We start from the raw sequence: 56,213 nt of genomic DNA, 5'->3' as shown, positions 1-56,213 counted from the left end.
CTCTCCCCTTCGCGTATGCAGGAATGTTGCTGGCGAGCATGACCCACAACGCCACAGGCTGGCCTGGCCTGGGAGTGGTGGTCTGGGTCACTGTGGCGATGGCGGCAGCCCGCACGGCAGCGATGGGGGCCAATCGCGTGATCGACCGGGCCATTGACGCCCGCAATCCGCGCACCGCGGGGCGCGAGGTTCCGGCGGGCAAGGTCAGTCCGGCCCAGGCGTGGGCGCTGGTGGCGGTCAGCCTCATCGTCATGGCTTTCGCGGCAGCGCAACTCAATCCGCTATGCCTGGCCCTGTTGCCTCTGGCAGTCATTTTTCTGATCGGCTACCCCTACACCAAGCGGTTCACGTGGCTATGTCACGCGTGGCTCGGGGTCACGGACGGCGCAGCAGCGGCGGGAGGTTACGTCGCCGTGACCGGTCATTTTGCCCCTACAGCTTGGGTGCTATGGGTGGTCGTGGTCTTCTGGATGATCGGTCTGGACGTTATCTATGCGACCCTGGACAGAGATTTCGACGTGAAGAACGGCATCAAGAGTATCCCGGCACGTTTCGGCATCCCCCGCGCCCTGAAGATTGCCGCCGCCAGCCACGCCCTGACCTTTGGCCTGCTGCTGCTGGTGGGCGTGGTTGCCGGGGCCAGCGTCTGGTATTACCTGGCTGCCGGAGCGATGGGCGCGATCCTGCTCTACGAGCACCGCATCGTCAATCCGGATGATCTGGGCCGGGTCAATGTGGCCTTCTTCGACGCCAACATGTGGCTGGCGCTGACCATGCTGGCCGGGGTGATCGTGGACGTGACGTGGCGCACCCTGACCTGAGACTGATTCCGCTGGAAGCGGCGCAGGCGTTCGCGGACGGTGACGAGCGGCGGGCACTGACGCTACTGTCCCGCGCCCGCGAGCTTCAAACAGCGGACAGCTGGGAATGGGCCGTGTTGGAGCGCCTGCACGGCCTGGTCCTGATTCATCTTCTGCGCGAGGTGGAAGGGACCTTTGCGCTGGAGCGGGCGGACGGATTGCTGGACCGGCTGGCCGTGGGAGTAGCGCGGCCTACCCTTCTGTGGCTGGAAAGCCGACTGGAATTGGAACATCGCTCTGTCCGCTAGAATCCGTTCATGACCTCCGCCGCCCTTCCCTGTTCCCCCCGCTGTGGAAGCGGTCTGGGCCTGGAGGAGGGATGACGCTCGAAAGCTCAGAGCGGGACTTCGCGGCACGTTTTGCGCCCTACGCCGCACAGGGCCTGATCTACCCGCAGCCGGAGGGCAGTCCGCTCCTGGAGTTTGTGGCCGGAGGCCGGGTCCTGTACCTGTTTGACCGCAGCGGTCCCTACGCGGCGGCGCCTGGTCAGGCGTCGGTGGTGGTCCACGGCGTTCTGGACCCAGGATCGGTGGAACTCGTGTCGCCGGAGCGCGGCGAGGCTCTGAACGTACAGGGGGTGTCGGCCCTGGACGGGCGCGGACAGGTCACACATGTCCTGGGGCAGACCTGGGTTGTGCAGGCGCGGCTGCCGCTGGTGTTGGCGGCCTTCGAGGCTCTGCCCCCAGTCACCGTGGGCCAGTGGGTGACTTTCAAAACGCTCCCCCCGCTACACGGTTTCATCATTCCGTGAAAGACCACAAGCAAAGATCTGTCTAGATTACAGGCTCTCAAAACCCTGGGATGTCTGAAGCTGATCCACATATACCTTTCATTTCACAGAAAAAAGGATCAGAATAGGGGTCTCTCATGCCAGAGCTGCTGCTGCCCCTCTCTGCCGAGCCGCTGCAGGCCACGCCCGTCTGCGTGGTGCTGGTCGACCTTACGGGCAGCACCAGCTTGGCCCAGACGCTTCCGCTGACGCACTACATGGCGCTGATGACCGAATTCGTGCAGGTCATGATCCTGAGTTTCGAGGCGCGCGGCGGCATTGTGCTGCAACATCAGGGAGATGCGGTGCTGGGGTACTGGCCTGCCGTCAGAGCGGCCGACGCCTGCCAGGTGGCCTTAGAGGCCCACGCCCGCGCCGCGCGATTGGGGCTGGCCGGTCTCCTGGGCGCTGCGCTGAAGTTGCGGGCAGGGGTGGCGCTGGGTGATGTGATCGTCGGTCCCGTAGGTGGGCAGCCCAGCGCTTATGGACTGCCGGTCAATTACGCCCGGCGACTGTGTGACGCGGCCCGTTCCGGTGAGACCCTGGCCTGTGCTGCGACGGTTGAACAGCTCGGCGCGGACATGGTGAAACCACCGTGTGAAGCGCTGACCCTGCGGGGTTTTGGTCCAGATTGTCGAGTCCACCGCCTGACTCTGCGAGACGCCACACATCCTCAGACCCGGATGAAAGTCAGTTAAGCACCAATCGCGTCTTCTCATGAGAACGCTCCCTAGACTGACCGCATGGAACGTAAGCCGTTGGTCCTCGTCATAGAGGATGAGAAAGACATTGCCCGTTTTATCGAGCTTGAGCTGGCCGCTGAGGGATATGCCACCGAGGTGGCCTTTGATGGCGTAACCGGCCTGTCTAAATTCCGCGAAGTCAACCCCGATCTTGTTATTCTGGATCTGATGCTCCCCGTTCTGGACGGTTTAGAGGTCGCGCGGCGCATCCGCAAAACCAGCAATACTCCGATCATCATCCTTACGGCTAAAGACGGCATTCAGGACAAGGTAGAGGGGCTCGACTCAGGGGCGGATGACTATCTGATTAAGCCCTTCTCGATTGAGGAATTGCTGGCCCGGGTGCGCGCCCACCTGCGCCGGGTCAATCCGGCGGTAACAGGCGAGGTGCGGGTGGCCGATCTGGTTATGAACCTCGACGGGCGCGAGATCTTCCGGGGGGGCCGACGGGTAGAGCTGTCAGCTAAGGAATTCGAGTTGCTGGAACTGCTGGCGCGCAATCCTGGGAAAGTGTTCTCGCGCTTCGAAATCGAGGAAAAGGTCTGGCCCGAGTACACCGGAGGCAGCAATGTGGTCGACGTGTATATCGGCTATCTGCGCCGCAAGTTGGAGGAGGGTGGCGAGAGGCGACTGATTCACACCGTACGCGGTGTGGGGTACGTGCTGCGCGAGGAGTAGCTGCGTCTATCCCCTGCACGTCCAAGACCCATCACCCTGACCCTCACGCTAGACCGCTACACTGCTGGGCGTGAGGGTCCGTCTGTTGCCACGTCAACTCGCCGGGGCCGCCGGACGCCACCCGGTGACCGGGACGCCCAGGCAGCGGTCACGGGGCCGCCACACCACTCTGCGCTGGCGGCTGACCCTGTTCTATACCGCGCTGCTGGCCGTCCTGCTGACCACGGTGGCCGTGACCACGCTGGTCATCATGCGCAACAACCTGATCACCAGCGTTAACCGCGACCTGAGCGACACTTACAGCCGGTTCGTGCAGGTTCTGCCTTCCTTGGGCCTGACGCCCTCCAACAACATCAACCGGGACGCGGCGGGGGACTTGCGCAGCGCCCGTTATCAATTTCCCAACTATGCACTTCAGATCGAGCAGTTGTCGTTCTATGACCTGCCAGGACTGACCAGCAGGCTGGCACAGGCAGATACGCCAGAGGCGCGCCGGAGCCTGCTGGACACTCTCACTCTGCTGCGGAACGAGAGCCGTGATTCAGCCGGGATTGACCGCGACGCTCCGATTACCCTGTCTGAGGCCCAATTGACCGAACTGATCCGCTCGCCGGACGGTCAGCTGCTGATTGATCAAAATATCAAGGATGCATATAGCAACGAATTCGCGCCCATGCGTGTGCTGGTGCGCCTGGCTCCACTGGCCTTACAACCCTCGCCCCTGGGCTTGCCAGGCAGCAACGACACATTGACTATCGTATATGTGGGGCGCAGTCTGAAAGACATCCAGCACACGCTGGCGGATCTGCGGACGGTCATCCTGCTGCTTTTTCTGGCTGGACTGATCACAGCGGGCGTCGGCGCGTACCTGCTGGCCGGACGGGCGCTACAGCCGCTCGGACTGGTGCAGCGTGCCGCCGAGGGCATCGGCGGGCAGAACCTGACCGAGCGTGTTCCCGAGCCCGAAACGGGCGACGAGGTACAGGCGCTCGCGGGGGCACTCAACAATATGCTGGCCCGCCTGGAGGACAGCTTTGAGGCGCAGCGGCGCTTCACCAGCGACGCGAGTCACGAATTGCGGACACCTGTTACCGCGATCAGTGGGCATGCCAGCTACCTGCTGCGGCGCACCAGTCCGGACGAACAGCAGCAGGAAAGCCTCAAGATCATTCGCAGCGAGTCCGAACGGTTGACCAACCTGATCGCCAGCCTGCTGCAATTGGCTCGCTCAGACAGCGGCGCGCTGGTGATGGCCCGCGATCCGATTCTATCGGGCCTGTTTCTGAATGAGATCGCCCGCGAGCTGATGCCGCTGGCACAGGCCCAGGGCACGGCTCTGACGGTGACTGGGCAGGAGGTGACCTTCGAGGGCGACGCGGACCGGCTCAAGCAGGTCATCATCAATCTGGTCAGCAACGCCCTCAAGGCCGGGGCGCGTACCATCACCCTGAGCAGCCGCCCTGAGAAGGATGGCACTGAAGTCCGCCTGAGCGTGAGGGATGATGGCCCCGGCATTCCTGCCGATCAACTCGACCGTCTGTTCGACCGCTTCTACCGTCTGGAAGACAGTCGCAGCCGTGACGTGGGCGGCGCGGGCCTGGGCCTGAGCATCGCGCGCGGCATCGTGGAGGCGCACGAGGGCCGCATCTGGCTGGAAAGCGAGGTCGGCCAGGGGACGACGGCTCATGTGCAGTTACCCGTGGGCGATGTGCCCATCCTAGATGACGATGACGTGCCGTAGATGGTGTGAACGAGAGATCTTGAGCGGTGAGGTCTGCTGTATTCCGCTCTGCCCCATTTACGCTCTATATAGCGCCTGAGGGTGAATTGCCTTCCTTGTGAAGACGCTAGAAAATAGGCCCCAGCGTGGCCATGCAACTTATGCAAAGACCCCTCAACCCAAGTGGGCGAGGGGTCTTGAAATCTCGAGTGAGATCGAGAGCTACTTCTGCAACTCGCGCAATTTGCGGTACAGCTCCTTTTCCTCATCGGTGGGCGCGGACGGAACAGTCACATTCAGCCGCACGTACAGATCACCGCGCGTGCCGTCCTTTTTGGGCCAGCCCTGACCGCGCAGTCGCATGCGGCGGCCTCCACTGCTGCCGGGGGGAATACTCAGGTTGCCGCGTCCACTCAGGGTCTGCACGCTGATGTCGCCGCCCAGTGCCGCCACCGGGGCGGGTACGTCGGCGGTCGTGGTCAGATGATCGCCGTCCAGATCGAAGCGGGCGTCTTCCAGCACCCGAATGGTCAGCAGGACGTCGCCGCCTCCCGGCCCCTGTCCGGCAAGACGCAGGCGGGCGCCGTCGCGGGTGCCGGCTGGAACACGCAAACTCAGGCGCTTGCCGTCCACGTTGATGACCTCGTCGCTGCCCGCAAAAGCCTCTTCCAGCGTTACCTGCAACTCACCTTCCACGTTCTGCACGAAGCGCCGCCCCTGACCCGCACCGCCCAGGCCGCCAAGCAGGTCTTCGAGGTTGACCTGCTGCCCGCCCCCGCCGGGAAAGCCGCCACCCAAGCCTCCCATACCCCCGGCACTGGCGCGGCCGCGCGCTGTCTGACCGAACAAGCCCTGGAAGAAGTCGCTGAACTGTCCCGGATCGAATCCAGCGAAGTCGCCCCCCTGGAAGCCACCGCCCATGTCGCCGTAGCCAGGCGGCACCTGCCCGGTGTGGCCGAACTGGTCATAGACCTTACGCTTTTCAGGATCGTTCAAAACGGCGTACGCCTCGCCGATTTCCTTAAAGCGGTCAGCGGCCTTCTCGTCCCCGGCGTTCTTGTCGGGGTGATACTGCTTGGCCAGCTTGCGGTACGCGGCCTTGATGTCCGCATCGGACGCTCCACGGGAGACGCCCAGCACGTCGTAGTAATCTTTGTAAGCCATCGCGCCTCCTTGGCGGGGGAGTGTCCTAAAGAGCCCAACCTTCGAGCGTCAGAAGCGACTTATCCAGCCCTCAGACGCTCACCAGTTCCAGATACAGCCCCTCCACCTTGGCCCGCGCCCAGGGAGTGCGGCGCAGGAATTTAAGGCTGCTCTGGATGCTAGGGTTGGATGAAAAGCAGTTGATCGGCACGCGGCGGGCCAGCCCTTCCCAGCCGTAGGCGTCGTGCAGCCGCTCCAGCATGAGCTGCAAGGTGACGCCGTGGAGGGGATCGCTGGAGGTCATGCGCTCAACCCTTGCGGCTCACGACGACACGCGCTGGGCGCACCAGCCGGTCACCCATGCGGAAGCCCGCCTGAAAGACCTGGACAATCTTGTCGTCCTCGTCGCCGGGAACCACCTGAAGGGCCTCATGCCACTGGGGATCGAAGTGTTCACCCTCCTGGGCCGTCTGTTCCAGACCCAGCTTGGAGAAGATCGCCAGCACCTTGCTTTGCACGGCCTTGACGCCGGGAATCAGTTTGGCGGGGTCTTCGGAACCCATGGTCACGGCGCGTTCCAGATCGTCGTAGACGGGCATCAGTTGTTCGGCGGCCTTAGAAATGCCCTTGTCCTCGGCAGCGTCGAGATCCTGCCCGGTGCGGTTGCGGTAACCGTCAAAGTCGGCGGCCAGACGGCCCAGCCGGAAGCGCAGATCGGCATTTTCCTTCTCCAGTTCGTCCACGCGCTCCAGCTTGCCCATCATCTCCTGCACCTGGGCCATCATGCCCTCATCCATGCCGGGAAAGCCGCTGAAGTCGCCGTCCTCGCCGTCTTCACCCAGCAGTTCGGCGTCCATGATGTCGCTGTCCGCGTCAATGGTCTGCTCGCCCTCACGGGCGGGGGTGAACTTGAGGTTCTCGGTGGTCTCGGCCTCAGCCTCCGGATTGGGCTTGCCGTTTTTCATGTCGTTGTCGGTCACGGGGGTACCTCGCTTTCTAAACATCGCACCAGCATAGGAAATTTTCTGGCGGTGAATTCTCATGAAAACGGGGAGAGGAGGCCGGGTGGGCCGTCCTCTCCCTGCTGGGTGGCTCTAGGGATGGACGTTAGGGCGCGGGCTTGAAATCCGCGTCAATCACGTCGTCGTCTTCGGCCCTGTCTTTACCCATATTCACGCCGCCGTCCTGACCCTCAGGCTGAGCCTGGGCCGCGTTCTGGTTGGCAGTCATGAACTCGCGCAGTTCCTCTTCCAGACGCTTCTGGGCGTCCGCAATCTGGGTGTCGTCGTCACTGCGGACGGCTTCCTCGGCCTGGTCGGCAGCAGCCTTGAGCTTGTCCTTGGCCTCCTGCGGGGCCGAGGCGTTTTCGTCGATCTGGCCCAGGGCCTGAACCCGCAGGCCGTCGAGGTTGTTGCGCTTCTCGACCTTCTCGCGACGCTGCTTGTCGGCCACGGCGTTTTCCTCGGCTTCCCTGACCATCTTCTCCACGTCGCTCTTATCAAGCGTGGTGGTGTTCTCGATGCGGATGCTGGCTTCCTTACCGCTGTTCTTTTCCTTGGCGGTCACGTGCAGGATGCCGTTGGCATCGATGTCGAAGGTCACCTCGATCTGCGGGCGTCCGGCGGGCATGGGCGGAATGCCTTCGAGCTTGAAGCGGCCCAGGCTCTTGTTATCGTTGGCCATCGGGCGCTCACCCTGCAGCACGTTGATCTCTACGCCGGGCTGATTGTTCTCAGCGGTGGTGTAGATCTCGGTTTTCTTGGCAGGGACGGTGGTATTGCGGGTGATCATCGGCGCGATCATGCCGCCCTTGACCTCCACACCCAGCGTTAGCGGGGTCACGTCCACCAGCACGATATCGCCCAGGCTGGAGTCGCCCTGAATGATGCCTGCCTGCACGGCGGCGCCGAGCGCAACGGCCTCATCGGGGTTGACCGATTCGTTGGGCGTCTTACCGATCAGCTCCTGCACGATGCGCTTAACGGCGGGGATACGGGTGGAGCCGCCCACCAGGATCACCTCGTCAATCTTGCCAGCATCCAGCTTGGCGTCCTTGAGGGCCTGCTCGACGGGCTGGCGCACACGGCGCAGCAAATCGGCGGTCAGCTCCTCAAACTTGGCGCGGGTCAGCGTGCGTTCCAAGTGCATGGGGGTGCGCGTTTCTGGATCGAAGGTGATAAAGGGCAGGGAGATCGAGGTCTCGGAGGCGTTGGACAGTTCGATCTTGGCTTTCTCAGCAGCCTCGATCAGACGCTGCAAGGCCTGCTTGTCCTTACGCAGATCGAAGTTGTGCTCCTTGTTGAACTCGTCGGCCAGCCAGTCCACGATGCGGTGGTCAAAATCCGCACCGCCCAGATGAGTGTCCCCGGCGGTGGATTTCACCTCGAACACGCCATCGCCCAGTTCCAGGATGGTCACGTCGAAGGTACCACCCCCCAGGTCGAAGACCAGAACGGTCTCGTTACCCTTGCGCTCCAGACCGTAGGCCAAAGCGGCAGCCGTGGGCTCGTTGATCACGCGCAGCACGTTCAGGCCCGCGATTTCTCCGGCCTGCTTGGTGGCTTCACGCTGCGAATTGTCGAAGTACGCAGGCACAGTGATCACGGCGTCCGTGATCTTCTGGCCCAGCTTGGCGCTGGCATCGCTCACCAACTTGCGCAGCACCTCGGCACTTACCTGCTCGGGGGCGTAATCCTTGCCGTTCACTTCAATGCGGACCGAGCCGCCCTCGCCTTCCTTGACGTTAAAGGGGCTACGGGCCGCCTCTTCCTTAACCTCATCCCAGCGGCGGCCGATAAAGCGCTTGACTTCAAACAGGGTGGCAGCGGGATTCAACGCAGCTTGGCGGCGCGCAATCTGACCCACAAGGCGCTCGTCCCCTTTGTAAGCCACAACGGACGGTGTGGTGCGCGCGCCCTCAGAATTCACGATCACTTCGGGGCGTCCGCCCTCCATGACAGCGATAACGGAATTGGTGGTACCCAGGTCGATCCCAACAGCTTTAGCCATGTGTTTGACTCCTTGAGTGAAATAAGATTCTGCAGCCACACGGGCAACAGTTCTGAAACTCCGAACAGCATAACGCTACAGTTCGCTAGAGTCAATAGACTTGAGTGTTATACGCTCAAGTTCAAGGGAAACTGAAGGACGTAATCAGGAAAAGAATTTCCCAGCGGGACTTTTTGCACCAAATGTTAATAGGGATCGACACGCCGGTCGGCGTACGGAGGCGAGGCGAGCTAATGCTGTCTAAATGGCTTGCAGACCCGCCAGCATGATGGACTCAGCCTGATGCCGCACGGCCACAGCATGGCGCGAAGCTAGACTTACCGTCTTCATCATGCAGTGCACTTGGGCTTTTTGACTCAGAGCCTTGAACGAAATGCCGCCCGAGCGCAGGCGTCCGGAGCAACTGAAATCTGATCACCCTTGAGCACGATATCGCCCAAGTCCTGAACTTTTGATGCGTCTACCAGCCCAGCAGACTCAGCACTTCCCACCGTGAAAACGCTCGCCACCAATTCGCTCCCCAACAAGAAAACCGCCCCCACCCATAACGGGCAGAGGCGGCAACATCAGGAGGCCTTAAGCGCGGCTGAGGTACTGGCCGGTGCGGGTGTCCACCTTCACTTCGGTGTCCTGTTCCACAAAGAGGGGGACCTGCACGGTGGCGCCGGTCTCCAGCTTGGCAGGCTTGGTACCGCCAGAAGCTGTATCGCCGCGCAAGCCGGGATCGGTTTCCACGATCTTCAGGATGACCTGATTAGGCAGGGTGATGCTCAGGGCCTTGTCACCGTACATGGCGACCTCAACCTCGGTGTTCTCCTTCATGAACTTGGAGGCGTCGCCCACCAGGCTGGGAGGCAGCGTGACCTGCTCAAAGGTTTCCATGTCCATGAACATGTAGTCGTTGCCGTCCTTGTACAGGTACTGCATCGTCTTACCTTCAACGTAGATGTCCTGCAGCTTTTCGGTGCTGTTGAAGGTGCGGTCAACGATGCTGCCGGATTCCATGTTGCGGAATTTGGTGACGACTTTCGCGCCGCCGCGTCCCATCTTCAGGTGCGAGTAGTCCAGGCACTCCCACAGTCCGCCGTCCATCTCCACCTTGGTGCCGTTTCTCAGTTCGGTAACGCTGATCATCTTTAGCTCCTTGAAGATCTAAAGGGGTGGTCAAACCCGCTTCAGACACTGTGCCAACCGGGGCCGCCTCAGCCCTTTGCCGTCTCGGAGACGGGCGTTCAGGTGGGAGCCTCCCGGTGCCGCCCGCAAGTTTAGCAGAACGAACCCAAATCATGCGAGTAACCCTTCCCCTGCCACGCCCGGGTTTGCTATGCTGCCAGGGTTGCCCGTTCACCCCCGCCCCCGGCCCCGCGTGGCCGATGTGCGGCGGGGAGCAGAAGACGGAACGCGCCAAGGAGACCTACGCACATGGAACTGAACGCAAAGCCCCGCAAGAGCCAGGAAAAGCTGGCTGAAGGCATGATCCCCGCCGTCGCCTACAACAAGGAGCACAACGTCTCCTTCACCCTGGACCGCAAGACCTTTGACCGGGCCTTCCGCCAGACCAGCACCACCGGCCTGTACGACATCACGGTAGAAGGCCAGGAAACCTTCCCCGCACTGGTCAAGACCGTGCAGATGGACAAGCGCCGCCGCGTCCCGATCCACGTGGACTTCTATATGGTCACCTACGGCGAGGCTATTGAGGTCTCCGTGCCTGTCCACACCAAGGGCAAGAGCCAGGGCGAGATCATGGGCGGTCTGCTGGACATCGTGATTCACAATCTGGCCATCATTGCCCCCGGCCCACGCCGCATCCCCCAGGAGCTTGTGGTGGACGTGAGCAAGCTTCAAATCGGTGACCACGTGACCGCTGGGCAGATCACCCTGCCCGAGGGCGTCAAGCTGGCTGTGGATGCAGATCAGGTCGTGGTGAGCGTCCTGCCACCGCGCATGACCGCCGAGGAAGCCGAGGCCGAAACCCAGGCTGCTCAGGTTGCCGGTCTGGTTGCTTCGGGCGAACTGACCGAGGAAGCTGCCGCCGCCGTGCTGGAAGGCGAGGCCACGCTGGAAGAAGCCAAGGCCGATGCCGTTCCGGCAGCAAACGAGGACGCGGCAACGGAAGACACCAGCAGCGAAGAAGAGCAGTCCTAAGCCATTTCAATCGTTCAGGCCGGGGTTTCCAGAGGTGGAGACTTCCGGCCTTTGCGGCGGCTGGGTTTGGAAGGCGGATTTTGAAAGCTGACTTCCCCTCTTGCCCGCGCTCAGGGGTTAAGCTGAGGGGTTAAAGGGGCGAGCGGTACGGCCTTGAATTGGAGGTTTGAACAGTATGGCGGAAAAAGACATTGACAAGTTGCTTTCGATGACCGACAGCAAGTACCGCTTGAGCGTTGTGACGGCCAAACGTGCCCTGCAACTGCGCTCCGGTGCGCCCAGCGTGTTGCCCGTCGAGCAGCGGGTCCGCACCCGCAATCTGGTCACCCAGGCCATGCGAGAGCTGGCCACCGGCCAGCTGACGGTGGGCACGGACCTGATGGACGAGTCCCGTTTCCATCAGGATTACGTGCGTCAGCGCCAGGCCCAGCTGCAGGCCCAGCTGAACGCCGAACGCGAGCGCGAACGCGAATAACAGCTGGAATTGGTGGGAGAGGCGGCGAACGGGGAGTCCCTGTGCGCCGCTTCTGACTTACAGACGACGGGCCAGCCATTATGCAGAGTCATCCTCAATCATTCTTGAAAAGACGCTGTTGTACACGAGAATTTTCTGTTGCAGGTTTATGCGATTGACAAAAGCTGAGTACGACGCTATATTTCTTATCAACACCGCCGATTAAGGCGGCTTTTTTATTGCCTGAATTTTTCAGTCACTGGACATCGCGTTATGCACACCTCCGATCCAAAATGCGCAAGAATTGGGTGTGGAACGCTTTTTTTCGGCTGGCCGCAGAAAGTTGACGCCTGCCGAATACTGCGCTATCTTTTTCCTATCACCGTCGAGAGGCGGTCTTTTTTATTTTATGCCACTGCTCGTGGCCGCCAGCGCTGTTTTCGCCGTTTCCAGTTCCTGCCAGGATTCGCGGCCCGGCGCAGCCACTTTCTGCAAACGCACGATGTCGTCCCTGATTTGCTGGACCAGCGCTTCTCCGCCCGCACGCAGGAGCAGTGGGCCGTACTTGAGAGCGGCGTCCAGCGACAGCCCCTCATAAGCCGGGTCTGGGCCGCTGGCCCGATCCAACCGCAGCACCGGGTAGGGCCAGTAGCCGACGATCAGGTGCTCGGCACAGACGTGATAACCCGCTGCCCACGCCCACAGCCGCAACAGCAGGGCAGAGTCATTGGGCTGCACGATCAAGACAGACGGCAACCTCTCCCCTGCCCGCTCCAGAATGCGCCTGATGGTGTGCGCGCCCATGCCACACAGGCTGGCGCTGCCGACTTCACCGGGAAGAATAGGGCCGAAACCGTCGCCCTCTCGGACCTCGATCTGGGCTTCGAGTCTCGAACGCGCCACACTGCGCCTCGCCTGTTCCAGCGGACCGGGATTGAGTTCCACTGCAATACAGCGCCGCACACGGCCCTCCCGGACCAGACGGACGGGTAGGCGGGCATGGTCGCTGCCGATGTCGGCATGAACGTCGGTGCAGATCAGTCCTAGAACCGCTTCCAAGCGGGCATCAAGGGTAGGCATCGTCATCTACCACCCTCCGAGCGGGCAGGGGCCGGAAGGCCATACAGGCAGCCTTGCACCGAGCTATAGACACCCATAGCCAGGAGCAGAGCGACGATGGCTGGGCCGCCGTTCGAGAAGCTGGTGTCGCCCGCCCACTCCAGCGCCTGCAAGCCTGGGCTGAGGATCAGCAGGACCATGCCCACCAGCAGGGCGTCGGCCTGTTCCACGCCGAACAGAACCCGACTGAAGGTCAGGGTGCGCGAGATCGAATTTGCTGGCTCCCGTGGCATCAACCCTGCTTCGCCACATCGGGGGACAGCGCGGTTACTGCGTCACCCTCCCGGATCACGCCGCCCACAATCACCCGAGCCGTCAGGCCGCCGTGACCACGAACCGCGTTGTAGCCGCCTTCGCCCAGATTCTCCTCCATACGGGAGCAAGGGTGGCATTCGCCCGTCCCCTCCAGAATCACTTCACCGATCTGAAAACGGGCGTCCTTGAGCGCCAGCAAAGGCACACCCGAAACCACGATATTGCGGCGCAACAGTTCCGGCGTTGCCTCTTGCAATCCGGCCAGCGTGGCGATCACGGGCAAATGTTCCGCCTGAATCAGCGTCACCTGCCGTTTGCCGGGGCCACCGGGAAGGGGCGGAGTGGACGGCCTGGGCGTCACATCGGGTTTGCCGGAGAGCGCCGTCAGACGGGCGGGGGCCGTCTTGCCGTGATCCCCGATCAGACCGACGAGCGGGTGCGCTTCCACCTCGGACACGCGCACGGGCGTCACGTGGCGGGCCGGGCGCAGCCCCAGCCACTCCACCCGTCCGGAACGGGGAAAGGTTGTGCGCAAGTGCTGAATGGTCTTCACGCCCGCCATGCTATCCGCTACACTGGCGGGTATGAGGCGTCTGACCCGACGTGCATATCGATCCTGCCGCTAGCGGTGGGAGGTCAGTCTTAGCCTGAAATCCGAATTCCGAGAGCGGGGCAGCCACAGTGGGGTGCGCCGCCTTTTTGCATGGAGTCAGTATGAATCAGAACAGCATGAACGAGATTCGCCGGAAGGTCCCTGTCGACGAGCAGATTGAAATTCTCAAACGCGGCGTGGTTGATCTGGTCACGGAAGACGATCTGCGCCGCAAGCTGGCCCAGAGTGTGGAAACGGGCAAACCACTGCGCGTGAAGCTGGGCGCGGACCCCACCCGCCCGGACCTGCACCTGGGCCACGCGGTCATCCTACGCAAAATGCGCCAGTTTCAGGACCTGGGCCATCAGGTCATCATGCTGATCGGCGATTTCACGGCCATGATCGGTGACCCCAGTGGCAAGAGCAAGACACGCCCGCCGCTGACGCTGGAGGAAACCCGCGCCAACGCGCAGAGCTACCTGGAACAGTGCCGCCTGATCCTGCGCGGCGAGCCCGAGGTACTGGAAATCCGCTACAACGGCGAGTGGCTCGAACCTATGGGCTACGCCGACGTGATCCGACTGACCAGCAAGTACACGGTGGCCCGCATCCTGGAGCGCGACGATTTCACCAAACGCCTGAGCGCCGGCACCCCCATCAGCCTGCACGAGCTGCTTTACCCGGTCACGCAGGGCTACGACTCGGTGGCCCTGGAAGCTGACGTCGAGCTGGGCGGCACCGATCAGCTGTTCAACAACCTGGTGGGCCGCGCCCTGCAACGGGACTACGACCAAGAAGCGCAGGTGGTCATGACCCTGCCGCTGCTGGTGGGGCTGGACGGAACCGAGAAAATGTCCAAGAGCCTGGACAACTACATCGGCCTGACCGATGAGCCGCACCTGATGTTCGCCAAGCTGATGAAGGTGCCCGACACATTGCTGGACAATTACTTCACCCTGCTGACCGATCTCCCCAAGGCCCGGATTGTAGAGCTGCTGAGCGGACATCCGGTGGCTGCCCACCGCGCTCTGGCCCGCGAGGTGGTGGCCTGGTTTTACCCGGACGCTGATCTGGACGCCGCCGAGGAAAGGTTCAAGAGCGTGGCGAAGGGCGGCATCCCCGACAACATTCCAACTGTCAATGTCGCGGCGGGGCTGAACGACAGCATGGACTCAGAGCGGATCAGCATGGCAAAACTTGTCGTGCTTGCGGGCCTGGAACCCAGCAACGGTGCGGCCCGCAAGCTGATCCAGAACCGGGGTTTAAAGCTCAATGGTGAGACCTATACCGATCCGCAAGGCCAGTTGACCAGGGCTGACCTGTCTGGAGAAGGCGGCGCCGTCATTCAGAAGGGCAAGGACCGATTCGCACGCCTTGTGCTGGGGGATTGACCCGGTTCACGTCTTTACGCTACCTTCACGGGCCGCCTGCGTGGCAGGCCAGGCCAGTCCGGAACAGAAAGTTATGCACAGGGCAATGTGGATAACTTTCTGTTCCGGGAATGCCGTATAGCACATAGAAAACAACCTTTCCTGTTCCGGACTTATCCACAGGGTGCATGTGGATGAACCCTGTGCCTGTGGATAAAAAAGCTGACTCGCCCGTGACATTCGTCAGTCCGGGCGAGTCAGGCGTCTGGGGAAGATCAGCTCAGAATTGCGACACCACGTCTGCCTCGCGCAGAGACTCCACGCGCAGCATATTGGTGGTGCCCTGAACACCGAACGGCACACCTGCCGTGATGACATAACGGTCACCCACATCGGCCAGACCACTGTTCTTCAGTTCCTTGTTGGCGATCCGCACCATGTCGTCGGTGTTGCGCGGATCCTCGCTGAGAACTGGCACCACGCCCCAGCACAGGGCCAGCTGATTGCGGGTGGTCTCATTGGGGGTCAGGGCCAGGATTGCCACCGGAGGCCGATTCTTGGCGATCCGCAGGGCGGCGCCGCCCGTGCTGGTGAAGGCCACGATGGCAGAGGCCCGCAGCTTGGCTCCGATGTTACACGCCGAATTGGCAATCGAGTCCTGGGCTAGGGTGGTGTCGATCACCAGCTGACGCTGGAGCATGCTGTAGTGCTCGCTGGACTCCGCCTCACGGGCAATGTGATCCATCATGGCCACCGATTCCACCGGGTACAGGCCCGCCGCCGACTCCGCCGACAGCATCACAGCGTCGGTGCCGTCGTAGATGGCGTTCGCCACGTCGCTGGCCTCGGCGCGGGTGGGACGCGGCAGGCTGATCATGCTTTCGAGCATCTGGGTGGCGGTAATGACAGGCTTACCGGCCTCGCGGCACAGGCGGATCAATCGCTTCTGGATGGTCGGCACCTGCTCGGGGCGCATCTCCACCCCCAGATCGCCGCGCGCCACCATGATGCCGTCGACCTCCTTGAGGATGTCCTCGAAACGGTCCACGGCCTGCGGCTTCTCGATCTTCGCCATCAGCTTCGCGCGGCTGCCGAAGCGCGACAGGTAGTGCCGCGCCAGCAGCAGATCATCGCGAGAGCGTACGAAGCTCAGTGCCACCCAGTCCACGCCCAGCTCCGCGCCGAATTCCATGTCCGACACGTCCTTATCGGACAGGGCGGGCACGCTCAGATCGGCTTCGGGAACGTTGATGCCCTTGTTGTTCTTCAGCACCCCGCCAATGACCACGCTGGTCAGGATGTCGTTGCCGCGCACGCCCTCCACACGCAGGGCCATGTTGCCGTCGTCGAGCAGCAGGGACATGCCAGGATGCACGTCGCGAATCAAGTTCTTGTAGGTGGTGGAAACGCGTGTGGCGTCACCTTCCACATCGTCCATCGTGATGGTGAAGTGGTCCCCTGCGGCCAGCGTCACTGACCCTTCTGCAAAACGGGCCACACGAATTTTCGGTCCCTGGAGATCTTGCAGAATCCCCACGGTGATGCCTTTCTGGGCGGCCAGCTCGCGCACCATGGAATAGGTCTGGCGGTGGTCCTCGGGATCGCCGTGGCTGAAGTTCATGCGAACGACGTTCAGACCAGCGTCCATCATGCGGCCCAGCACTTCAGGACTGCGACTGGCCGGACCGACGGTCGCGACAATTTTGGTGGCTCGATCAAAATGTTTCATGGCTATCCTTATAATCGATGGAGCTCAAAAGACCAGTCTATCTGGAAGTGATTCCATCTGCATCTGGAGAGGCGGCGAAGGCTGGAATGATCATCGGTCTTCCAGCGCCCGCCGCCTGAGTTTTCTCCTTACCTGAGTGCCTTGCGACCCGGATACACGGCGCGGTCACCCAGCATGTCCTCGATTCGCAGCAACTGGTTGTACTTGGCGATGCGGTCCGAGCGGCTGGCACTCCCGGTTTTGATTTGCCCGGCATTCGTGGCCACGGCCAGATCGGCGATAAATGAATCTTCGGACTCACCGCTGCGGTGGCTGATGATGGTGCCGTAATGGTGGCGCTTGGCCAGTTCGATGGCGTCCATGCTCTCAGTGAGGCTGCCGATCTGGTTGACTTTGACCAGAATCGCATTGCCCACCCCGGTATCGATGCCGCGCTGCAGGCGTTCAGGGTTGGTCACGAACAGATCGTCGCCCACCAGTTGCACCCGGTCGCCAATTTTGGACGTCAGCGCCTGCCAGCCATCCCAGTCGTCCTCGGCCAGACCGTCCTCGATGCTGACAATCGGGAAGCGATCGGCCCAATCGGCCCAGAAATCCACCATCTCGGCGGTGGAGAGCACGCGGCCTTCACTTTCCAGGTGGTACTGACCGTCCTTGTACAGCTCGGTGACGGCTGGGTCCAGCGCGATGCAGATGTCCTTGCCTGCCTCATACCCTGCCTTCTCGATAGCCTCCAAAAGGACTTCCAGGGCTTCCTCATTGCTCTTCAGATCCGGCGCGAAACCGCCCTCGTCGCCCACATTGGTGTTGTAGCCACGCCCGCTCAGCACTTTTTTGAGGCTGTGGAAGGTCTCGGCCCCGTAACGCAGCGCTTCGCGGAAACTGGGTGCGCCCACCGGCATCACCATGAATTCTTGAAAGTCCACCGAGTTGTCGGCGTGCGCACCGCCGTTGATCACGTTCATCATCGGCACTGGCAGGGTCTTGGCGTTACTGCCCCCCAGGTAGCGGTACAACGGCACCCCCAGTTCCTCGGCAGCGGCCCGGCTGGTGGCCAGACTGACCGCCAGGATGGCGTTGCCGCCCATATTGCCCTTGTTGGGCGTGCCGTCCAGTTCCATTAATGCCGCGTCCACTGCGCCCTGATCGCTGGCGTCCAGACCCACCACCGCAGGTCCTAGTGCCTCGTTCACGTTCTTGACGGCCTTCTGCACGCCCTTGCCGCCGTAGCGACTGCCGCCGTCACGGAGTTCCAGGGCCTCATGTGTGCCTGTGCTGGCCCCGCTGGGCACGATGGCGTGGCCGACATAACCGCTGTCCAGATGAACCTCGGCTTCTACGGTGGGGTTTCCGCGCGAGTCGAGCACTTCACGGGCAATCACTTTTTCAATGTTCATGACGAGTCCTCCTGAACGTCACCCCCCGTCAGCCCTGAGCCAGCGAGTAGGTGTATCTGGGACACTATAAGCGCCCTGTGCAAGGGCAGGCTACCTCCGGTCTAACCACAAGCGCAGATAGGCAGAAAATTGCGACTCAGACGAGAGTTGTCCACAAAAGTTATCCACAGTCGGAATAACTGTGGATAACTTTGTTGGAAACAAACGATCTTCTGCTCGAAGAGAAAAGAAGGCAGAATAGGCCCAGCAAGATGCCTCTTGCTGGGCCTCACTAGCCCCTTAAACGCGTAGCGTAACCATGACAGCCATGTAGCCACCCCCACCACTCGCGCGGAAGATTGCAGGGCTTGTAGAGCCGGAGAAAAGCAGTTCGGCTTCCCCCTCAATCGGACCAAGAGCATCAAGGACGTGCCGGGCATTGAACGCCAAACTCATGGCGGGTTCCACGCCACCTTGTGTGACGGCCAGCGTGTCCTGAGCGCGGCCATAGTCGCCCTCGGCGGCCAAACGTAGCTGGCCCTCAGACACTAGAAATTCGACGCGATTGTTGGCGTTCTTGTCGGCCAGAACGGCCACGCGGTTCACAGCTTCCTTGAGGGCAGTGGCCGGCAACGTGACCTGAAGCTTGATGTCCTTGGGAATTACACGCTCGTAGTCCGGGAAGTCGCCATCAAGCAGCTTGAGGTTCATTCGTACCCGGTCTGTGGTCACGCTGAGCATGCCCTCGCCGTAGGTGAAACGGGCCTCGCCGTCCTTTAGCACGCGGATCAGTTCGTCCACGCTACGGGCAGGGATGATCAGGTTGCGCCCATCTCCACTGGCTGGAAAATTGCGGATCGCCACCCGGTAGCCATCCGACGCGACGACACGAGCCGAGCCGGTTTCGGTGTGATGTTCGAGTTTGATCCCCCGGAAGACCGCCTGGAAAGCCTCGTTGCTGGCTGCGTAGCGCACACTGCCCAGAGCGCGGGCCAACTCCTCGGCGTTCAGGCTCAGATCCGCATTGCCTGGAAAGCTCAGGGGCGGATATGCCTCGGTATCACCCGTCTGCAACTTGAAATCCGAGCCGCCAGCGCGCACAGCCAGTTCCTGACCTACCAGCTCCAACTCCACGAGTTCGCCACCCAAATTGCGGACGATCTGGGCGAACAGGTGAGCGGGGACCACGAAGTCTCTGGGCTCCTGAACCTCGGCGGGAACGAAGCACGACAGGTCAATTTCCAGGTTCGTACCGCTCAGCGTCAGACCTGCCTCACTGGCCTCGACTTTCAGCGAGGTGAGAAGGGGGTTGCTGCTACGATTGGGGACCACACGTTCCAGCAGGCCCAGGCCCTCGCTCAGAACTTTTTTCGTCACGTACGCTTTCATGCCCGATCCTCTTGAGTGCCCTGTCTGTTCCCAGTTTGTGCGTATCGTCTCATTCACCATCTCACTTTTTGGACTGAGTTTATTCTTTTGGTTGGTTGTCAACCTCTATCTCTTACCTGTCTTTAAATAACTATAGAAGATAGTAGTAGTAGTAATAGGGCCTGTGGAAACTGTGGATAAGTGGCTTGCGAACGCGCTAAGCGCATATTTGTCTTGTGGACAAAATTGTGGATAAGTGGCACTTTCCTGTGGATAACCTGTGGACAAAAAGCGAGGTTATCCACAGGGACTCAAAGAGGGCGAGTTATCCACAAAGTTATCCACAGAAAAAACAGGGTTATCCACAGGTTATCCACAGGGTTATCCACAGCTTGTGAAACTCGGCACACCAATTTGGAACGGGTTTTGGAACTTATTTAGCTACCGAACAAATTTAACCTAGGAATTACGCATCTAAATCCTCGTCATCTAGGCCTTGCATCTTGCGGCGGAGCAGTTCGACAGAGGTCGTGACGTCCTGATCCTTGCCCAGTTGTTCGGTGACCTTGTTGATGGCATGCATGACGGTGGAATGGTCCCTACCAAAAAATTGCCCGATTTCCGGCAGCGAGTGATCCGTCAGCTCACGGATTAGATACTGGGCCACCTGGCGCGGCACCACCACCTCACGCACACGCCCCGAACCGCGAATGACATCGGGGGGCATGTTGTAGTGGGACGCCACCTGTCGGAGCACGTCCATCATCTCTACCTTGACTTCCTGCGGCGCAAAAATATTGCTCAGGGCCTTGGCCGCCACCGCCCGCGAGAAAGGCACGTTGTTCAGGCTGGAAAACGCCACGACGCGCATCAGCGCGCCCTCAAGTTCGCGGATGTTCTTGGTGACCTGTCGGGCGATCAGCTCCAGCACTTCCTGCGGAATATCGATGCGGTTGTGCTCGGCGTTCATCTTGAGGATCGCCACCCGCGTCTCGTACTCCGGCGACTGGATATCCGTGATCAGGCCCCACTCGAACCGACTTCTCAAACGGCCTTCCAGGGTCTGGATGTCCTTCGGCGGACGGTCTGAACTGAGGATGATCTGCTTGTGGTTCTCGTAGAGCGCGTTGAAGGTGTGGAAGAATTCCTCCTGCGTCCGCTCCTTCCCTGCCAGAAACTGGATATCGTCGACCAGCAGCAGGTCCACGCTGCGGTAGCGGTTGCGGAACTGCGTCATCTTGTCGTCGCGGATGGCGTTGATCAGGTCGTTGGTGAACGACTCGGTGGACACGTATTCGATACGTTTGTCGGGGAAACGCTCGGACATGTAGTGGCCCACCGCGTGCATCAGGTGGGTCTTGCCGAGGCCCACGTCACCGTAGATGAACAACGGGTTGTAGGCCTTGCCGGGAGATTCGGCCACGCCCATCGCCGCTGCGTGGGCCAGGTTGTTGTTTGGACCCACCACAAAGTTCTCGAAGGTGTACTTGGGATTGAGTCGCTTGCGGTTCTCGGCCTGATCCTGCGCCGAGGGACCGCCGGGAGGGCTGGGCGGCGGTCTGTTCGGTGGAGGTGACGGATCTGCCGGCGAGAACAGGGTGTCCTGGGCAGCCGGCAGTACCTGAAAACTGACCTGCGGGTTCTGCGCGCCCAGCGAACGCAGCGCGTCTTCAAGCAACTCCAGATAATGCTTGCGAAACCACTCCTGTGCGAAGGAATTGCGGACGCCCAGCACCAGCGATCCCTCCTGCACGCCCAGGTTTTTGACCGGGGCAAACCAGGTGTGGTATTCGACTTCCGAAATGTTCTTGCGGACGTACCCGAGCACGTCCGACCAGATTTCCTGCGAGATAGGCGCGCACCTCCCTTACGTACTGCGTAGCGCGGGTCAGCATATCACTCGGTCCCCTGTCTTCTGACCCGATTGAGAGAGGTGCTCAGCCGCCCAGAGACGCCAGAATTCCGGCCTCGCGCTCGGGGGTCAGGGCATAGTTGAGATCCGCATCCTTGCTCCATTCACGTGTATCTCGCGCCGTCACCGCCGGATCGGTTAGGGTCAGGCCCGCTGCGATCGCCCGCGAGTTATCCACGTCCATCAGACCGCCCTGTTCGCTGTGTTCAGGTAGATAAACGGGAAGTTCGCGAGCGCCCAGCCCGTTCGCCTCCAGCGTCTTGCCATCTACCCAGCGAGGCTCAGAAACTCCCAGCAATTCCATGAAGTCAGCCCAGCTGATTCTCGGCCCGGCCAGATTAAAGATGCCAGCAATACCGTCCTCAACAACCTTAACCGTGAAGCGTGCCATATCGCGGGCGTCGATCACCTGCAAGAAGTCCGAACCATCGCCTGGGGCCAGGACCGTCCCGCCCCGCGCGGCGCGGTCCACCCAGTACGGGTAGCGTGCCGTGTGATCGAAGGGTCCGGCCACGATCTGCGGGCGCAGCACGGTGGACTGTTCGCCGTAGACCTGCTGGATAATGTGCTCGCAGGTGACTTTCAGGGGGCCGTAGGTGTCGCCGGAAACCTCGGTCACGTCCTCGGCGGCGGGCGTGGACAGCGGATCGTCCTCGCGCACTGGATGACGCTCCGGCTCGGCATAGGCGCTGACGGTGCTGATAAAGACGTAACGGCTCACGCGGTCTCGCAGGCCCTCAGCGCTGGCCCGTACCTGCTGGGGGGTATAGCCGCTCACATCCACGCAGGCGTCCCACTGTCTGCCGTTCAGGGCCTCCAGGCCCACCGCTCCCTCGTTGCGGTCCCCCTGCAAACGCTCGACCTGCTCCGGCAACTCGTCTTTCGACTTGCCGCGTGTCAGGACCGTGACCGCGTGGCCCGACTTCAAGAACGCCTCCACGATATGCCGCCCCACGAACTGCGTGCCGCCCAGAATCAGGATGTTCATGGCCCCACCATAGAGCGGGCACAATACGGTGTATGAAAGTCCGCTTCACACGACGGGGCGTACGCGTCCGCATCGACGATCTGGAACTCGCGGCCCTGGGGCGCGGCGAGGTGCTGCAGCTTGGAACCCTCTGGACAGGTGGAGGGTGGAGCTTCAGCCTCGATCCGCTCTCGGACGGCGTTTCAGGGCTTGGTGGTCAATTGAATGTTGGCGTCAGGAGTCTACTGCCCGATCTGACTGAGCCCGCCCGCGAGGGCGTGACGCTGACGGGGCCACCGCGCGTGGACGTGGAAAAGGACTTCGGGCCTCAGCACGTCTGAAGGGGGTTCAGCGCCGCGCCCACCGTCCGCCGATCTCCTCCGCCAGCCCCAGCAGTTGCAGCATCACCAGGGCGGTCTGAAGCTCTGGCAGGGGAAGATTCGTTCCTGATTGTAGGTCGTCGAGCGTGGCGGGGGCACCAAGGGCCACCAATACGCGCGCCTGTTCAGGGGGCAGATCGGGCATGGGCGAGGCAGGGACCTGCCCCCAGCCCAACTCGTCTAGCACGTCCTGGGCAGTTTCAGTCAGCACGGCGCCGTCACGGATCAGGGCATGGGGACCGGCGGCGCGGGGATCACCCGCTCGGCCTGGAACGGCAAAGACCGTGCGCCCACATTCCAGCGCGTGGGTGGCAGTGATCAGACTGCCCGATTTGCGTTCGCCCTCCACCACCAGCGTCCCGGCGGACAGTGCTGCGATCAGGCGGTTGCGCGTCGGAAAGTGGTGCTGGGCCGGGCCAGTGTCGAGCGGGTATTCGCTGATCAGCGTCAGTCTCTCGGCCAACCGCTCGTTTTCGCGCGGGTAGATTACGTTTACGGCGCTGCCCAGAATGCCGATGCTGTGGCCCCCAGCCTCCACCGCTGCCCCATGCGCTGCCGTATCGATGCCGCGTGCCAGACCGCTGACCACCACGACGCCCACCCGCGCGAGGTCGCCTGAAATCGAGCGGGTCAGACTGACCGCATGGGGGCTGGCCGCCCGCGTGCCCACAATCCCCACAGCGCGCGGCACGACGTCCAGATCAGGCAGATCGCCCAGCACCCACAGCACTGGGGGTGGGTCGCCCAGCGACTCCAGGGCGGCCGGGTAACCGTCGAGGCCCCGGCCCAGCAGCGTGACGCCCATTCGCCGGGCTTTGTCCAGCTCGGCCTGCGCCCCCGCCGCTGCTTTCGGTTGGCCGATGCTGGCCATACTTCTGGCGTCCAGTCCAGGTACATCACGCAACTGGGCAAGCGGGGCATTCAGGGCCGCCCCCGCGCCCCCGAAATGCCGCCGCAGGGCCTCGATCCGGCGCGGCCCTAGATTCGGCGTTAGGCGCAGGATCAGCAGGGCCAGCAGTTCGGAAACTTCGTCGGCGGGCGTCGCTCGGATCACCCATTCAGGATAGGCGGCGACTCTTCCAGCTTCCTTTCCTGGCCCCTCCTCTGTTCCAGCCAGCTCCGGCCGGCCTCAGTCCTCGTCGCCCAGCGCCGCGCCCGGAATGCTCAGCACGAACTCCGCGCCGCCCTGCGGGTGGTTGCCGCCGCTCAGGCTCCCGCCGTGCATGGCCGCAATCTGCCGCGAAACGCTCAAGCCCAGGCCACTGCTGCCCGCGCCGCTGATAAACGGCTCGAAGATGCGCTCGCCCAGTTCGGGGGGCAGACCGGGACCGCTGTCGCGCACAGTGAATGTCACCTTGTCCGCCGTTTCATCCAGGGTCAAGGTCACGCTGCCGTCCGCCCCGGCGGCGCGGCGGGCATTGGCGAGCAGGTTGCGGACGGCCTGCGTCAGCCGGTCCGGGTCACACAGGATGCCGCCCCTCCAGTCGCCCTCGAAAGTGGTGCCGGGCACCAGCCGCTCGAGCCGCTCTTGCAGGGTGCGCGCCGGAATGTAGTGCCAGGCCAGCTTCAGCTCCAGCTGCCCGCGCGCCAGTTGCATCAGGTCCTGGGTGGTAAAGGTCAGTTCGTCGGCCACCAGCGCGGCGCGGCGCACTTCCGGATCGTCAGTTCGTTCCTCGGCGCGGCGCAGGCTGGCCTTGAGGACAGTCAGCGGGGCACCCAGCTCATGCACGATCTGGCCCAGCAGCTGTTTTTCTCGCGCCTGTCCAGCTTCAATGCGGACCAGCAGGCGGTTGATGGCGCTCAATAGGCGGTGGACCTCGTCCTCGCGTGCGGGCAAGGGCAAAGTGGCGAGGCTGAGGGTGGGATCGATCTGATCAGCCAGATTCGCCGCGCCCTGAAGGCCCGACAGCGCCCGGCGGCCCACCCACCAGCCCACCAGCAGCAGGATCAGCGGCGTGGAGATCAAGGCAATCAGCAGGGCGCTAACGGCGCTCTGGCGGGCGGCCAACAGGTCATCCTCGGGCAGGCCCACCCACAGCATGCCGAAATCTCCCGCCTTGCGCTTGACCGCCCGCACCGAGGTGTCCCCGATATTGACGCGCGACTGATCCCCATATGGATAGGGCGCCCTGACAAAATTTCGCAAAATGGGGCTGGCCGCCTTTACGGTACCGTCGTCATCGATCAGCATCGTGTAGGCGTTGGCCCCGCCCGCCGTCTTGCCCAGGCCCGCGCCGGAAGTGGAAAACGCCTCGGCCAGCGTGTCGGCGCGGTCATTCAGACGGTCATTGAACTGCTGGTCCATCTGCGACAGCAGCAGGGTCACCACGCCCAGACTGATCAGCATGATCAGCGCCAGCGCCAGCAGGCTGTAGGTGGCCGCCAGCCGGAAGCGCAGGCTGTGCCGCCACGCCACCCGCGCCGAGGACAGCCCCGCTCCCGGAGTCAGCGCCCCGCCCCGGCGTGAGCCAGCTGCGGGCGCGTTTGGGGCAGGGCGAGCCGGGGGCAGCATGCGGGTCAGGCTTGCAGCACGTAGCCGACGTTGCGGATGGTGCGGATTTTCAGGTCGCTGTCCGACTGCTCGAGTTTCTTGCGAAGCTGCGAGATGCGGACCTCCACACTGTTGCTGTTGGGCGTCTCCCAGCCGTACAGGTGGGATTCGATATCGGCCCGTGAGAACACGCGTTCGGGGGTGCGCATCATCAGTTCCAGAATGCGCGCCTCGTGCTCGGTCAGGTTGATGCTCTTGTCGTTCACCGTCAGCAGCAGGCTGGACGTGCTGAGGCTGGTGTTGCCCAGATTCACCCCAGTACCCGCGGCAGTGCGGCGCAGCAGGGCCGTGATGCGGGCGTCCAGTTCGGGCATGGCGAAGGGCTTGGTCAGGTAGTCATCGGCGCCGGCGTTCAGCCCGGCCACCCGCTCCTGGACGCCGCTGCGGGCCGACAGCACCAGTACGGGGGTGCTGCTGTACTGTCGCAACGCCTGAACCAGATCCAGGCCGTCACCGTCGGGCAGGTTCAGGTCCAGCAGGATCAGCTGGGCGCTGTGCATGCCCAGCCACGACTGCGCGTCCCGCAGGGTGGCGGCGTGATGCACCTGGTAATCGGCGGACAGGTATTCCTTGAGCAGCGGCCCGAGGTGTGGATCGTCTTCTACAACCAGAATCTGCGCCAGCATGCGGTCTCCTTGAATGGGTGAAGTGGGGACGGGCTTACTTGCTGTCCTTGGCCGCCGAATCCGTGGTCTTGAGGCCCGGCAGACTCAGGGCCTGTCCGGCAGGCTGGGCGCTGAGGGTCAGTTTGAAAGGGGAAAGGAACTTGCTGAGGGTCAGGGAGGTGTTGGCGGCGTTGGCCCCGGCTGCGCCCGGCAATTGCAGGGTCAGTTGACCCTTGCTGAGAACACCGTTGTAGCTGCTTTTGAGGCCAGGGAAGGTCATTCGCGACTTTTCCTCGTCAGTCTGCGCGAACAGCACCACGACGGGGCCATCGTAATCGCCGACAAACTGCATGATCAGCTTGCTGCCGCTGGTCTCGCCGTCACCCACCTTGGTCTGCAATTCCCGGTCCCAGACCTGCACCTTCAGGCCCTGTGCCGCGGGGGCCAGGGCCGTCAGGCACAGCAAGGGAATCAGAATGCGGGTCATCATGGCAGTGTAACGAAGTCTCCTGGAAAGGGGTGAAAGGAGGGGGCAGGGGGCCGCAGCGGACTCTCCCGACGCTCCACTTTATTCTTTCAAGCTGATGCGCCCTTGACGAATCGCGGGCGCACCTTTAGGTCAGCTTGGGGATCGCGACGGTGGATGCGATTACATCGCTTCCAGCATCAGCCGGTCCGGGTTTTCCAGCAAGCGGATCACCTCTTTGCAGAAGCGTGCCGCCTCTGCGCCGTCCACCAGGCGGTGGTCGAAAGACAGGCTCAGGTACATCATATGCGCCACCACGATGTTGTCATGCTCATCCACGATGGGCCGCTTGACGATGCTGTGGATGCCCAGGATGGCGGCGTCGGGCACGTTAATGATCGGGAACGAGAACAGCGCGCCGATCGAGCCGATATTGGTGATCGAGAAGGTGCTGCCCGCCAGTTCGTCCGCGGCCAGTTTGCCGGCCCCCGCGCGGCCGGCCAGATCGACGACCTCGCGCGCCAGTTCAAAGATGCTCTTCTGGTTCACATCCTTCAGGACCGGAACAGTCAGGCCCGCTTCGGTGGCGACGGCCATGCCCATGTTATAGTAACGCTTCTGGACAATCTCGCCGCTGGCCTCGTCGAAGGAGGTGTTCAGGCTGGGGTACTTCTTGAGGGCTGCCGTGACCGCCTTGAAAATGAAGGGCAGGTACGACAGCTTGACGCCCGCCGCCGCCGCCTCGTCCTTGACCCGGCTGCGGAACTCCACCAGCTTGGTCAGGTTGACCTCGTCCACGGTCAGGGTGCGGACGGTGTACAGGTGGCTGGCCTGCATCTGGTTGCTGATGGCCCGGCGCATGCCCCGCAGCGGCACCCGGTCTTCCAGGTGTTCGTAGCCCTTGGGCGTGCGGTATTGCACGGCCGCGACGGGCAGGCCGCCGGTCCCCTTCGCGGCGGGCTGCGGTGAGCTGGCCGGAGCCGGAGCCGCTTGAGGTTGAGAGGCCTGCGGCTGGGGTTGCGCCGGGGCGGCCTGAGGGGTGGCGGCCTGCCCTCCAGCGGCCTGCCCATGCGCCATCACGTCCTGCACGCGGATGCGTCCGTTGGGACCGCTGCCCTGTACCTGTGCCAGATCGATGTTCATCTCGCGGGCCAGTTGACGCGCGGCGGGCACGGCCAGCACGCGGCCGTCGGTCCGGGCGGAGGACGGCGTCGGCTCGCGGTTCAGGGTGCCCGTTCCGGCGGTGTAACTGCCCGGTGCACCGCTGCCGCTGCGGCTGCCCAGTCCCTGCACCTTCACCTGCTCATCCGACGCGAAGGCCTTGAACAGGCTGGTGGAATCGTCGTCGCCACCCTTCATGTGGCCGGCCTCCACGATGCTGCCGCCCGCATCGTCCTCGTTGCCGGTCATCTGATCGCGCTCCTCCTGCGCCTGAGGCGGCAGCTGGACTTCGGCAGTGCCAGGGTTCTCGCCGCTGTCCTGAATGGCCTGCGTGGGGCTGGGCTGCTTAGTCTGGGCTGTTTCAGAACGGGGGGGGGCGGCTGCGCCTGCCTCTCCCCCCTCATCGATCAGGGCGATGACGGCGTGGACGGCCACCACATCGCCCTCCTGTGCCATGCGCTTGCTCAGGACGCCCGCCGCAGGACTGGGCAGTTCCACGGTCACCTTGTCGGTCATGACCTCGCACAGCGGTTGTTCCAGCGCGATCGTGTCGCCCTCTTCCACCAGCCATTTCAGGATTTCGCCTTCGACAACGCTTTCGGCCAGTTCGGGGAGCAGAATTTCTTTCACGGATTACCTCAGATGTGGGATGTGGTTGTTGGTTGTGGGAACAGTGGAAAGGCAAACGGACCCGCTGCCTCTGCTATCCGATCACGAAGGCCCGCAGGACGCCGTAGAGCGCCAGCACGCCCCCCAGAACTTGGATCCAGCGTTCGCCCCGGGCGTACACGAAGGCGCTGATCCCCAGCAGGACGAACATCGCCCCGATGCTCAGGCGTTGCCAGGGCTGGGGCAGGTCGCCCGCCACGGCGTAGACGCCGAAGCCGATCATCAGGCCCAGGGTGCCCAGCAGCGGGCGCAGCAGGTCGGGATTCAGCTTCATGGCCGCAGCCTAACGCTCAATGTGGGCCGGGGCAGAACGTTAATAGTTCAGGGCCTGCACGCAGGCCGCCGTGATGCGGTTAGGACCGGGCAGATAGATCTTGTCCTGCACGTAGGGATACGGAATGTCGAAGCCCGCCACCTGACCGATCGGGGCCAGCAGCGAGTCGAAGGCGGCGTCCTGAATGGCATACGCCACCTCGCCCATGAAGTTGCTGATGCGCGGGGCCTCACTGACCAGCACGGCGCGGCCCGTCTTCTGCACGCTGTCGACCACCAGTTCCCTGTCCCAGGGGACGAGGCTGCGCAGGTCAATGACCTCCACACTCACGCCCTCGGTCTCCAGCGCGTCGGCGGCGCGTTCCAGATCAGGCATCACGCCGCCGTAGCCGATCAGGCTCAGGTCGCTGCCCTCACGACGGACTGCGGCCTCACCGATCTTGACCGTGTAGTCGTGGCCCGGCACCTCGCCCTTGGAGGCGCGGTACAGCCGTTTGGGTTCGAAGAAGATTACCGGGTCCTCACCGCGAATGGCCGCCTTGAGCAGCCCCTTGGCGTCGTAGGGCGTGCTGGGCATCACCACTTTCAGGCCTGGGGTGTGGGTGTAGTAGCTCTCGGGACTCTGGCTGTGGTGATGCCCGCCCTTGACGCCGCCGCCGGACGGGGTACGGATCACCAGCGGCGCGCTGTACTGGCCGCCGCTGCGGTACCGCATCTTGGCCGCCTGACTGATGATCTGATCGAAGCCCGGCCCCATGTAGTCGGCAAACTGAATCTCGGCCACGGGCCGTAGCCCGCGCACGGCCATGCCCACCGCCGCGCCCACGATGCTGGCCTCGCTGAGCGGGGTGTCAAACACGCGCTCCTTGCCGAACGTGGCTTGCAACCCGGCAGTCGCCATGAAGACGCCGCCGCGCGCGCCCACGTCCTGTCCGAACAGCACCACCCGGCTGTCGCGTTCCATCTCTTCATGCAGCGCCTCGGTCACGGCGGTGATCAGGTTGATGGTGCGGGGCTCCGAGGCGGCTTTCATGTCCTGTCTTTCCTGGGTGGCGGTCATTTCCTCTCCCCTTCCTGTTCGGCGCGCAGCATGGCGGCCTCCTCGCGCAGGTGGGCAGGCATGTCTGAATAGACGTCCTCGAACATGATGCGCCAGTCGGGCTGTCCGGTGGCCTCGGCCCGGATGACCTGCTCGTCCACGTCGCGGTGGACAGCGGCGATCATGTCCGCGCGTTCCCTGGACTCGATGGGATGGCCCAGGTGTTCGAGCAATTTCTCGACGCGCACCACCGGGTCACGTCCCAGCCACTCCTGCACTTCCTCACGGGTCCGGTAGTGCTTCTCGGCATCGGCGTCCGCGTTGCTGTGAGAGCCGACGCGGTAGGTCAGGCACTCCACGAGGGCGGGGCCATTCCCGGCACGCACCCACTCGGCGGCGTGTGTGCAGACTTCCATAACCGCCACGATATCGTTGCCGTCGACGTAAAAGCCGGGCATGCCGTACGCCTTGGCCTTGATGTGGATGTTCTCGCTCGCGGTCTGGCCGCGCAGGTTGGTGCTGATGGCCCACTGGTTGTTCTCACAGACGAATAGGCACGGCGCGGCCATCGCACCCGCCATGTTCATCCCGGCGTGCCAGTCACCCTCGCTGGTGGCCCCGTCCCCGAAGGTGCAGACGGTGATCTCGTCGGTGCCCAGGTACTTCTGGGCCATCGCCGTGCCAGTGGCAGGGGGCACCTGATTGGCAATGGAGGAGCTGATGGAGACGAAATGCTGTTTGCGAGCGGCGAAGTGGTGCGGCATCTGGCGGCCCCGGCTGGGATCGGAGTTGCTGCCCAGCACCTGGCTGATCAGCTCGAACATGGGCACGCCCAGCGCCAGCGCCAGCGTGTGATCGCGGTAGTACGGCCAGACCCAGTCGTGGCCGGGCCGGATCGAGTGCGCGAGGCCCACCTGCGTGGCCTCCATGCCACTGGACTGGGCATAGAAGGTGGTGCGCCCCTGACGCAGCAGCGTGATCAGTTTGCGATCAAACTCGCGGGCACGCAGCATCACGCCGTGCAACTCTCGCAGGCGTTCGGGCGTGTAGGCGGCAGGTAGGGTATGTATGGGCAGGCCGTCCTCGGCCACGTAACGAATGGGTTCGGCGGTAAACGGTTGAATCTCCGGGGTAGGCAGGGCTTCAACCGGAGGGGTTGGATTGATCTGAGCGGGAGTCATCTGAGGCGGGCCTCCTGTACGTGCGGCAGAACTGGAAACCTTCTCTGCCATCGGCGGAATTTGTCTGACGCATGTCTAAACTAACGGGCGTTAGGCATTCTAGCTGCTGGCCATGGGAAGAAAAGAGGTCAGAGCTGTCCAGTGAATTTGGACGGCCCTGACCTGCGTCGTGGGGGAGAAAGGTGGATCTTCCTTTCAGTGCGCGAAAAAGACCAGATCAGTGGGGACATATTCGGGGACGGCTCTCCTCTTCCCTATCGGTGCCAAGGCTTCTACAAGCCGCTGGGCTTCTGCCAGATAGGATGCATACGGCACCTCACCAATTCCCGTCTGTGGACGCTGAATTCCGAACAGATCCATCGGTGCCTCGTCCTGTGGGTGGGTCCACGCTCCACTCATCCAGTCGAATTCGTAGAGGGGCAGGAAGCGTGCACCATATTCGGCCACGAATTCCACGGCGCTCAGGAGAAAGTCCACTTCCTCATCGCTGGCCCACGGGGCGAGATTCAGCCGGGTCCAGCCGGGTTTGATGCTGTCGATGTTGGAGAGTGCACACTGTGCATAGCGCTCACTGCGTTCCTCGTCGATGTTCAGCAGCACATGGCCGTACGGTCCGGCGCAGGCACAGCCGCCGCGCGCCTGGATACCGAACAGGTCATTGAGCAGGCGGACCACCAGGCGCGGGTGGAGCATAGCGCCATCGGGCGTCTTGACCAGGAACGATAGGAAAGCCAATCGTGGAGCGTCCGGATTGCCCAGCAACTGGACACGGTCATTGCTGGCCAGCCGCTTCAGCGCCCGCGTGAACAGCTCGTGTTCCCGCGCAGTCAGGGTGTCGGTGCCCAGCTCCTCCTTGATCTTGAAGGCCAGTGCGGTGCGGATTTTTCCCAGGATGGCGGGAGTGCCGGCATCTTCGCGGGCCTCGATATCCTCGATGTAGACCTGCTTGGTGCGGCTGACATACCGGACCGTGCCGCCACCCGCCGTGCTGGGCACATTCAGGTGATACAGATGGTCCTGAAAACACAGCAGCCCCGGCGTCCCCGGTCCGCCCACGAACTTGTGCGGGCTGAGGAAGACCGCGTCGTAACCGTCTGCCTTGCCCGGCTTCATATCAATTTTGACGTAAGGGCCGCTGGCCGCGAAGTCGAAGAAGGCATAGGCCCCATGCTGGTGCAGGATCCGCGCCACCGTACGGGTATCGGTCAGCAGGCCGGTAACGTTGCTGGCCGCGCTGAAGGAGCCGATCTTGGGGCGACGGGCGTATTGCGGGGCCTTGAGCGCCGTAACCAGCGCGTCCAGATCCAAATTGCCCCTGTCGCAGAGGGGTAACTCCACCACCTCGGCCAGCGTCTCGCGCCAGCTTATTTCATTGCTGTGGTGTTCATAGGGGCCGACGAATACCACTGGCCGCTCGTGTTCGGGCATGGAGGCGAGCACGGTGGCGCGGTGATCCCCGCCCACGGTCAGGCCCAGAATGTCCTGAATGCGCCGCACCGCCGCCGTACTGCCTGAACCGCAGAACACCAGTTTGCACGTCGCGTCCCCGCCCAGCTGAGCCCGGATGTAATCGGCGGCCTGCTGCGACAGGTGGGTGCTGTGCGCGCCGGTGGCACTGTCCTCGGTGTGGGTATTGGCGTACAGCGGCAATGCAAGCGTCGTGATCCGTTCCTCCACACTCCGCAATGCCCGTCCGGAGGCCACGTAGTCGGCGTAAGTGACCTGGCGCTCTCCAAAGGGCGTGCGAATCACGGCGTCAGTGCCGATCAGGTCGGCCCGGAGAGTGGCGAAGTCCATGCCCGATTGTAAGAGCTGCCATAGCTCAAGGCCAGATGAAGTTAAGCTTGACCTCGTCTCCTTTCCCTCAAACCATGACTCTTCGCCCTCTCTGTCCCGCGATACGGATCACCGTCCATGTCTGGGAAGGCCGTTACACTCGGCGGGATGAGTGGCTGGAATGTGATCGTGATTGGTGGAGGCCACGCTGGCCTGGAGGCGGCGTGGGCCGCCGCCAAATTCTCGCGGGTGGGCCTGCTGGTGGGCAATCCGGCAACGGTAGGTCGGATGCCCTGCAACCCGGCCGTGGGCGGCCCAGGCAAGAGCCAGCTGGTTTTTGAGATCCAGGCGCTGGGTGGCCTGATGGGGCGGCTGGCCGATGACACTGCCATCCACACCCGTGTCCTGAATGCCAGCAAGGGTCCCGCCGTTCAGTCCCTGCGCGTCCAGAACGAGCGTGATGCCTATGCCGAGCGTGCCCAAGCGGTCATCTTCGGCCAACCCGAAATCGAGGTTATCCGTGGCGAGGCCGCTGACTTGGAATTGGACGGACACGGCGGCTGGTTGGTGGTGACCACTGACGGCCGCCGTCTCCCCTGCCGCAGCGTGGTGGTCGCGGCGGGAACGTTTATGCGGGCCGTCACGTGGTACGGGCGGCAATCGCGTGCCGAGGGTAGACAGGGCGAACCGCCCTCGCGTTTCCTGTCTGCGCCATTGGAGCGCGCTGGGCACGTTCTCAAACGCTTCAAGACCGGCACTCCTCCCCGTGTCCGGGCAGACTCGGTGAATTTCGCGGCGCTCCTTGAGATTCCTGCCGATCCTCAGCCCCGTGGATTTACCGGTTCCCCCGGCCCGCGTGCCCAGGAGTCGCCCACTTGGCAGACCTACACAACGCCGCAGACCCACCAGCTGATTCACGAGAACCTGCAGGAATCCCCGATGTTTTCAGGCGACATTGAGGGGCGGGGACCACGCTACTGCCCGAGCATTGAGGACAAGGTCGTTCGCTTCGCCCACCATAACCGCCACCTGCTATTCGTGGAGCCGGACGGTATTCAGACGAGTGAGGTGTACCTGCAAGGCTTCAGCTCCTCGCTGCCGCCGTACCTGCAGGACCAGCTGGTCCGGACGTTGCCTGGCTTCGAGCGGGCGGTAGTGCAGCGGTATGCCTATGCCGTCGAGTACGACGTGGTGGATTCCACTGAACTGACCCTGAACATGGAGTCGCGCCTATTGCCCGGCGTGTTCACCGCTGGTCAGATCAATGGGACCAGCGGTTACGAGGAAGCGGCGGCGCAGGGGCTGGTTGCAGGAACGGCAGCTGCACGCCGGGCGCTTGATCTCAAGACTGAACCGATTGGCCGCGAAACGGGTTATCTCGGTGTGCTGCTGGACGATCTGGTCTTCAAGGGCAGTGACGAACCGTACCGCATGATGACCAGCCGCGTGGAGCACCGTCTGCTGGTTCGTCAGGACAATGCCGATGAACGCCTGACCTCGCTGGGCCACAGGCTAGGACTGGTTCCGGACGCAGAGGTGGCCAGGGTGCAGGCCAAATATGGGCGCATTGGCGATGCGGTGGACTCACTGGCGGCACAACGAAGCAACGGACATACCGGAGATGCATGGCTGCGTCGCCCGGAGTTTTATCTGGCGGATGTGGAGGCTCTGGGCATTCGAGTCCCAACTGAGCTTGACGCTGCCGAACGCGAGGCCGTTGAGATCCGGGTCAAGTATGCAGGCTACATCGAACGGGCCCGTCAACAACTGAGGGCAGAGGCACGAGCCCGTAACACGCAACTGGACGGTGTGGATTATTCGACCGTACCCGCGCTGTCCAACGAAGCCCGTGAAAAGCTGGGCAGAAGTCGCCCTGCCACTCTGGAGCAGGCGGCGCGAATTTCCGGGGTGCGCCACGCAGATATCGGGGCCTTGCTGGTGTATCTGAAGAAATATGGCGTTTCACGGGAAACTTGACGGTGAAACAAGTTGAGTATCGGGCGAGCTTCGGCTCGCTTTTTTGTGCACCCCTCCCGCCCCCTTGACGCCCCCTCTGTTTCACGGGAAACTTGACGGTGAAACAATGGAGGACAGGAGTGAACACATTTGAAGAGGGGCTGCTTTTGGGCATCCTGATTGGCGAGGGGCACTTCGGTGGTGATGGTAAGCAGCCGCAGGTCACGTTACGGATGCATACCCGGCATCAAAAGCTATTTGAGACCCTGCTCAGGCTCTGCCCTGGCTCCAAGCTTTACGGTCCCTATGAGCACGGAGGGCGCAGCTATTTTCAATGGATGGCGCGGGGCGAGGTGTTACGCGAGACGCTGCTGCCACTACTGGACCGTCTGCCCTTCAAGGAGATTGACGAACATGTCTATGAACGGTACACCGATATGAAAGTGAGGTATGGCCTGTGAACCGCGACGGACTGGAATTGCTGAGGCGCGGTGCCGGGATACTTGGCGTGGAAATTGAAGCTCAACTTCCTGCATTCGAACAGCTGTTCACGCTGCTTCAAGAGGGAAATGAGCGGCTTAATCTGACGGCCCTGAGAACCGAGGAGGACATTGTCCTCAAGCATTTCGTGGATTCGCTGACCTGTCTGCGCGGAAGCTACCTAGAGGGGCCGCTCACCGTCATGGATCTGGGAACTGGAGCTGGCTTCCCCACCTTTCCTCTGGCGCTGGTGAAGCCACAGCTGCAGTTCACGCCAGTCGATTCCATCCGCAAGAAGGTCGAGTTTGTGCGTGACACGGCGGTGCAACTTGGCCTGTCTCAGGTCACGCCACTGGTGGGCCGCGCCGAGGCACTTGGACGCAGCGCCGATCACCGGGACCGCTATGACCGGGTGGTGGTGCGGGCTGTGGCATCTTTACCAGTGTTAGCCGAGTTGGCTCTACCCCTGTTGCGTGAGGGTGGGCTGCTTGTGGCCCAGAAGGGGGCCATCACCCCCGAGGAATTAAACGCTGGCCGCCGGGCGGCTGGCGAGGTGGGCGGCAAAGTTCAGGTGGTCGATCCCTTTGAATTGCCTGTCTCAGGGGACGCCCGGACCCTGATCGTCATCGAGAAGCTCAAACCCACGCCGTCCAAGTATCCCAGGCGCGAGGGCGTGCCCAATGCCCAGCCTCTTTTCTGGACTCCACCTCAGAAGCTGGCACGCTAGAGTGGGACCAAAGGTGAGGTTGACTTGATGGAAGATGGGCAGAACAGAGGGCCACAGGAAACGGCGCTGTGTGGCGTGGGGCTCCAGTGAAAGTACTGGGTCTGGTGAACCAGAAGGGTGGGGTGGGGAAGACCACCACCGCCATTAATTTGGCGGCTTACCTGGCAGCAGGGGGGCGGCGGGTGCTGTTGCTGGACATGGACCCCCAGGGCAACGCCACAAGCGGCCTGGGCCAGCGCGGCGCGGAGGGAGGGCTGTACGAGGCCTTGGGAGAGCCGGACCGCGCTGCCGAATACATTCGCCCCACCGATCAGTCTGGGTTGGATATCCTCCCCGCCACCCCCGATCTGGCCGGGGCAGGGGTGGAACTGGCCGATGATCCCGACGCTCTGAGCCGCCTGATGGCTGGCCTGAGCGATTACGACTTGGTGCTGGTGGACGCGCCGCCCTCGCTGGGACCGCTGACTGTGAATGTGCTGGCCGCTGCCGACGCCCTGCTGATTCCCCTGCAGGCCGAGTACTACGCACTGGAAGGTCTGGCCGGACTGATGGAAACGGTGGAGCGGGTGCGGGGCGGCCTCAATCCCCGTCTGCAGGTGCTGGGCGTGGTGCTGACCATGTTCGACGGGCGCACCAATCTGGCGCAGGAAGTCGAGACGATGGTGCGCCAGCACTTTGGTGATCTGGTGTTCTGGTCTGTGATTCCCCGCAACGTGCGGCTTTCCGAGGCGCCCAGCTTCTCCAAACCGATCAACGCCTTCGCGCCCCTGTCGAGCGGCGCTGCAGCCTACAAGCGGCTGGCCGAGGAGGTGATGTCGCGTGTCGAAAAAATCTAGTCTGGGACGGGGGCTCGATGCCCTCCTGGCCCGCCCGGCGGCCGACGCGCCCGCAGCGGACAGCGCTGGTAGCGTGCAGACTCTGAACATCAACCGCATCGTGCAGGCGGGGTATCAGCCGCGTCAGGTCTTCGAGCCGAGTTCGCTGGCCGAGTTGGCCCAGAGTATCCGGGAAAAAGGTGTCATCCAGCCGCTGCTGGTGCGCCCGCGCGGTGAAGCCTTTGAGATCGTGGCCGGAGAGCGCCGCTGGCGGGCCAGTCAGTTGGCGGGCCTAACCGAGCTGCCAGTGATCATCCGTGATCTGGGAGACCGCGAGGCACTGGAAATCGCCATCGTCGAGAACCTGCAGCGCGAGGATCTGGGACCGCTGGAAGAGGCACGGGCCTACCAGGCGTTGCTGGATCAGGGACTGAATCAGGAAGGGGTGGCACAGGCGGTCGGGAAAGGCCGCAGCACGGTGTCCAATGCCTTGCGGCTGCTCACCCTGGGTGAGGGGGCCCTGCGAGCATTGGACGGAGGCCAGATCAGCGCCGGACACGCCCGCGCCATTCTGGCCCAGCCGGATGGGGACCGGGCCTGGGCGCTGGAACAGATCACGTCGCGCGGCCTGAGCGTCCGCGAGGCCGAGGCGCTGCGCCGCGAGGGCAAGGCCCGCCCCAGCGCACCGATCAAGGTCAACCCGCCGCGCACCTACCGCCAGCTGGAACTGGACCTGAGCCGCCGCACAGGCACCCGCGTCCGCATTACCGGCGAGGACAAGGGTAAGGTGGAACTGAATTACTCTACACGCGAGGAGCTGGACCGGCTGCTGAATCTGCTGGGCTTCGAGGCCGAGGAGTAAAATAGAAACATAGGAAAGTGGGAGAGGCGAGCAAGCCTCTCCCACTCTTTTGCTGCTGATCCCCTAGCGCCTAGTGCCGACCAGGAAGATGTTCGGCCAGGGACGATAGCTGCTCTTCAGCGTGTCCTGTTTGAACGCCTTGCCATTTCGTATGAACTTGCGCGTCACTTCAATGACCGCGCCAGGGGCTGCCCAGTCCACCTGCTTGCGCTGTCCAGCGGGCAGTGTCGCGTCGGGAATGAGCCTGTCAGCAGGCGATGGCGTGGAACTGAGGGTCTTCGGCTGGCCAATATCTACCGTAAAATCCCGCGCCTTCCCGAAAACGCTGATGCTCAGGCGGGCTGTCTCGTCGTCCCACTGGGTCTGGAACCACAACGCGCCCCCTGAATCGTTGGCGAACTTGAGGTCCAGGCTGGGCTGGTAGATGGTGGCGTCCAGTCCCTGCGGATCGTAGTAGTGCACCTGATACGAGTGGTTCTGCCGCTGGGCGATGGGAAGACCGGCCCCGTACAGCGTGCGGAAGAGGGTGGTGCTGACCTGACAGATGCCACCGCCGACGCCGCTCGCCGTGCGGTCCCCGGCAATGACCAGCCCCGTGACATACCCGTTGCGGGCCGTTACCGGGCCGATAAACTCATTGAAGGAAAAGACCTTGCCCTCAAACAGACGGTCACTGAAATTCTTTGCGCCCACATGGATGTTGGTCACGCGGGCGTCGCTGCTGCCGTAATAATTGGTCACGCCAGTGCCCAGATGCGCGGTAATTCCTCTGGAGAGGAAGTAGTCGAGGGTACGCTTGGGGGGGGTCTGGCCACTGACGACGACCTTGGCCTTCACGCCCTTGGAATCCTTGATGGCAGTCAACAGGTTGGCGCGGGTGGCGTCCATATCGATTTTGAGGGCGTTGCGCTGCACGACAGCCCAGCCGTCCCACAACTCCTCGAAACGGGCGTCCTGGGCCTTGCCGGACAGGCTCTTGACGAAGGTCTTGAGATCGGCTTCCAGGCTGGCCGTCACAGTTCCGCTCTGCCGGATCAGGGCCATGCGTGGGCCGGGGATGGTCAGGGTACGGGTCAGGGGTACCGTGGTCTTCTTGCCGTTGACCAGCGCTGGAACGGTGGTTTCCACGTTGATCAACAAGGGTGCTTTAAAAGCGGGTGGCGCCTTGACCGGAGGGACAGCCACTGGCGCCGCTGCTGGCGCTGTGGGAGTGGGCTCCGCGGGAGCAGGGTTTACAGGAGCGGGGACTGGGACTGGGGTCGGCTCCGGTGTAGGTTGCGGTTCCGGCGTGGGCTCAGGCTCGGGCGCCGGGGACGGGACGGGCTGGGAAGGCAGCGGCAAGGCCGGGATAGGGGCAACGCTCTGGCCCAGGGCAGACGTCAGCAGCACGGCACCCAGGCCCAGGGACCAGTGGAGTTTCAACCTCATGTCCGGCAGTATTTCACGCGCCTGTGCCCTGTCCGTGAGCGAGCATTAGCGGGCCTGCAGTTCGCCGTGTCCCGCCAGCTGCCGCTTGATCTCGGCCACGGCATGATCCGCGTGGTGACGTCCGTTCTCGATAAAGACCTGATTGGTCTTACCTGCGAAACCCGCACTGCCCACCACGAACAGCCCCGGCACGCTGCTCTGATAGTGCTCGTCCAGCACCAGGCAGGCGTCGGGCTGCTGCGCAAGATTCAGCGTGTCTAGGAAAGAGAGGTCCGGGCGGTATCCGGTCAGCGCGAAGGTGAAGTGGGTGGGCAACTCGAAGGTCTCGCCGTCCTGACCTTCCACCTGCACGGTCTCCTGGCCGATGGCGATCACCCGCGAGTTGAAATACGCATCGATGCTCCCTTCCTTGATGCGGTTCTCCAGATCGGGACGCACCCAGTACTTGATGGTGCTCTTCAGTTCCGGCGCACGGACGACCATCGTGACTTTCGCGCCGCCGCGCCACAGATCCAGCGCCGCGTCGGCGGCCGAGTTGCCCGCACCGATCACGGTCACGTTCAACCCCATGAACGGGTGGGCCTCGGTGTAGTAGTGGCTGACGTTGGGACCGTCCTCGCCGGGAATGCCCAGATGCAGCGGATTGTCGTAGTAGCCGGTGGCCACCACTACGCGCCGCGCCTCTATGACATCCGGCGTGCCGTCACGCCGCTCGATGGCCAGCGTAAAGCCTGCCGGTGCGGCGTGAACTGCCGTCACCGTGGTGTACTGCTCGACGTTCAGGGCCTCGCGCTGCGTTACCAGTCGGTAATACATCAGCGCGTCGCGGCGGTCTGGCTTGTCGTGCCCCGTCACCATCGGGTGGTTGCCGATTTCCAGCTCGGGCGCGGTCGTGAAGAAAGACATGTAGGTGGGGTACTCGAAGATGGCGTTGACCACACACCCCTTTTCCAGAACCACATAGCTCAGCCCCGCGCGTTTACAGGCGATGGCAGCGGCCAACCCTACCGGGCCAGCACCGACGATGGCGACATCGAAGAGGTCAGAGGAAGGCGCAAGGTTCATCCGGCTATTGTGTCAGTCCCGGCCATGGGGAACCGTGAGATTTATAGACGGTTGAGGCGAGAAAGGGAGCGGCGGCCTCTTTAAAAGAGCTCCCAGGAAACGGACCGGGCCGCTTCCCTGAGAGCTCTCCTTTCCAGAATCGCGTGGCTGTTATTTGTATTTGCCTACTTCTTGCTCAGCTCCCGCCACAAGGTGCCGGTAAACCCGAAGGAACGCATGGGGTTGTAGGTGGCTGCCGAGGCCCCCTGAAGGTTACTGCGAACGGGCCGGATGTTGGTCTCGGCGGGCAGCACGATGAACGGGCTTTCCTGGTAGGCCCGGTCAGCCACCTGTTTGTAAAGTCTGGCGCGGGTGGGGGCATCCACGGTGGCGCGGGCCTGCTGCAACCAGCGGTCCACGTCCGCGTCCTTCCAGTTGTTGGTGGGGTAGAAGAAGCCGTCGGAGCTGTAAAAGGTGTACAGGAAGTTGTCGGGATCGGCGTAATCCGCACTCCAGCCCATCGGCAGCATGACTTCCAGGCCGTCTTGCATCTTCTTGGACTGCTCGGACCACGGCTCCTCAATGATATTGATGCGGAACCTGGGGTTCAGGGCCTCCACGTTGCGCTTGAGCAGTTCCAGCGCTACCTGTCCCGCGATGTGCCCGGTGCGGTAATTGGCGTTGATGACAAAGCCGTTCTTCCAAATCTCGCCGCCCCGGGCTGCCTTGAACAGTGCCTGGGCCTGCGCCGGATCATAGCCGTAGGTTTTGGTGGTCTTTGAATAGCCGGGGAAGGTGTCGGGCAGCAGCATGGTGCGCTTGACCGCCTTGCCACGTTGCACGTCGCGCATGTACTGGTCGTAGTCGAACGCGTAGGCGAAGGCCCGGCGCACACTTGGGTCCGCGAAGAAGTCGGCGGGAATGCCCTTGCCGTCCAGTTTGCCGCTGCCCAGTGCCGAGGCACTCTTGATGTTGTTGTTCATGAACAGCGCTTGCGCCCCGGCGCTGGGCAAGTTGTCCAGCACGGTCACGCCGGGCTTGCCCTTGAGCTGCGCCTCCACGTTGGCGCGCGTACCAGCCTCGATCAGATCGGCGTCGCCGCGCAGAAAAGCCTGCTGACGCACGGCCAGTTCACCCACCTTCTGCATGATCACGTTGCTGATCGCCGGTTTGCCGCCCCAGTACCCCGGAAAGGCTCTCAGCAGAATGTTATCGGCGTCGCGGCGCAGCAGCTGGTAGGCTCCGGTGCCGCTGGGCTGGGCACTGAGCTTGCTGGCCGATACGTCCTTGCCCACCCAGTCGCGCCAGGTGGCCTCCTGGCCATTCCACTCGCCCAGCTTGGCGGCCCACTTGCTGTCCAGGATCCCTTGACCGGCGAACGCCAGCTTCGCCATGAAGGCCGGGTCCGGCTTGGGGAGTTTGAAGACCAGCTGCCCCTGCGCGTTGCAGCTCACGGCCCCGGCGATGCGGGCCCAGGTGATGGTCTTGTCGGTCTGGGCATTGTCACGCGTGCCCAGCAGGGCGTCGCTGATGAACCAGTTGGCCGATTCAGCGCCGTTGGTGACCAGATTGCGGCGATAGGTGTACTGGACGTCGGCGCAGGTCATGGGGTTGCCGCTGTGAAACTTGACGCCCTTACGCAGGCTGACCGTCAGGGTCTTGCCGCCGTCCGTATAGGTCGGTAGAGCCGAGGCCAGTAGCGGCGTCATCTGAGTCAGGCTGGCGCCCTTGTACGTCCACAGCGTCTCGTACATATTTTCCAGAACTTGGAGGCTGAAAGTGTCGTAGGCGGCTGTGGGATCCAGCGTGGTGACCGTGGCAGCCTGCTGAATGACCAAAGTGTCTCTGGGGGTGGCGGCCAGGGCGGCGGAACACAACAGGGCACAGCTCAGGGGCAGAATTCGGTTCATGGCAGACCTCGGGGCGATAGTGGAGGGGCGACGGCAGGAATTTTTGTGACAGTTCCCACTATGCCTGTCCTGGTGGCGTGGGGCAAGCGGGAAGATACCCCGGAGACCTTCCTCCCCGAACAGCCAACCCTGGCCACAGCGCCACGGGGTTCGGCGAAGTCCAGAGGAACAGGATCTGCGCGCGGCAATCTGACCGTGGAACGAGAACAACAGGTACCCCTATCGTGAAAACCCCCACCCGACAGGCGGGGTGGGGGCTGGAGCAGGGGAGGGCGCTCAGGGCAGGCGGTAGTTCAGGCCGATGCGGGCGGTGCCGCCGAAGCCGATGTTGGTGGTGTTTGCCCCGCTGCCGACACGGACGTAGGGACCAACATTGCCTTCAACGAAAACGCTCAGGGGATCAGAGATGTTGTACCGCAGGCCCAGGTTGGCGTGCGGGTAGACGCTCAGGCCCAGGTTGGCGCCCAGACCCGCGCCAGCACCCAGGCCGACGCCGTAGTACGGGGTGAACCCGCCCAGCGAACCGACGCCCGCAAAGTCAGCCAGGTAATCTACACTCGCGTTCACGGACAGCGCCTTAAAGTTGAAGTTGACCGCGTCCAGGTTCAGCCCGTAACGAATGGCTGAGGTGGTGGTCAGATCATTCTGGTAATGCACGCTCAGGCCCGAACCGACAGACCCACCAATGTAATTTGCGGCGGAGGCTGAGGAGACGGCAGTCAGTGCCAGGATGGTCAGGGTGACTTTCTTCATGAGCCCACCATAGCCAGATCACCACTTCCCTGAAAGGTCACGGGCTTCACATAAACAAACAGAGACCTTTATGGCTCACTTACCTTGTAGGGGTCGCTGCGGCGGGCAGCTTCAGGTCGCAACCATCGTGGTTGTTGCAAGCCGCTCCAGCGCCCGCCCGATCTCGTCCCGCGACTTGCAGAAGGCCACCCGCAGCAAGCCTTCGGGGGCTGGATGCTGCGAGTAGAACGCCTCGCCAGGAATCACCGCGACGCCGCGCTCCACCAGTTCCTCGGCCCGCCACCTGGGGTAGATGGCGGTCAGGAAATAGGTGCCCTGCGGCATGAAGACGGTAGCTCCCAGTCCGCTCAGCCCTCCGGCCAGCAAGTCCTGCCGGGCACGGTATTCGGCCCTCAAGCCCTCGTAGAACCCTTCTGCGCGGGCCACCGGCAGGGCCGCCGCCACCGCCACCTGCAGGGGGGTGGGTGAGCAGAACGAACCTTGCTGACGCACCCCAGCGACGTTGGCGGCCACACCTGCACCGGCACCGTACGGATCGGCGCCCGCCGGCGGGCACGCGATCCAGCCCACGCGCCAGCCGGTGGCCTCCAGCCGCTTGCCCGCGCTGCCCACCGTGAACGTGCGTTCTGGGGCCAGTTCCCGTACCGCAATGGGCTTCTCGCCAAAATACAGCTCGTCGTACACCTCGTCGCTGATGATCCACAGGTCATGTTGGCGGGCCAGCGCCACAATGGCGTTCAGCTCCTCTCGTGAGAACACAGTGCCGGTTGGGTTGTACGGACTGTTGAGCAGGAGCGCCCGTGTGTGCGGGGTCACGGCGGCCCTCAACGCGTTTAGGTCCAGTGACCAGCCGTGGGTCTCGTCCAGGGTCATGGGCACGGTGACGGGCGTGGCCCCAGCCAGCCGCGCCTGAGGAATGTACACGTCAAAGACGGGCTCCAGCATCAGCACCTCGTCGCCGGGACCGTACAGTGACAGGGCCAGCACGTTCAATGCCTCGGTGGCACCGCACGTCACGATCACGTCCGCGCCGTCCACCCCCAGGTCCGCGCCGATGGCGTCGCGCAGCGTGGGCAGTCCGGCGGGAGGACTGTATTGGTCCAGCGTCCCCACCGCCCGCCGCGCCGCCTCCAGCAAGAAGGCCGGGGGGGCATCGGCAGGAAAGCCCTGCCCCAGGTTGACGGCCCCGTACTGCGCGGCCAGACGGCTCATGCGGGCGAAGACGCTCTCCTGGGAGGCGCGGGCGCGGGGCAATAGGAGGGGCATGGTTCAGTCTGCGCCCCGGCGGGGTGGAGGAGAGGCGGCAGAGTCAGACAGGGCCGGCCTGGAAGACGGACAGCACTTTTGCCGCCCCCAGTTCTCACTGCGCTTTTCCTCCAACTGTGCAAGGATGCGCCCCGTGAGTGGCACCCTGCTTCCCGGTTCAGTTCCCCTGCCCGCCGCTCCCCGGATGCTGAGCCTGGGGCTGGTGCTGGTGGTCCTGATCGTGGCCTTCGAATCGATGGCGGTCAGTACCGTGCTGCCCAGGGTCGCCGAGCAGCTGAGCGGCCTGGCCCTGTATGGCTGGGCTTCCAGCGCTTTTTTGCTGTCCAGCCTGTTCGGGGCAGTGTTGGGCGGGGTGCTGGCGGACCGGCGTGGGCTGGCCTTTGGCGCGGTGCTGGCGCTGCTGCTGTTTGCTGCCGGGTTGCTGGTGGGCGCGGCAGCCCCCACCATGCTGGTGTTCGTGCTGGCCCGTCTGCTTCAGGGCCTGGGCGCCGGCGGGCTGGCCGCGCTGCCGTGGGCGGTGATCAGCACCCGCTACCCCCCGCAGGCCCGCGCCAGGATGCTGGCCGCCATTTCCAGCGCTTGGCTGCTGCCCGCCCTGATCGGCCCGCTGATTGCCAGCGTGATGGCCGACACCTGGTCCTGGCGTGTGGTGTTCTGGGGCCTGGTGCCGTTGCTGGCGATCAGCGCGCCGCTGTGTGTCCTGCCACTGCGTGTGCGGGTGCGTCAGCCGAGCGAGGGAAAGGCAGCGAGAGGAGGCCGCCTCATGCTGTGGGCCGCGCTGGCGCTGTCCGTCTCAGCAGGGGCGCTGGTGGAGGGCCTGCGCCGCGCCGATGCGCTGGGGTTGGGGCTGGGCGCAGCGGGATTGATCGGCGTGGCTCTCAGCACCCGCGCGTTGTTCCCGACAGGCATGTGGCGCTTTGCCGGCGCTCTGCCCAGCGCCCTGATGGTCCGGGGGCTGGCGGCCTTTGCCCTGATGGGCACCAGTTCCTTTCTCCCGTTGGCCCTCAACGAGTTGCGCGGCCTGAGCCTGACCGGGGCGGGGATCATTCTGTCGCTGGGCGGCGTGAGTTGGACCCTGGGCTCGTGGATCCAGGCCCGGATCGAGGACGCACGCGGCGAGGCTTCCCGCCCCCTGCGCATCCGTGTTGGAATGGGCGGTGCGGCTGCCGGGGTGGCTCTGACCGCCCTGGGAGTCCTGGGGTTCCTGCCGCTGTGGGTGATCTACCCCAGCTGGGTGCTGGCGTGTCTGGGCATGGGCGTCGGTTACACCAGCACGTCGCTGTTCGCCATGTCCAGCGCCCGCCCGGAGGAGGCAGGGCAGCTGTCCGGGCAACTGGCGAACATCGAGTCGCTGATGGTGGCGCTGGCCGCAGGCATCGGCGGCGCCTTGATCGCCCGCGTGCGCCCGCTGGACGGGGCCTTCACGCTGGCCTTCGCGATCACGCTGCTGGGGGCCATGATAGCGCTGGCGGCGGTGGGCCGGCTGCGGCGCCCCTAAAGTCTGAACGGACGTCGGGCGAGACACCCCGTAGAAACCAGTCCCGCTCCCGACTAACCCAGCATCAGCGCGTGAAGTTCTTCCATCAGCGCCTCGCCCTCGTCGGTGGTGCGGGCGACCACGAAGATGGTGTCCTCGCCGGCAATGGTGCCCACGATGTCGTCACGGCGCAGGCGGTCCATCAGCAACGCCACGCCAGAGGCGTGCCCCTCGGCCGTGCGGACCACCAGGACGTTCTCGCCCCGGTCCACGTCCTGCACGAAGTTCTGGAACAAGCGGGCCAGCTCGCCCTGCACGTCGCCGTGGCCGCCCGACCTCGACAGGGCGTAGCGGTGGCGGCCCTTGCCCACCGGCACGCGCACCAGCCGCAGCTCGTTGATGTCGCGGCTGACGGTGGCCTGCGTCACCAGAACGTCCTCGCGCCGCAAGAATTCCACCAGCTCACCCTGCGTGGAGACGCTCTCGCGGGCGATGATGTCCTGAATGCGCTTCTGACGCTGTTCCTTGCTGAGCTTGCCTGGCACGCCGGACACTCTATGCAGTGGGGATGAATAATGCAATCAGGGGTGGGCGGGGCTGGAGGAGGGCGTCGCCCCTGACGCCTCGCGGACCCGCAAGGCCTCGTCCAGCAACTGCCGGGCCACCTCGCGCTTGCTGGTGCGCGGCCAGTCTTCATGCGTCCCGTCGGCGCGGACCAGGGTGACCTGGTTGTCGTCACCGCCGAACGCTGTGCCCTCCTGAGTGGGGTAGTTCAGCAGGATGAAATCGGCGTTCTTGCGCGCGGCCTTGACGGCGGCCCGCTCCACGCCCGCGTGCGTTTCCATCGCAAAGCCCACCAGCACCCGACTGCCCTTGCTGCTCCCCAGCTCGGCCAGAATATCGGGATTGGGCGTCAGCTGGATGCTCACGTCGCCCGCCACCTTGGCCTGCTTCTCGTGTTGCTGCTCGGCGGCGCGGTAGTCGGCCACGGCGGCGGTCATGACCACGATATCGGCGTCCTGCGCGGCCTGAATCACGGCGTCGCGCAGCTCTAGGGCGGACTCGACCCTGACCACCTCCATTCCGGACGGCCCCGGCAGATTCACAGGCCCCGTGACCAGCGTGACCTGCGCGCCCCGGTCCCGCGCGTCCTCGGCCACCGCGAAGCCCATCTTGCCGCTGCTGGGATTGCTGATAAAGCGCACCGGGTCCAGGTACTCGCGTGTTGGTCCGGCGGACACCACCACCTTCAGCCCGGCCAGATCATGTGGCGTGGGGGGGCGCAGCACTTCCATCACGGCGGCAGCGATCTCCTCCGGCTCGGCCATGCGCCCGAGGCCTGTCCCCTCACCGTGCGTGCCGAACGCGCCCACCTCTGGCCCCAGAAACTGGTGGCCCCACTCCCGCAGCCGCTTCACGTTGGCCTGCACCGCCAGATTTCGCCACATGGCCGCGTTCATGGCCGGCGCCCACAGCACCGGTCCCGGGACGCTCAGGAGCGTCGCCAGTGCCAGGTCGCCCGCATGCCCGTGCGCCGCCCCTGCCAGCAGTTCGGCGGAGGCGCCCACGATCACGGCGGCGTCGGCCTTCGCCATGCTCAGATGCAGGGCGTCAGGGCGGGGAGTGAACCACGCCTCGTCGGTCCCCACCGGGCCGTCGGCAGCGGTGGACAGGCTCAGCTCGGTCACAAAGGCCAGGGCGGCGCGGGTGGCGATCACGTTGACCCGTGCGCCGCGCTCACGGAGCCGCCGCAGCACAGAGGGTGCTTTGATGGCCGCCATGCTGCCGCCCACGATCACCAGCACCGTCTTCTGACCTCCTGCCGCCGTCTGTGCCATCACCCCCGGAGTTTAGCGGGCCGCCGCCCAGGAAAGTGGCCTGCCGGTCTACCCCAGCCCTGGCAGCAGCGCCACCACCGCTGCGATGGTCAGCACGGACCCCAGTGTGGTGACCAGCACCACGCCCGCTACCGTCTCCGAGTCGCCGCCGTATTCCTGCGCGATCAAGAGCGCGTTGACAGCGGTGGGCATGCTGGCCGACAGGATCAGCACCGCCAGCGACTCGGACCGCAGGCCCACGGCAGAGCCCACGCCCAGCGCAATCAGCGGCCCGCCGATCAGCCGCGCTGCGCCGGCCAGCCACACACGGCGGTGCAGCGGCGGCCAGCCTCCTGCGCCCAGTTGCAGGCCCAGGGACAGCAGCACCAGGGGCAGGGTGGCCTCGGCCAGCAGCGAGACCCCCCGGGTCACCCCCTGCGGCAGCGGCACGTTCAGCTCCCGCAGCGCCACAGCGATCAATGCCACCCACACGGTGGGGAGCCGGAAGACCGATCTGAAGATTTCAGCCACGCCGTGCCGCCCGCCCGCCCGGGAGGCCGAGCCGTAGATGGCCGGCCCGACTATGTACATGGCGATGATGGACACCAGGAAAACGACGGTCGCCCGGTCAAAGCCGCTTTGTCCGAACACGAACAGCGCAATAGGCAGCCCCATATTGCCGCTGTTCCAGATGCCCGACGCGGCGCTCAGGCTGCGGCGTTCGGCGCCCGGGCGACCCAGGCCCGTCAGCCAGCCCAGGCCCAGCGACAGGCCCATCACCAACAGGAAGGCCAGCCCCAGTTGCCCGGCCTCGGCGACCTTGACAGGGGTCCTCAGAATCACGTCCAGTACCAGTGCCGGAATCAGCAGGTACATGGTGAGGCGCGAGACCGTCACCTGATCGATCCGCATGCGCGAGGCCAGCAGCGCCCCCAGTCCGGCGACAATCATCACGGGCAGCAGCACGTTGCTCAGGGCCTGGAACATCAGGGGGCATCCTGGCACATCTGGTGGGCGGGAGGACGCGCAGGCCACGCTGACGGAGGCAGATGAAAAAGCCCCTCCACGGAGGAGAGGGGCCGCCAGACGCTGCCGCGCTAGGCTGGATCAGCTGTGAACATCGCCCGGTTCCGGCGCGTGGCTCGCCGAGGTCGCCAGCGAGGACGGGTGCGGCGTGTTGTTGCCCACGATATTGAACAGGATATTCAGGATGATCGCGGCCAGCGCGGCGGAAGTGATGCCGCTGTCCAGGAAGAGCTGGGCCTGTTCGGGTAGTTTCTCGTACAGGGTGGGCACGGTGGAGGGAATCACGCCCAGCGCCACGCTGACGGCCACGATGATCAGGTTGCGGGTGTCGTTCATGTTGACCTTGGACAGCGTCTGCACCCCGGCGGCGGCCACCGTGCCGAACAACACCAGCCCAGCGCCGCCCAGCACGGGCAGCGGAATAGCCGAGACCACCGCGCTCAGCTTGGGCAGAAAGCCTAGAAGCATTAGGATCACGCCGGCCACGGCCACCACGAAGCGGCTCTTGATTCCGGTAAAGCGCACCAGGCCGACGTTCTGGGCAAAGGCGGTGAAAGGAAAGGCGCAGAAGACGCCGCCAAGCGCGGTGGAGAGGCCGTCGGCGCGCAGGCCCCTGGCCACGTCGCCCGCATCCACGTCCTTCTCGGTGACCTCACCAATCGCCAGCAGATCGGCGGTGGTTTCTACCATGACCACCAGCATCACCAGCAGCATGGACAGCACCGGAACGAGGCTGAAGGTGGGCGTGCCGAAATGGAAGGGTGCGGTGAAGCCGAACCACTGGGCGCTCGCCACTTTGGAGAAGTCGGCCAGACCGAGCGCGGCGGCCACGATGGTACCGATGACCAGCCCCAGCAGGACGGCCACCCGGCTCAGGAAGCCCCGCCCAAAGCGCGTGAGCAGCAGCACGATCACCAGGGTCAGCGTGGCCAGGCCCAGGTTGGCCGGATCACCGAAGTTGGGGGTGCCGGGTACGCCGCCGCCAGCCCATTTGATCGCCACGGGCATCAGCGAGACCCCGATCATCAGGATCACGGTTCCGGCCACCACTGGCGGAAAGAAGCGCAACAGTCTGGAAAAATACGGCGCGAGCAGCACGGTCAGTACGCCCCCGGCGATCACCGCCCCAAAAATGCCCGGCAGCCCGTAGGCCTTGCCAATGGCGATCATGGTGGCCACCGAGGCGAAGGTGGTGCCCTGTACGATGGGCAGCCTGGCCCCGAAACCGGGGAACCCGATGGTCTGGATCAGCGTGGCGACGCCGCACATGAAAAAGCTTGCGCCGATGATGCGGACCACGGTCTCGCTGTCCAGGCCCAGCGCCGTCGCCAGCACCAGCGGCACAGCCACGATGCCGGCATACATGCTCAGGACGTGCTGCAGGCCGAAGGCGATCATATTCTGCGGGGGTAGAACCTCGTCGACGGGGTGGACGGCGTTCGGGTTACGGGCTGTCGTCATGTTTCCTCCGGAGCTGACCGTGTGGGTCAGTGCAGATTGCGTTGATGCGTCTAGAAGTGGCCCGTTGCGTGTGCTGCCCAGGCTTTCCCCGTGCTTCCTATCCCACCTACCGCTCCTCCGGCTTTACTTAGCTGTCTAATTTCCGCAGAGTGTAAAAGATTTTCAAAACTCTGTCAACATTTTTCAGTTGTGTTGATTAAGAGGAAAAATTGTCTAAAGGACGGAATTGGGCAGGAGTAGGTTCTCAACCTGAGCTCAAATAATTCCTTGAGCAGTTCAGAGTTGAGAGGACGTCTCCCAGACTGTTGAAGATGTGGTGCATGGCATTAGCTGTTGGGGTGCGCGTGATGCCTTCAGGAGGCTCGGTGGGCGCAATAACTCGGAGATTGGAGTGGTCTGATGTGTCCTTTGGATATCCCCGTTGCTGCCCGACATGGCAATCGCTCGCCTGACGCCTGCCCCTGCTACCCTCGGCGCATGCGTCTGCAAGCCCTGGCCGCCGCCCTCAATCTTTCCCTGACCGATCTGCCAGATCCACAGGTGCGCGGCGTCACGCACAACGCTGACTGGGCCGGACCCGGCGACGTGTTTGTGGCGATTCGTGGAGCACGCTTCGACGGCCACAATTTTCTTCAGGAGGTGCAGCGGGCGGGCGCGGTGGCGGTGCTGGGCGAGGGGCTGCCGGACGGTCTGGTTTCGCCGTTGCCGTACCTGCGCGTACCGGATGCCCGAGCGGCGCTGGCGGACGCGGCAGCAGCGCTGGCAGACCACCCCAGCCGGGCATTGCGGGTGGTGGGCGTCACCGGGACCGACGGCAAGACCACCACCGCGTGGTTGACCCGCCATCTGCTGCGGGCGGCTGGCCTGAAAACAGGACTTCTCAGCACGGTGGGCTACGAGTTGCCGGACGGCCAACTGCGACATTTTCCGGCTCACTTCACCACCCCGGAGGCCCCACAGGTCCAGCGCACCCTGCGCGAGCTGGTCACGGCGGGCGCGGACGCGGCAGTGCTGGAGGCCAGCAGTCACGCCCTGGCGCTGGACCGGGTGCGCGGTGTGGACTGGGCTGTGGCGGTCTGGACTCACCTGAGCCGCGAACATCTGGATTTCCACGGCACCGTGGAGAACTACTTCACCGAGAAACGCAAGCTGGTGGAACGCGCCCGTCACGCCGTCCTGAATGCAGACGATCCGTGGACGGTACGACTGACCGGTCTGGCCGGGGGTGAAACGACGTACAGCGCCGAGGGTGAGCAGGCCGACTGGAGCGCGTCTGAAGTCGAGGAGGGGGTCAACGGTCTGACGTTCCGGGTGACCTCGCCGCTGGGTGAATTCCGGGCCAATCTTCCCATGATCGGACGCTTCAACGTGGCGAACGCGCTGGCCGGCATGGCGGCGGCGGCGCAGCTCGGCGCGACGGCTGAACAACTGATCGCGGGGCTGGCCTCCTTCCGGGGGGTGCCAGGCCGCATGGAACTGCTGGCCGCCGGAGAGGATCTGCCCCGCGTGATCGTGGATTTCGCGCACACGCCGCCCAGCCTGGAAAAAGCGTTGGCAACGTTGCGGACCACCACGCCGGGCCGTCTCTGGGTGCTCATCGGTTCGGCGGGTGGGCCGCGCGATCCGGGAAAGCGCGCGCCGCTGGGCGAGGTGGCCTCCCGGCTGGCCGATCACGCCGTCTTCACCGAGGAAGACTGCCGCGACACCCCCCTGGACGACATCCTGCGCGAGATGGAACGCGGGGCGCGGGAGGGGGGACAGGGGACGTTCACCACCATCCCAGACCGGGCAGAGGCCATCGCCTGGATCATCGGGCAGGCGCGATCAGGCGACACCGTGCTGCTGGCGGGCAAGGGACCGGAGGACACACTGGAACGCGCGCACGAAACCCTCCCCTGGGACGAGGTGGCGGTGGCGCGGGCCGCTCTCGCCGCTTGGTCCACGCCTGCCGGACAGTAAGGACTGAGCCCACTCAACTGCTGGCCCACGCCGAGGTCAAGCCCAGGGCAGCGCACCCGTACCGTGGTGCGGAACTGGGCGTGTCTGGTGGCTGAAGACGAGGCTTTTAGTGATGGGGGTGACTGGTTCCACTCTCCCTGAATCAGAACAGCCTTCCCGCTCTACAGCTTGTCCCCCACATGGATGGCCGCGATGCCAAAGGTCAGCAGGCGGTAACGGGTGCGGAAGCCTGTGGCCTGCATCAGGTCGGCCAAGCGTTCGGGGGGCGGAAAGGCCAGCACGCTCTCGGGCAGGTAGGTGTATGCCCCCGCGTTGCCGCTGATCAGGCCGCCGATGCGGGGCAGGACATGCTGGAAGTAGAAGCGGAAAAGAGACCCGAACAGCCCGGCGCGGGGCGGTGGAAACTCCAGGATCACAGCCCGCCCGCCGGGGGCCAGCACCCTCCAGAACTCCGACAGCCCACGCGCGTAGTCGGCGAAGTTGCGGAACCCAAAAGCGCAGGTCACGCTGTCGAAACTGCCGTCCGGGTAGGGCAGGTTCAGCGCATCTCCTTCTTCCAGGACGATCTCGAGATGCCGTGAGGCCGCCTTGGCTCGCCCGATTGCCAGCATCTGCGGCACAAAATCGCTGCCCACCACCTCCGAGTCCGGCGAACGGCGTTTCAGTTCCAGCGCGAAATCTGCCGTCCCAGTCGCCACATCCAGGACCCGCGTGGGGGCAAAGGCAAGGGCTTCGCGCGCCGCCTCCCGCCGCCAGCCTCGGTCCACCCCCAGACTCAGGACGCGGTTGAGCAGATCGTAACGAGGAGCAATGTCGGCGAACATGGCCTGCACGTCGCTGCCCTTGTCCTGTTTGTCACCCACGGAGGGCTTTTTCGGTGCGGCGGTCATGGGGCCGATGATAGCTGGGCCGGCCTGAGAGGGAGCGGAAGGATCAATTCAGTTTCAGGAGTCCCGCTGACGTGGGCTGGAAGCCGCACAACCTATAGAAGGTCTGTAACTGTGGCTCATAATCGACATGGAGCCAGTGGATCCCCTCCGCTTTTGCTGCCTGCGTAGCCGCCCTGACGAGACTGCTCCCTATTCCGCGTCGCCCCCAATCTGGATGAACCGTGGTGTCCAGCAAAAAGGCATGCACACCACCGTCCCAGGCGACGTTGACGAAGCCCACCAGCGTTTCGCCGTTGAAGGCGGTGACCCAGGTCAGGCTGCGTCCGAGCACGGGCGGCCATCCGTGCCCGTCATCCCGCCCGCCCCACGCGGCCTCACGAAGTTCTCCCAGCGCCGCCAGCTGTGGCCACTCGCGCACGCGGTAGTCGATCAGACGCCTGCCACTTTCAGCTTGCGCCCCACCTTCTCGTAGGCCGACAGGGCCTGATCCAGATCGTCACGGGTATGCTCCGCAGTCACGATGTTGCGGATGCGGGCGCTGCCGCGGGGCACCGTGGGAAAGCCCAGGCCCACGGCGAAGATGCCTTCCTCGAACAGCAGTCGGCTGGCTTCGAAGGCGGCCTCGGCCTCGCCGAACAGGACCGGGGTAATGGGGGTGACGCTGCCCATGGTATCGAAGCCCAGCTTGCCCAGTTCGGCCTTGAAGTAGTGCGTGTTGTCCCACAGCCGCCGCATCAGCGAGGGATCGCGCTGCACTTCCTCGATGGCCGCCACCAGACCGCCCACCACGGCCGGGGGCTGCGCGGTGGAGAAGAGGTAGGGCCTCGCACGGTTGATCAGCAGTTCGCGCAGATCAGCGTGTCCGGCAGCGTAGCCGCCCACGCCTCCCCAGGCCTTGCTGAGAGTACCCACCTGAATCACGTCGTCAGCATGCTCGAAGCCGAAGTGATGCACTGTGCCGCGTCCGGCCTCGCCCATCACGCCGCTGCCGTGGGCATCGTCGACATACGTGATCGCGCCGTATTTGCGGGCCACCTCAATCAGCTTGTCCAGTGGGGCCAGATCGCCGTCCATGCTGAACACGCCGTCGGTCACCACCAATTTCAGACCGTCCGTGTCATTTTCTTTCAGGATGCGTTCCAGATCGGCGGCGTCCGAGTGCTTGTAGACCTTCTTGGTGGCCTTGGTCAGCCGCAACCCGTCAATGATGCTGGCGTGGTTCAGTTCATCGCTGACCACCAGATCGCCTTCCTTGAGAAGCGCGCCCAGCACCCCCTGGTTGGTGGTAAAACCGCTGTGCAGCACCAGTGCGCTGCCGGTGTGCTTGAACGCGGCCAACTGTTCTTCCAGTTCCTCGTGGATCCGCAGTGTCCCGGCAATAGTCCGCACGGCCCCGGCCCCCACTCCCCACTCACGCAGGTAGGCGGCGGCCCTTTCCTTGAGGCGGGGATGATCGGCGAAGCCCAGATAGTTGTTGCTCGCCAAGTTCACCACCTCGCGCCCGTCCACCCGCATCCGGGCGCGGTTGGCTCCGTCCAACACCCGTGGTCTGATCAGCAGTCCGCTGTTCCTCAAGCCCGAAAGTTCGGCACTCAGGCGTTCTGATAAAGAGGTTGACATGCCATGAGTCTAGGGGCGAGGGCAGCGTGCCGTCCGTGAGCTGAGGACGGGTAGATCGGAGGTCTCCGTCGCAGCATCAGGTGGGCCTGTGGAGAGAGGATCATGCGTGCCAAACGACGAAACAACTCGAATAGGAGTTCAGTTTCAATCTTCTTATATGTGTATCGGATGAGTATAAATATCTTAATGCAAACGCTGACAAAATTCTGTCAGAGTCTCGAGAGGGATCTACAGTCAAAGTGGCGTATGACCTTCCTGATGATTGCGCTGTTGCCCGCCGCCATCGCGCTCTGCCTGCTGGTGGCGCTGGCCGTCTCGGTTGTGATCAGGACTGTGAAGGGTGAGCGTTGGCATGTGCCGACGGAAGAGATGGGTCCTGTGGTTCCAAGCAGCAACCTGCAAGTAAACCTCTGGATCAATGACGGTTTGACGGGCGGCATTGTCCGGGAGTCGGTGGCGTAAACCCAACAGGGACTGAGAAGTCTCAACAAGGCCCGAACCTCTGGGCGCAGTTGGCCGGCCATTGTGGCATGACTTGCCAGGTCTGTCGAGCCTGTTGAAGGCTGAACTCCTGGCGGCGCCTGATCGCAGGGTTGCGCTGAACTCGACTTTAAATACGGTAGCCACGACGCTGCCGTATTTTCTTGTGGCTTATCGATACTGCTGCATATCGCCGTCTCGGGCTAGAAGTGCGCGTCAGGTCAGTCAGTGAACACAGAACCTGAGGTCAATGAATTTGCTCCTTGCAAACCCATGAAGGGCGATTGGACCATTCCAAGTGCTCTTTCCAAGTAGCAGGCAGACTATCCCTACTTCTCCCTCTGCCGCGACGCTGAACTTCCTGTCGCAAGACGGCGGATTCGCACATCAGTCCTCTGTGGTTCATTGCCACAGGTGAAGCGACTGACCCGTGTCCTGATTCTGTCGATGCTCGTTTCACGACTCCCTGTCCTCAGGCCGTGGGGGGCCTTGGGGTGGAGAGCCTTTGTTATGGGGATTTAGCTGCAGATAATCCTGTAAATGAAGAACTGCGGGCCAGTAGATGAGAGAACTTGATCCTTCTCCAGAGCAGTGAAGGAATGCATTTTGGAAAACGAGGAGGCGGGGCTGAATATCAGGGAAAACCGTGGTGGACTCCCAAAGCGTGTTACGCGTCACCACATGTCGAAGCGAAAGAAAGAGGAACCTAGACAAGAAACATTGGCACCATGAGCGACATGAGAATCGTTATGTGGGAGAGCTCTGCAGATAGCTCTAATAAGATTTAGTTAAGGTGACTGTGCAAGCACCAAGGCGCGCTCTGGCAACAGAACAAGACAGCTTCTGTCTCCAACTGGCCACCGCCTCCGCCCGACGCGATCGTTGAAGGCCACGCTTTCAGGTTTGAAGCACGACCTAAATCGATCCAGTCATCCCAGTTTCATTTCAAGAGGAAACCCACATGCCCCAATCCCAACGCTCCGCTTTCTCCCTGACCGCTCTCGCACTGACCCTGACCCTGGCCGCCTGCTCCCAGCAGCCCGCTGCGCCTCAGCCCCAGGTGGATCAGCAGCCGCAGGCAGATGAACGGGATGGTAGCCAGTTCGTCTACGACGGCACGGACCACTCGTGGGTTTCTGATGACAATGGTTTGACTGATCTGGATTCCACGGCAACGGAATTGCAGGCGCAGGCCCTCAGGTCCGGCAACAACCTGCTGAGCAACGAGCCGTGGACGGCCGCCACGAGTGGCTGGGGTCCTGCCGAACGGAATATGAGTAACGGCGAGAAAGGCTCCAAGGACGGAAGCAAGCTGAGCATCAATGGGAAGAAGTACGACAGCGGGTTTGGCATCCACGCCAACTCGTCGATGACCTTCAACCTGAACGGTCAGTGCAGCCGCTTTATCAGCGATGTCGGCCTCGACGATGAGGTGGGCAGCCGTGGCAGCGTCATCTTTCAGGTTTACGCCGACGGCACCAAGCTCTTCGACAGCGGCAAAATGACCGGGGCGGATAAAGCGAAGACCGTCAATGTAAGTGTTGCTGGTCGCAAGGAACTCAAGCTGGTGGTCACCGACGCCGGCGACAACATCGACTACGACCACGCCGACTGGGGCGGAGCCATGCTCACCGACTGCAAAACCTCCGGCACGCCTGCCCCGACGCCCACGCCTCCCTCCAATCCATCCCCGGCCCCTGCTACCAACGTGAAGTACAGCGGTCCGCTGGTAATCACCAAGGGTGGCACTTACCGTGGCAACTGGCAGAGCCTGGACCCTAAGGTGCCGGCGGTCTATGTCAAGACCAGCGAGCCGGTCATCATCGAAGGCTCGAACCTGCGCGGCCGTGGCGAACTGATCCGCGGCTGGTTCATGAACCTGACGGTGCGCAACTCCAACGGCTACGGCATGAATCCCAATGTCTACGG

At 63.4% G+C, this 56,213-nt stretch carries 53 protein-coding genes (1 of these 53 running past the window's edge); 19 read left to right on the top strand and 34 right to left on the bottom strand.

What is annotated here, in order from left to right:
- The 6 genes from mqnP to HNQ08_RS22630 form a co-directional block, all read left to right on the top strand.
- Positions 1-821, top strand: the 3' portion of a protein-coding gene (gene mqnP, locus HNQ08_RS22655) for a menaquinone biosynthesis prenyltransferase MqnP (protein ID WP_184137157.1). Its footprint begins 64 nt before the window's first position; 821 of the gene's 885 nt are visible here — the last part of the coding sequence; the start codon falls outside the window, past its left edge; it ends in the stop codon at positions 819-821.
- The gene (locus HNQ08_RS22650) at positions 803-1,108 is read left to right on the top strand and encodes a hypothetical protein (RefSeq protein WP_184137155.1); all 306 of its coding nucleotides are present in this window, start codon (positions 803-805) and stop codon (positions 1,106-1,108) included. The genes mqnP and HNQ08_RS22650 overlap by 19 nt, the downstream gene beginning before the upstream one ends.
- A 71-nt stretch (positions 1,109-1,179) precedes the next feature.
- On the top strand, positions 1,180-1,611 hold the full coding sequence (locus HNQ08_RS22645; RefSeq protein WP_184137153.1) for a hypothetical protein: 432 nt from the start codon (positions 1,180-1,182) through the stop codon (positions 1,609-1,611).
- A 116-nt stretch (positions 1,612-1,727) separates the two neighbouring features.
- Complete coding sequence (locus HNQ08_RS22640; RefSeq protein WP_184137151.1) at positions 1,728-2,327, top strand: adenylate/guanylate cyclase domain-containing protein; 600 nt, start codon at positions 1,728-1,730, stop codon at positions 2,325-2,327.
- Positions 2,328-2,372: 45 nt separating this feature from the next.
- Positions 2,373-3,050, top strand: a complete 678-nt coding sequence (locus tag HNQ08_RS22635; protein WP_010887388.1) for a response regulator transcription factor — start codon at positions 2,373-2,375, stop codon at positions 3,048-3,050.
- 70 nt (positions 3,051-3,120) lie between these two features.
- Complete coding sequence (locus HNQ08_RS22630; protein ID WP_229790181.1) at positions 3,121-4,791, top strand: ATP-binding protein; 1,671 nt, start codon at positions 3,121-3,123, stop codon at positions 4,789-4,791.
- 201 nt (positions 4,792-4,992) lie between these two features.
- On the opposite strand, the gene HNQ08_RS22625 is transcribed toward HNQ08_RS22630, so the two are convergent.
- The 5 genes from HNQ08_RS22625 to efp all read right to left on the bottom strand — a co-directional run bounded on the left by HNQ08_RS22625 (position 4,993) and on the right by efp (position 10,056).
- On the bottom strand, positions 4,993-5,934 hold the full coding sequence (locus HNQ08_RS22625; RefSeq protein ID WP_184137149.1) for a DnaJ C-terminal domain-containing protein: 942 nt from the start codon (positions 5,932-5,934) through the stop codon (positions 4,993-4,995).
- A gap of 70 nt (positions 5,935-6,004) precedes the next feature.
- Positions 6,005-6,217 (bottom strand): VF530 family protein, encoded by a 213-nt coding sequence (locus HNQ08_RS22620; protein WP_184137147.1) that lies wholly within the window; start codon positions 6,215-6,217, stop codon positions 6,005-6,007.
- A gap of 4 nt (positions 6,218-6,221) precedes the next feature.
- Positions 6,222-6,917 carry a nucleotide exchange factor GrpE gene (locus HNQ08_RS22615; protein ID WP_229790182.1) on the bottom strand — a complete coding sequence of 232 codons (696 nt, stop codon included), beginning with the start codon at positions 6,915-6,917 and terminating at the stop codon, positions 6,222-6,224.
- 103 nt (positions 6,918-7,020) lie between these two features.
- Complete coding sequence (dnaK, locus tag HNQ08_RS22610) at positions 7,021-8,922, bottom strand: molecular chaperone DnaK (RefSeq protein ID WP_184137145.1); 1,902 nt, start codon at positions 8,920-8,922, stop codon at positions 7,021-7,023.
- 576 nt (positions 8,923-9,498) lie between these two features.
- The gene (gene efp, locus HNQ08_RS22605) at positions 9,499-10,056 is read right to left on the bottom strand and encodes an elongation factor P (protein ID WP_184137143.1); all 558 of its coding nucleotides are present in this window, start codon (positions 10,054-10,056) and stop codon (positions 9,499-9,501) included.
- Positions 10,057-10,344: 288 nt separating this feature from the next.
- Here efp and HNQ08_RS22600 point away from each other — a divergent pair, with 288 nt between their 5' ends.
- Together HNQ08_RS22600 and rpoZ are read left to right on the top strand one after the other, a co-directional pair.
- A complete protein-coding gene (locus HNQ08_RS22600; protein ID WP_184137141.1) occupies positions 10,345-11,070 on the top strand; it encodes a 50S ribosomal protein L25/general stress protein Ctc in 726 nt (241 codons plus the stop codon).
- Positions 11,071-11,245: 175 nt separating this feature from the next.
- Positions 11,246-11,545: a DNA-directed RNA polymerase subunit omega gene (rpoZ, locus tag HNQ08_RS22595; protein WP_184137138.1), complete on the top strand. Its 300-nt coding sequence runs from the start codon at positions 11,246-11,248 to the stop codon at positions 11,543-11,545.
- 381 nt (positions 11,546-11,926) lie between these two features.
- Here rpoZ and HNQ08_RS22590 read toward each other — a convergent pair whose 3' ends face one another.
- Genes HNQ08_RS22590 through HNQ08_RS22580 form a run of 3 tightly spaced genes read right to left on the bottom strand, consistent with a single transcriptional unit; the run spans position 11,927 to position 13,451 of the window.
- The gene (locus HNQ08_RS22590) at positions 11,927-12,610 is read right to left on the bottom strand and encodes a tRNA (adenine(22)-N(1))-methyltransferase TrmK (protein ID WP_184137136.1); all 684 of its coding nucleotides are present in this window, start codon (positions 12,608-12,610) and stop codon (positions 11,927-11,929) included.
- On the bottom strand, positions 12,607-12,876 hold the full coding sequence (locus tag HNQ08_RS22585; protein ID WP_184137134.1) for a hypothetical protein: 270 nt from the start codon (positions 12,874-12,876) through the stop codon (positions 12,607-12,609). Before HNQ08_RS22585 ends, HNQ08_RS22590 begins: the two co-directional genes overlap by 4 nt.
- Positions 12,876-13,451 carry an MOSC domain-containing protein gene (locus HNQ08_RS22580; protein WP_229790183.1) on the bottom strand — a complete coding sequence of 192 codons (576 nt, stop codon included), beginning with the start codon at positions 13,449-13,451 and terminating at the stop codon, positions 12,876-12,878. The genes HNQ08_RS22585 and HNQ08_RS22580 overlap by 1 nt, the downstream gene beginning before the upstream one ends.
- A gap of 176 nt (positions 13,452-13,627) precedes the next feature.
- Here HNQ08_RS22580 and tyrS point away from each other — a divergent pair, with 176 nt between their 5' ends.
- Complete coding sequence (gene tyrS, locus HNQ08_RS22575) at positions 13,628-14,881, top strand: tyrosine--tRNA ligase (RefSeq protein ID WP_184137244.1); 1,254 nt, start codon at positions 13,628-13,630, stop codon at positions 14,879-14,881.
- A gap of 259 nt (positions 14,882-15,140) precedes the next feature.
- Here the strand turns inward: tyrS and pyk are convergent, their stop codons facing one another.
- The 5 genes from pyk to HNQ08_RS22550 all read right to left on the bottom strand — a co-directional run bounded on the left by pyk (position 15,141) and on the right by HNQ08_RS22550 (position 22,233).
- Positions 15,141-16,589 (bottom strand): pyruvate kinase, encoded by a 1,449-nt coding sequence (pyk, locus tag HNQ08_RS22570; protein WP_184137130.1) that lies wholly within the window; start codon positions 16,587-16,589, stop codon positions 15,141-15,143.
- A 128-nt stretch (positions 16,590-16,717) separates the two neighbouring features.
- The gene (gene eno, locus HNQ08_RS22565; protein ID WP_184137128.1) at positions 16,718-17,986 is read right to left on the bottom strand and encodes a phosphopyruvate hydratase; all 1,269 of its coding nucleotides are present in this window, start codon (positions 17,984-17,986) and stop codon (positions 16,718-16,720) included.
- Positions 17,987-18,265: 279 nt separating this feature from the next.
- Positions 18,266-19,354, bottom strand: coding sequence for a DNA polymerase III subunit beta (gene dnaN, locus HNQ08_RS22560; protein ID WP_184137125.1), 1,089 nt, complete (start codon positions 19,352-19,354; stop codon positions 18,266-18,268).
- Positions 19,355-19,799: 445 nt separating this feature from the next.
- Positions 19,800-21,161 (bottom strand): chromosomal replication initiator protein DnaA, encoded by a 1,362-nt coding sequence (dnaA, locus tag HNQ08_RS22555; RefSeq protein WP_425321369.1) that lies wholly within the window; start codon positions 21,159-21,161, stop codon positions 19,800-19,802.
- A gap of 109 nt (positions 21,162-21,270) precedes the next feature.
- A complete protein-coding gene (locus HNQ08_RS22550; protein ID WP_184137123.1) occupies positions 21,271-22,233 on the bottom strand; it encodes an NAD-dependent epimerase/dehydratase family protein in 963 nt (320 codons plus the stop codon).
- Between the two features lie 32 nt (positions 22,234-22,265).
- On the opposite strand from HNQ08_RS22550, the gene HNQ08_RS22545 reads away from it, so the two are divergent.
- Complete coding sequence (locus HNQ08_RS22545) at positions 22,266-22,553, top strand: hypothetical protein (RefSeq protein ID WP_184137121.1); 288 nt, start codon at positions 22,266-22,268, stop codon at positions 22,551-22,553.
- 7 nt (positions 22,554-22,560) lie between these two features.
- Here HNQ08_RS22545 and dprA read toward each other — a convergent pair whose 3' ends face one another.
- The 9 genes from dprA to HNQ08_RS22500 form a co-directional block, all read right to left on the bottom strand.
- The gene (gene dprA / locus HNQ08_RS22540; RefSeq protein ID WP_184137119.1) at positions 22,561-23,646 is read right to left on the bottom strand and encodes a DNA-processing protein DprA; all 1,086 of its coding nucleotides are present in this window, start codon (positions 23,644-23,646) and stop codon (positions 22,561-22,563) included.
- 75 nt (positions 23,647-23,721) lie between these two features.
- Complete coding sequence (locus HNQ08_RS22535) at positions 23,722-25,041, bottom strand: sensor histidine kinase (protein ID WP_229790187.1); 1,320 nt, start codon at positions 25,039-25,041, stop codon at positions 23,722-23,724.
- Positions 25,042-25,109: 68 nt separating this feature from the next.
- On the bottom strand, positions 25,110-25,769 hold the full coding sequence (locus HNQ08_RS22530; protein WP_039686169.1) for a response regulator transcription factor: 660 nt from the start codon (positions 25,767-25,769) through the stop codon (positions 25,110-25,112).
- A gap of 34 nt (positions 25,770-25,803) precedes the next feature.
- Positions 25,804-26,235, bottom strand: coding sequence for a hypothetical protein (locus HNQ08_RS22525; RefSeq protein ID WP_184137115.1), 432 nt, complete (start codon positions 26,233-26,235; stop codon positions 25,804-25,806).
- Between the two features lie 162 nt (positions 26,236-26,397).
- Entirely contained in the window at positions 26,398-28,005 is a 1,608-nt protein-coding gene (locus tag HNQ08_RS22520) for a dihydrolipoamide acetyltransferase family protein (protein ID WP_184137113.1), read from the bottom strand.
- A gap of 73 nt (positions 28,006-28,078) precedes the next feature.
- Entirely contained in the window at positions 28,079-28,318 is a 240-nt protein-coding gene (locus tag HNQ08_RS22515; protein ID WP_342355719.1) for a hypothetical protein, read from the bottom strand.
- Between the two features lie 39 nt (positions 28,319-28,357).
- The gene (locus HNQ08_RS22510; RefSeq protein WP_184137111.1) at positions 28,358-29,377 is read right to left on the bottom strand and encodes an alpha-ketoacid dehydrogenase subunit beta; all 1,020 of its coding nucleotides are present in this window, start codon (positions 29,375-29,377) and stop codon (positions 28,358-28,360) included.
- Positions 29,374-30,537 carry a thiamine pyrophosphate-dependent dehydrogenase E1 component subunit alpha gene (locus HNQ08_RS22505; protein ID WP_184137109.1) on the bottom strand — a complete coding sequence of 388 codons (1,164 nt, stop codon included), beginning with the start codon at positions 30,535-30,537 and terminating at the stop codon, positions 29,374-29,376. Before HNQ08_RS22505 ends, HNQ08_RS22510 begins: the two co-directional genes overlap by 4 nt.
- Positions 30,538-30,732: 195 nt before the next feature.
- Entirely contained in the window at positions 30,733-32,334 is a 1,602-nt protein-coding gene (locus HNQ08_RS22500; RefSeq protein WP_184137107.1) for an aminotransferase class V-fold PLP-dependent enzyme, read from the bottom strand.
- A 147-nt stretch (positions 32,335-32,481) separates the two neighbouring features.
- Between HNQ08_RS22500 and mnmG the strand changes: the two genes are divergently transcribed.
- The 5 genes from mnmG (at position 32,482) to parB (ending at position 37,153) form a co-directional block, all read left to right on the top strand.
- On the top strand, positions 32,482-34,290 hold the full coding sequence (gene mnmG, locus HNQ08_RS22495; protein ID WP_184137105.1) for a tRNA uridine-5-carboxymethylaminomethyl(34) synthesis enzyme MnmG: 1,809 nt from the start codon (positions 32,482-32,484) through the stop codon (positions 34,288-34,290).
- Between the two features lie 119 nt (positions 34,291-34,409).
- A complete protein-coding gene (locus tag HNQ08_RS22490) occupies positions 34,410-34,730 on the top strand; it encodes a hypothetical protein (protein WP_184137103.1) in 321 nt (106 codons plus the stop codon).
- On the top strand, positions 34,727-35,476 hold the full coding sequence (gene rsmG / locus HNQ08_RS22485; protein ID WP_184137101.1) for a 16S rRNA (guanine(527)-N(7))-methyltransferase RsmG: 750 nt from the start codon (positions 34,727-34,729) through the stop codon (positions 35,474-35,476). The genes HNQ08_RS22490 and rsmG overlap by 4 nt, the downstream gene beginning before the upstream one ends.
- A gap of 86 nt (positions 35,477-35,562) precedes the next feature.
- Entirely contained in the window at positions 35,563-36,312 is a 750-nt protein-coding gene (locus HNQ08_RS22480; protein WP_184137099.1) for an AAA family ATPase, read from the top strand.
- Positions 36,296-37,153 carry a ParB/RepB/Spo0J family partition protein ParB gene (gene parB / locus HNQ08_RS22475; protein ID WP_184137097.1) on the top strand — a complete coding sequence of 286 codons (858 nt, stop codon included), beginning with the start codon at positions 36,296-36,298 and terminating at the stop codon, positions 37,151-37,153. Before HNQ08_RS22480 ends, parB begins: the two co-directional genes overlap by 17 nt.
- A gap of 63 nt (positions 37,154-37,216) precedes the next feature.
- Here the strand turns inward: parB and HNQ08_RS22470 are convergent, their stop codons facing one another.
- From HNQ08_RS22470 to HNQ08_RS22450, 5 genes are all read right to left on the bottom strand, one after another.
- On the bottom strand, positions 37,217-38,281 hold the full coding sequence (locus HNQ08_RS22470) for a VanW family protein (protein ID WP_342355718.1): 1,065 nt from the start codon (positions 38,279-38,281) through the stop codon (positions 37,217-37,219).
- A gap of 345 nt (positions 38,282-38,626) precedes the next feature.
- The gene (locus tag HNQ08_RS22465; RefSeq protein WP_184137092.1) at positions 38,627-39,646 is read right to left on the bottom strand and encodes a YpdA family putative bacillithiol disulfide reductase; all 1,020 of its coding nucleotides are present in this window, start codon (positions 39,644-39,646) and stop codon (positions 38,627-38,629) included.
- A 164-nt stretch (positions 39,647-39,810) separates the two neighbouring features.
- Positions 39,811-41,535 carry an ABC transporter substrate-binding protein gene (locus HNQ08_RS22460; protein WP_184137090.1) on the bottom strand — a complete coding sequence of 575 codons (1,725 nt, stop codon included), beginning with the start codon at positions 41,533-41,535 and terminating at the stop codon, positions 39,811-39,813.
- A 276-nt stretch (positions 41,536-41,811) separates the two neighbouring features.
- Complete coding sequence (locus HNQ08_RS22455; protein WP_184137088.1) at positions 41,812-42,288, bottom strand: hypothetical protein; 477 nt, start codon at positions 42,286-42,288, stop codon at positions 41,812-41,814.
- 111 nt (positions 42,289-42,399) lie between these two features.
- The gene (locus HNQ08_RS22450) at positions 42,400-43,554 is read right to left on the bottom strand and encodes a pyridoxal phosphate-dependent aminotransferase (RefSeq protein WP_184137086.1); all 1,155 of its coding nucleotides are present in this window, start codon (positions 43,552-43,554) and stop codon (positions 42,400-42,402) included.
- A 133-nt stretch (positions 43,555-43,687) separates the two neighbouring features.
- Here HNQ08_RS22450 and HNQ08_RS22445 point away from each other — a divergent pair, with 133 nt between their 5' ends.
- Positions 43,688-45,052, top strand: a complete 1,365-nt coding sequence (locus HNQ08_RS22445; RefSeq protein ID WP_229790184.1) for an MFS transporter — start codon at positions 43,688-43,690, stop codon at positions 45,050-45,052.
- A 53-nt stretch (positions 45,053-45,105) separates the two neighbouring features.
- Here HNQ08_RS22445 and argR read toward each other — a convergent pair whose 3' ends face one another.
- From argR to HNQ08_RS22425, 4 genes are all read right to left on the bottom strand, one after another.
- The gene (gene argR, locus HNQ08_RS22440) at positions 45,106-45,576 is read right to left on the bottom strand and encodes an arginine repressor (RefSeq protein ID WP_184137082.1); all 471 of its coding nucleotides are present in this window, start codon (positions 45,574-45,576) and stop codon (positions 45,106-45,108) included.
- Positions 45,577-45,612: 36 nt separating this feature from the next.
- A complete protein-coding gene (gene coaBC / locus HNQ08_RS22435) occupies positions 45,613-46,869 on the bottom strand; it encodes a bifunctional phosphopantothenoylcysteine decarboxylase/phosphopantothenate--cysteine ligase CoaBC (protein WP_184137237.1) in 1,257 nt (418 codons plus the stop codon).
- A 48-nt stretch (positions 46,870-46,917) separates the two neighbouring features.
- Positions 46,918-47,835, bottom strand: a complete 918-nt coding sequence (locus tag HNQ08_RS22430) for an AEC family transporter (protein WP_184137080.1) — start codon at positions 47,833-47,835, stop codon at positions 46,918-46,920.
- A 120-nt stretch (positions 47,836-47,955) separates the two neighbouring features.
- Entirely contained in the window at positions 47,956-49,335 is a 1,380-nt protein-coding gene (locus HNQ08_RS22425; protein WP_184137078.1) for a nucleobase:cation symporter-2 family protein, read from the bottom strand.
- A 477-nt stretch (positions 49,336-49,812) separates the two neighbouring features.
- Between HNQ08_RS22425 and HNQ08_RS22420 the strand changes: the two genes are divergently transcribed.
- Complete coding sequence (locus HNQ08_RS22420) at positions 49,813-51,294, top strand: UDP-N-acetylmuramoyl-L-alanyl-D-glutamate--2,6-diaminopimelate ligase (protein WP_184137076.1); 1,482 nt, start codon at positions 49,813-49,815, stop codon at positions 51,292-51,294.
- Positions 51,295-51,455: 161 nt separating this feature from the next.
- Here HNQ08_RS22420 and ubiE read toward each other — a convergent pair whose 3' ends face one another.
- From ubiE to HNQ08_RS22405, 3 genes are read right to left on the bottom strand one after another with little or no spacing between them, the layout of a single operon-like run.
- Complete coding sequence (ubiE, locus tag HNQ08_RS22415) at positions 51,456-52,184, bottom strand: bifunctional demethylmenaquinone methyltransferase/2-methoxy-6-polyprenyl-1,4-benzoquinol methylase UbiE (RefSeq protein ID WP_184137074.1); 729 nt, start codon at positions 52,182-52,184, stop codon at positions 51,456-51,458.
- A 43-nt stretch (positions 52,185-52,227) separates the two neighbouring features.
- Complete coding sequence (locus HNQ08_RS22410; RefSeq protein WP_229790185.1) at positions 52,228-52,602, bottom strand: GNAT family N-acetyltransferase; 375 nt, start codon at positions 52,600-52,602, stop codon at positions 52,228-52,230.
- Between the two features lie 11 nt (positions 52,603-52,613).
- The gene (locus tag HNQ08_RS22405) at positions 52,614-53,804 is read right to left on the bottom strand and encodes a glycine C-acetyltransferase (RefSeq protein WP_184137072.1); all 1,191 of its coding nucleotides are present in this window, start codon (positions 53,802-53,804) and stop codon (positions 52,614-52,616) included.
- A gap of 246 nt (positions 53,805-54,050) precedes the next feature.
- On the opposite strand from HNQ08_RS22405, the gene HNQ08_RS22400 reads away from it, so the two are divergent.
- Both HNQ08_RS22400 and HNQ08_RS22395 read left to right on the top strand, forming a co-directional pair.
- Positions 54,051-54,266: a hypothetical protein gene (locus HNQ08_RS22400; protein ID WP_184137070.1), complete on the top strand. Its 216-nt coding sequence runs from the start codon at positions 54,051-54,053 to the stop codon at positions 54,264-54,266.
- Between the two features lie 979 nt (positions 54,267-55,245).
- On the top strand, positions 55,246-56,213 hold a 968-nt coding region (locus tag HNQ08_RS22395), incomplete at its 3' end, for an NPCBM/NEW2 domain-containing protein (protein ID WP_184137068.1).

Origin of the sequence: Deinococcus humi, assembly GCF_014201875.1 — a bacterium.
GTDB classification, from domain to species: Bacteria; Deinococcota; Deinococci; order Deinococcales; family Deinococcaceae; genus Deinococcus; species Deinococcus humi.
The sequence above is the reverse complement of the archived record's forward strand: the minus strand, read 5'-3'. Positions and strand labels throughout refer to the sequence as shown.

Excerpts from the sequence above, each read along its gene's own strand:
- HNQ08_RS22645 (WP_184137153.1), top strand. The coding sequence starts at position 1,180 with ATGACGCTCGAAAGCTCAGAGCGGGACTTCGCGGCACGTTTTGCGCCC.
- HNQ08_RS22640 (WP_184137151.1), top strand. The coding sequence starts at position 1,728 with ATGCCAGAGCTGCTGCTGCCCCTCTCTGCCGAGCCGCTGCAGGCCACG.
- HNQ08_RS22635 (WP_010887388.1), top strand. The coding sequence starts at position 2,373 with ATGGAACGTAAGCCGTTGGTCCTCGTCATAGAGGATGAGAAAGACATT.
- HNQ08_RS22625 (WP_184137149.1), bottom strand. The coding sequence starts at position 5,934 with ATGGCTTACAAAGATTACTACGACGTGCTGGGCGTCTCCCGTGGAGCG.
- HNQ08_RS22620 (WP_184137147.1), bottom strand. The coding sequence starts at position 6,217 with ATGACCTCCAGCGATCCCCTCCACGGCGTCACCTTGCAGCTCATGCTG.
- HNQ08_RS22615 (WP_229790182.1), bottom strand. The coding sequence starts at position 6,917 with ATGTTTAGAAAGCGAGGTACCCCCGTGACCGACAACGACATGAAAAAC.
- dnaK (WP_184137145.1), bottom strand. The coding sequence starts at position 8,922 with ATGGCTAAAGCTGTTGGGATCGACCTGGGTACCACCAATTCCGTTATC.
- efp (WP_184137143.1), bottom strand. The coding sequence starts at position 10,056 with ATGATCAGCGTTACCGAACTGAGAAACGGCACCAAGGTGGAGATGGAC.
- HNQ08_RS22600 (WP_184137141.1), top strand. The coding sequence starts at position 10,345 with ATGGAACTGAACGCAAAGCCCCGCAAGAGCCAGGAAAAGCTGGCTGAA.
- rpoZ (WP_184137138.1), top strand. The coding sequence starts at position 11,246 with ATGGCGGAAAAAGACATTGACAAGTTGCTTTCGATGACCGACAGCAAG.
- HNQ08_RS22590 (WP_184137136.1), bottom strand. The coding sequence starts at position 12,610 with ATGACGATGCCTACCCTTGATGCCCGCTTGGAAGCGGTTCTAGGACTG.
- HNQ08_RS22585 (WP_184137134.1), bottom strand. The coding sequence starts at position 12,876 with ATGCCACGGGAGCCAGCAAATTCGATCTCGCGCACCCTGACCTTCAGT.
- tyrS (WP_184137244.1), top strand. The coding sequence starts at position 13,628 with ATGAACGAGATTCGCCGGAAGGTCCCTGTCGACGAGCAGATTGAAATT.
- pyk (WP_184137130.1), bottom strand. The coding sequence starts at position 16,589 with ATGAAACATTTTGATCGAGCCACCAAAATTGTCGCGACCGTCGGTCCG.
- eno (WP_184137128.1), bottom strand. The coding sequence starts at position 17,986 with ATGAACATTGAAAAAGTGATTGCCCGTGAAGTGCTCGACTCGCGCGGA.
- dnaN (WP_184137125.1), bottom strand. The coding sequence starts at position 19,354 with ATGAAAGCGTACGTGACGAAAAAAGTTCTGAGCGAGGGCCTGGGCCTG.
- HNQ08_RS22550 (WP_184137123.1), bottom strand. The coding sequence starts at position 22,233 with ATGAACATCCTGATTCTGGGCGGCACGCAGTTCGTGGGGCGGCATATC.
- HNQ08_RS22545 (WP_184137121.1), top strand. The coding sequence starts at position 22,266 with ATGAAAGTCCGCTTCACACGACGGGGCGTACGCGTCCGCATCGACGAT.
- HNQ08_RS22530 (WP_039686169.1), bottom strand. The coding sequence starts at position 25,769 with ATGCTGGCGCAGATTCTGGTTGTAGAAGACGATCCACACCTCGGGCCG.
- HNQ08_RS22525 (WP_184137115.1), bottom strand. The coding sequence starts at position 26,235 with ATGACCCGCATTCTGATTCCCTTGCTGTGCCTGACGGCCCTGGCCCCC.
- HNQ08_RS22515 (WP_342355719.1), bottom strand. The coding sequence starts at position 28,318 with ATGAAGCTGAATCCCGACCTGCTGCGCCCGCTGCTGGGCACCCTGGGC.
- HNQ08_RS22510 (WP_184137111.1), bottom strand. The coding sequence starts at position 29,377 with ATGACCGCCACCCAGGAAAGACAGGACATGAAAGCCGCCTCGGAGCCC.
- HNQ08_RS22505 (WP_184137109.1), bottom strand. The coding sequence starts at position 30,537 with ATGACTCCCGCTCAGATCAATCCAACCCCTCCGGTTGAAGCCCTGCCT.
- HNQ08_RS22500 (WP_184137107.1), bottom strand. The coding sequence starts at position 32,334 with ATGGACTTCGCCACTCTCCGGGCCGACCTGATCGGCACTGACGCCGTG.
- mnmG (WP_184137105.1), top strand. The coding sequence starts at position 32,482 with ATGAGTGGCTGGAATGTGATCGTGATTGGTGGAGGCCACGCTGGCCTG.
- HNQ08_RS22465 (WP_184137092.1), bottom strand. The coding sequence starts at position 39,646 with ATGAACCTTGCGCCTTCCTCTGACCTCTTCGATGTCGCCATCGTCGGT.
- HNQ08_RS22460 (WP_184137090.1), bottom strand. The coding sequence starts at position 41,535 with ATGAACCGAATTCTGCCCCTGAGCTGTGCCCTGTTGTGTTCCGCCGCC.
- HNQ08_RS22455 (WP_184137088.1), bottom strand. The coding sequence starts at position 42,288 with ATGAAGAAAGTCACCCTGACCATCCTGGCACTGACTGCCGTCTCCTCA.
- HNQ08_RS22450 (WP_184137086.1), bottom strand. The coding sequence starts at position 43,554 with ATGCCCCTCCTATTGCCCCGCGCCCGCGCCTCCCAGGAGAGCGTCTTC.
- coaBC (WP_184137237.1), bottom strand. The coding sequence starts at position 46,869 with ATGGCACAGACGGCGGCAGGAGGTCAGAAGACGGTGCTGGTGATCGTG.
- HNQ08_RS22430 (WP_184137080.1), bottom strand. The coding sequence starts at position 47,835 with ATGTTCCAGGCCCTGAGCAACGTGCTGCTGCCCGTGATGATTGTCGCC.
- HNQ08_RS22425 (WP_184137078.1), bottom strand. The coding sequence starts at position 49,335 with ATGACGACAGCCCGTAACCCGAACGCCGTCCACCCCGTCGACGAGGTT.
- HNQ08_RS22420 (WP_184137076.1), top strand. The coding sequence starts at position 49,813 with ATGCGTCTGCAAGCCCTGGCCGCCGCCCTCAATCTTTCCCTGACCGAT.
- ubiE (WP_184137074.1), bottom strand. The coding sequence starts at position 52,184 with ATGACCGCCGCACCGAAAAAGCCCTCCGTGGGTGACAAACAGGACAAG.
- HNQ08_RS22405 (WP_184137072.1), bottom strand. The coding sequence starts at position 53,804 with ATGTCAACCTCTTTATCAGAACGCCTGAGTGCCGAACTTTCGGGCTTG.
- HNQ08_RS22400 (WP_184137070.1), top strand. The coding sequence starts at position 54,051 with ATGACCTTCCTGATGATTGCGCTGTTGCCCGCCGCCATCGCGCTCTGC.